This window comes from Actinoplanes subtropicus, assembly GCF_000721705.1.
GTDB classification, from domain to species: domain Bacteria; phylum Actinomycetota; class Actinomycetes; order Mycobacteriales; family Micromonosporaceae; genus Actinoplanes; species Actinoplanes subtropicus.
Map to the genome: position 1 here is coordinate 1 of NZ_JOJL01000004.1, position 55,730 is coordinate 55,730.

Here is a 55,730-nt window from a genome sequence, read left to right on the forward strand (position 1 = left end):
GCGTGGGGCGTGGCCGGTTGGGGCGTGGCCGGTTGGGGCGTGGCCGGTTGGGGCTGGGCTGCGTGGGGCTGGGCTGCGTGGAGCGGGGCTGCGTGGAGCGGGGCTGCGTGGGGCGGGGCTGCGTGGGGCGGGGCTGCGTGGGGCCGGGCCGCGTGGGGCCGGGCCGCATGGGGGAGAGCGTCCTGTTGGGCGGCCGGGGGAGTGCACGGTGGGGTGGCTCGGCCGAGCATTGCCGCGGTCAGTGCCACGATGCCGTCGCCGCCGTGGAGGTCGCGGAGCTTGCGGGAGTGCCGCTGGACAAGGCCCCAGGCGCGACGGCGCTCGTGTTCCCGGCGAAACGCTTCTTTCTCCGGAGAATAACGGCGCGACTTGGTGCGATCGCGCATTCCGGCCAACTCGGCCCTCGTGAATAACCCCAGCTGTCCCACACGAGAATTCTCCCACTTCCGGAAACGCGATGGTAAGCCCGAACGCCTGTTCGATCATGCCAATCTCGCGTTATACCAAAAGAGAGATCAAACCATTCTCCGAAACCGAACGAGCCCATTACCCAGACCGCGACGGGCCGCACCCACCGTGACCAGCCACCCCCGGGCCATGGCGAGCAGCCCGGCCCACGACCCGCCGCGACGGGCGGTGCGTACCGCGGCCGGCCACCCTCGGGCCATGGGGGGCAGCCCGGCCCACGACGCGCCGCGAGGGGCGGCACGTACCGCGGCCGGCCACCCCCCGGGCCGTGGCGGGCAGGCCGGCCCACGACCCGCCGCGACGGGCGGTACGTACCGCGGCCGGCCACCCTCGGGCCATGGGGGCAGGCCGGCCCACGACGCGCCGCGAGGGGCAGTACGTACCGCGGCCGGCCACCCCGGGCCGTCGCGGGCAGGCCGGCCCACGACGCGCCGCGACGGGCGGCACGTACCGCGACCGGCCACCACCTCGCGATCAACTTCACCTACCAGGACGGCAAGGTCGAAGGCTCCACCCCGTTCTTCCTCGGCGCCGAGCCGACCAGCTTCACCGACGACGCCCGCACGACCTACACCCCGCTCGCCGTCCAGCACGACAGCATGCTCAAGCTGACCAGCAGCCTGACCGCCGCGCAGCTGGCCAAGGCGACGCTGTCCGAGTCCTTCGGTGACGTCCTGCTCGGCCCGGGCCAGGACGGCCAGTTCCCCACCACCAAGGAGGGCATCGCGGTCAGCGAGCTGTCTCCCCAGCAGAAGAAGCTGGTGATGGCGGCCATCCGCCCCTGGGTCTCCAGTGTGGACAACGCCACCGCCGGGTTCCTGCTCAAGACGTACGAGAAGGAACTGAACCAGACCTATGTCGCCGTCTCCGGCGGGACCGGTCTGGACACCTAGGGCGACTACGTCCGGATCGACGGCCCGGGGGTGTGGATCGAGTTCATCTGCCAGAACCGCATCGCGTTCCAGAGCCAGATCCACTTCCACACCGTCTACCGGGATCACACCCGCGACTACGGCGGAGGGTTCTCGTTCTGATGATCCGTACCCGCGCTCTTCGCCTGCTGGCCGGGATCGCGGTGGGCGTCCCGGCGGCGCTCCTGCTCGGAGCGTCGCCGGCGTCGGCGCACCCGATGCTGTTCCCGCTGATCCTGTTGTTGCCGGCGCCGCTGCTGGCGGTCCGGGGCTGTGCCGCTACCGACGCCTGGTCCTACGGACGGCGTGGAGAACCCGGGCCCCCGCGGGCCGGTGGCGGGGACTGGCCGGGGTCCGGGTCGCCATCGGGTGGATCGGCCGGACCACGCTCGCCTTCACCGCCGGTCACTCGGTTGCGCTCGCGCTCAGCTCGTTCGGGCGCCTTGACATCCCGGCCTGGCCGGTCGAGGCGTTCCTCGCGGCCAGCATCCTCGTCGGCGCCGTGCACGCGATCCGGCCGCTGTTCCCGGGGCGGGAGGCCCTCGTGGCGGGGCTGTTCGGGCTCGGGCACGGGATGGCGTTCTCCTTCGTCCTGGCCGAGATGCAGCTGTCCACCGGGCGGCTCGCGCTCAGCCTGCTCGGCTTCAACCTCGGCATCGAACTCGTCCAGCTGCTGCTGGTCGCGCTCGCCCTGCCCGGCCTGCTGGTGACCGCCCGCCTGTGGATCGGCCCCAGGCTGCGGGTCGGCGCGGCGCTGGTCACCGCGACGGCGGCGACCGGCTGGCTGGCCGACCGGCTGGGCCTGCCGAACGTGGTGGCCCGGCTTGCGGACAGCGCCGGGGCACACACGACACCGATGGTGGTGGGGCTGGCCGCGACGGCGGTGCTCGCCGGCGCGTGGATGATCGCCGGCCGGCGCCCGGGGCGTCAGGCCATCGGCCACTCATGAACGGGCATGTTCTCGTGCATCAGCGGCAGATAGCGGCGCAACATCTCGTGCAGCGCCTGCTGCCGGTCCATCCCGTCCGCCTCCAGCGCGTGCAACGTACCCACCTGCCAGGAGGCCCCGTTGCGGTGCTTGAGGCAGCGCTGCTCGATGATCCCCAGCAGCCGGTCCCGCTCCCCGGGCGAGACCCCCCACCGCTCCAGCCCTTGATGGGCCAGCGGCAACAGCCGGCGCAGCACCAGCTCGGTCACCTGGATGTAACCCAGACCCGGCCAGAACACGCTGGCGTCGATCCCGTGCCGCGCGCAGGCGTGGAAATTCTCCTCCGCCGCACTGAAGCTCATCTGCGTCCACAGTGGCCGCTCCGCCTCGGCCAGATTCCGGATCAGCCCGTAGTAGAACGCCGCGTTGGCCAGCGTGTCGACCACGGTCGGCCCGGCCGGCAGCACCCTGTTCTCCACCCGCAGATGCGGCCGGCCCCGCACCACCGCGTAGATCGGCCGGTTCCACCGGTAGATGGTCCCGTTGTGCAGCCGCAGCTCGCTGAGCTCGGGGACCTCCCCCCGCTCCAGGATCTCCGCCGGATCGCGCTCGTCGCAGATCGGCAGCAGCGCCGGGAAGTACCGCACGTTCTCCTCGAACAGGTCGAACACCGAGGTGATCCACCGCTCGCCGAACCACACCCGAGGGCGTACACCCTGTGCTCTTATCTCTTCCGAACGAGTGTCGGTGGCCTGCTCGAACAATGGGATCCGCGTCTCCCGCCACAGCTCCCGGCCGAACAGCAGCGGCGAGTTCGCGCCGAGCGCGACCTGCACCCCCGCGATCACCTGCGCGGCGTTCCAGTACGACGCGAACTGCGCCGGGCTCACCTGCAGATGGAACTGCGTGCTGGTGCAGGCCGACTCGGGCGCGATCGTGTCGGTCGTGACGGCCAGCCGGTCCACCCCGTCGATCCGGATGTCCAGATCCTCGCCCCGGGCCGCGAAGATCTGCTCGTTCAGCAGCTTGTAGCGCGGGTTGGCGGACAACGCGTCCAACGTCATGTGCTCGCGGCGCAGCGTCGGCAGGATCCCGATCATCACCGTGTGCGCGCCGATCTCCCGGGAATGCTTCTCCGCGTTGTTGAGACTGGCCCGCAGCGTACGCTCGAGGTCGGCATTTTCGTCCCCGGCCAGGCGGCGCGGCGGCACGTTGATCTCGATGTTGAACTGGCCCAGCTCGGTCTGGAAATCGGGATCGGCGATCGCGCCCAGCACCTCGGCGTTGCGCATCGCCGGGTTCGCGTCCTCGTCGATGAGGTTGAGCTCGATCTCCATGCCGGTGAGCGGCCGCTCGAACTCGAAGCGGGATTCGCGCAGCATCGCGGCGAACACATCCAGGCTCCGGCGGATCTTGTGCCGGTACTTCGCTCGATCCTCTCGGCTGAAGTTGGTCTGCTCGACTTCCTCGCCCACGGCACACCACCTCTTCTCGAGTGAGTCCAAGTTCGCACACCGGGAAGGTCTGCGCCACAGGTGAAGGGGGTGTCTCGATTTTCAGGAAAGCCAGGCCGCGACGATCGCCGCCGCGACGACCGTTCCGACGATGGCCTGCAGCAGCAGGGCCGGCCCGAGATGTGACCACATGGTCGGGATTCGCGGCGTGAGCGGCTGCATCGTGGTCAGGTTCACCACCTGGATCAGCCGTACGGGCAGCCGAGGGTCTTTCTGCGGCCGGGTCGTGAGCTGCACCAGGTCGCCGCGGTGCAGCGCGGACTGCGGCAGATGGCCGTGCATCTCGACCTCATACACCTGGCCCAGGTCGTCGCGCACCCGCACCGGGGTCACCAGGAACTCGGGGCCCTTCTTCAGCTCCTTGAAGCTGCGCCGGGCGCCGCGCATCCGCAGCAGCGAGCCCAGCATCTGGGCGATGCCGGCCGCCAGGAACACCAGCACCAGCACCGGCTGACCGACCTTCACTTCCCGGGTGTACGACGTCTGGTAGCCGGCGAAACGGCCGGTGATGACGGGGCTGACGTGCCGGAGGATCTGCTCGCGGTACAGCTCGACCTCGTCCAAGGGGATCACCTCCTGGATGTGTTCATATCGTACGGAGAGCCATCCCATACGTACCGTGAGTGAAAAAGTGAGAACCGGTCCGGAGCGGGTACGCGCAGCACCATGGAGCTGGAATATCTGCGCCCGCTCTTCGCGGGAGACGGCCCCTGGGCGTCGGTCTATCTCGACGCGACCCGGGCCGAGGAGAATGCCGAGCACACCGTCGACCTCCGCTGGCGGAGCCTCGCCGAGCGGCTGGCCAGGGCGGGCGCCGATCCGGAGACGATCGCGGCGATCGGCGAGGCGGTCCGCGGGTACCCGTACCGCCCCGGCCGCTACGGGCTCGCGATCTTCGCTCGCGGCGGGGAGGTCGCGCTGGCCGAGCCGCTGCCGGCGCCGCCGGCCACCGACCTGGCCATCTGGGAGCCGTTACCGCACGCTATGCCGTTGGTTGCGCTGCGTGGTGAGGAGATACCGTACGTACGGGTGCTCGCCGGCCACAGCGGCGGTGACATCGAGGCCCTCGACGCCGGGGGAGCGCCCCGCCGGCACACGGTGCGGGGCGCCGACGAGTACCCGATCGCCAAGGTGCGCGGCGGCGGCTGGTCCAACCCGCGCTATCAGCGGGCCGCCGAGGAGAACTGGAAACGCAACGCCGGCGACGTGGCGGCCGCGGTCGCCGACGCCGCCGCGCAGATCGGCGCCGAGGTGGTGGTCGTGGCCGGCGACCCGCACGAGATCCCGCTCGTGGTCGGCAAGCTGCCGCCGCGCTGGCGCGACCGGGTGGTCACCACCGGCCAGGCGGGCGGGTCGGGCCGGCTGGACGAGGCCACCGAGCGGGCGGTCGCCGAGGTCGCCGCGCAGAACATGCGCGCCGCGGTCGACCGGTACGGCAGCCGGTCGCACGCCGACGGCCTCGAGGACGTGGTCGTCCGGCTCCAGCGCGGCCAGGTCGAGGAGGTGCTGCTGGTCGACAACCCGCACTCGACCGACCGGCTGTTCATCGGCGCCGGCGACCCCCGGCTGATCGCCACCGACCCGCGGACCCTGCGCGAATCGGGTGTCGAACCGGTCGAGGTACGCGCCGACGCGGCCCTGCTGCGCGCGGTGGTCGGCACCGGCGCGGGCCTGCTGCTGGTCGAACCGGCCGAGATCGACCTGGCCCACGGGATCGGGGCGATCCTGCGCTACGGCGACGGGCACAGCGCCGCGTAAATGCCGAAAACCCCGCGAAGGCGTACGGCAAGAAGGTGAACTTGACTCGTAAGCCGCGGGGATAGGGGCAGGACATGGCACCGAAGGCGTTCGTCGACCCGGACAGCGTGCTCGCGCGCACCGCCCTCGGCATGCTCGAGGCCCACGGCGGCGGGGCCGGCCCGAGCGAGGGCATGACCGAGTGCCCGGTCTGCGGCGAGCCCCTGCCCTGCCCGGTCGGGCAGGCCGCCGCCGAGGTCGTCGAGGCGGCCGGCCTGGCGGAGGCCTCGGGGCTGGTGGCGGCCGTGCGTCAAGGGACACCGGGCGGGTACGCGTCGCCGGTGGCGTTCGGGTCGCCGGTCGAGGCGGGGGTGTCGGTCGAGGAGATGCCGCCGTGGGCGGGGCCGTCCGCCGGGATGCCGGTCCTCGGCGGTGGGGAGCGGGTGGAGGTGTCGTTCGCGGTTCCGGGGGAGGAGATCTCGGTGGTGGCGGCGCCGCTCGGTGAGCCGTTGTCGCCGCTGGATGGGCCGTATCCGCCGTCGGCGCTCGATGGGCCGTATCCGCCGTCGCCGCTGGACGAGCCGGCTTCTTCAGACGTTGGGGACTCCTATGGCGGGCTGGCTTCGTCCGATGGTGGGGCGTCTTTCGGCGAGGCGTCTTCTGGTGGGGAGTCTTTTGGACGGTCGTCTTCTGGTGGGGCGTCTTCTGGTGGGGCGTCTTTTGGAGGGCCGTCTTTTGGCGGCCCGTCTTTTGGCGGCCCGTCTTTTGGCGGCCCGGAGCAGCCTCACGAGCCGGCTCTTCCGGCGGCCGACTATGAGCCGCCCGGGCCGCGGTTGAGCGGGCTGACCGCCGCCTCGCTGGACGACAGCTCCTTCACCGAGCAATCGCCGGAGGCGGTGCCGTCGCTCCACGCCGAGCCGCGCCTCCCCGCGATGGAGATGCCCGAGCCCGCGCCGCCGCCGGTTGCGGACGCCCGGGTCGAGCCCCCGCCGCCGAGCCAGCAACCCTGGACCCCGCCCCCAACGCCGCCCGCAGCCCAGACCATGGCCCGCCAGCAGTACCCGTCCGACTCCGACCCGCTGCTCAGCGGCCCGCCGCAGTACCGCCCGCTGGATCGCCCCCTGGACGCCCCGCTCTACACCCCGGCGAACCGCTCGGCCACGCCACCCGCGCCCCGCCCGGTCGCGCCCATGGCGGCCCGCCCGAGCAGCCCGGCCCCCACCAACGGCACGATGATGGGCCAGACGCCCCACCTCCAGCAGCCACAGCCTCCCGTCCCGCCGGCGACCTTCGCTCCGCCGCCCGGCCCGCCGGCCCAGCCCCAGCCCCAGTCCCAGCCCCAGCCCCAGCCCCAGCCCCAGCCCGGTCAGCAGCCGATGCCCCAGAGGCCGCCGGCGCAGCAGCCGACTACTCCGCCGCCCCAGGCGAAGCAGCCGGTCGCTCAGCAGCCCGTGGCGCAGCAGCCGATCGCTTCGCAGCCCATGGCACAGCAGCCGATGAGTCAGGCGCCGATGACGCCGCCGCCGGGTGGGCAGTCGCCGATGGGCCAGGTGCCCGCAGGTCAGCAGGCGCCGATGGGTCAGCAAGCCGCCTCTCAACGGCCCCCGATGGGCCAGCCGCCGACCACTCCCGGCGTCCCGCAGGCCGACGCGCCCAGCGGCCTCGGACTGCCCCAGCCCGACGCCCCGAGCGGCCTCGGCACCCGCCCGGCCGCCGCCGCGCAACAGCAGCCACCCACGGTCCCCAGCGCCCCAGCAGCCCGGGCCCTCACGCCGCAGCCGCAGTCCGCTCCCGACCAGAATTTCGGCAACCGCTTCGGCGGCGACGGCGGCGAGGTGCCCAGCGGCCTCGGCCTGCGCCCGACCCGTGCCCCGCTCGAGCCCCCGCCGCCTGCCCAGGCCGGCCCGCAGCCGCCCGACCAGACCGGCCCGCAGCCGCCCGCCCAGACCGCCCCGCAGCCCACCATCGGCCAGACCGCCCCGCAGCCCACCGGCCAGACCGCCCCGCGGCAGCCGCCGAACCAGCCGCCCCAGCCGGCCGGCCGCAGCACCCGCCGCAACCGCCCGCCTCTGGAGCCCCCGCAGATGGGCCAGCTCAACCGCCCGATCGGCGAGAGCGGCCAGGCCCCGAACAACTAGACAGCTTCGCACAGGGTCATGACGTGCACCATCGTGGCGGGCATGCCGACGTGCCGCTCAGCTATGCGGCTCGGCGGTAACCCGGCAACTCGTCGCACGTCGATCCGGCAGCCGCTTGGCCGGCGATCCCGCTGCCGATCCATCGGTGTTCCCAGCCCACGGTCGGCCGGCGCTCCCGGCGCGACTCCTCGCTGACGGATCCGCTACCTCCGCCGCGCCCGGATGCACGCTCCTCGCACCGAACCCTCCAAGATCGACGCCGCCCGCGAGATCTTGAAAAGCGGCTGTTCGGAGCGCGCACTTTCGCTGCATCGTCTCAGCGAAGGCGCCCGGTGTCACGCCGATATAACCGAAATATCTGGGCAGATCCGACGGCGATCTCAGCGAGGTCCAGCGGCTGGGAGAGAGCGCCCACAATTTGGGACAGTTGCGCGGCGACCCGGCGCAGCCGCCGTGGAGGACTCGGTGCGTGCCGTGCTTTGCGGACCCGAACAGCGGCGCGTGCTGCGATCCCCGCGAACCCCGCGCACCCCGGAAGTCGTCCCAGAAGATCGGCCAACAGCGACCCACCCCTCAGCCCGCCCTCCCTGAGGGGGAGCCCCCGTCGGTCATTGTCGCGGAGGAAGGGGATCTTGGGTGGGAGCGTCGAGGGCGAGCTGTGGACAACCCGATTCTGTGGACAACCTCGCTCGGCCGGGCGGATGTGCTAACCCCGCCGCGTCACATCGCCGTCCCGAGCTGGGTCCAGACCACCTTCCCGTCGCTGACCGGCATGACCCCCCACGCCTCGGTCAGATCCCGTACCAGCAGCAACCCCCGCCCGCCCGGCGACGCCGGCCCCGGCTCGGCCGGCTTCGGCAGGCGCCGGCTGCCGTCCCGCACCGCCATGCTGAGCCGGCCGTTCCGCAGGCCGAACGTGAACTCCATCGTCGTCCGTGCGTGCCGCACCACGTTGGCCACCAGCTCCGAGGCGATCAGCGCCGCCGTCTCCGCCACGTCCGCCCGCTGCCAGCGCTCGCACGCCTGGGTGACCAACTGCCGCACCTGCCGGCACGCGTCCGGTGCCGGGCGCAGCCGGGCCCGTACCCGGGGCGGTTCGGGTTCCTTGCGTCCTTCGGCGATCGCCGCGTCGCAGGAGTCCGCGTAGACCAGCCCGGCGCACGAGGGGGCGGCGGAGATCGCGCGCCGCGTTTCCGCGGGTGCCTCGCACAGGACGATCGGCACGTCGGGCCAGTCCCGGGTCTGGCCGACCACGGCGCCGAGCGCGGCGAGCCCGATCGGGTCGCCGACCCGCAGGGCGGCAAGGTCGAGCAGCAGGCGGGTGGGCTGGGCGGCGAGGGCTCGGCGTACGGCCTGCTGGAGCGCGTCGCCGGTGATCGCGTCGAGGGTCCCGGTCAGCCGCAGCACCGCCACGGGCGGCCGGGGCTCCGGCCGGCAGACGAGCTGGCTGGGCAAGCGATCCTCCGTACGCGGGTCACCGAACTGGTGTGCTCTGGTGCCCGGAGCCCGGCGGGGCCAAACGTCCGACATCAGGCTCCGCTCAGCTTCGCCGGGCTACAGTTCCGGGCATGGTCGACGGCCGGGTCGGGTTGCGGGCCCTGACGCCGTACCTGAATCGTTATCGCGGCACCCTCACGGTGGTCGCGGTGCTCTCGCTGGCCGCGGCCGGTGCGTCGCTGCTGCAGCCGTTGCTGGTGCGGCGGGTGCTCGACGGCGTGACCGCGAGCCGGGCGATCGCCGGGCCGGTGGCTGTGCTGGTCGGTCTCCTGGTCATCGGGGCGGCGCTGCGCGGCTTCCGGGATTACCTGCTGCAGCGCACGGCCGAGGGCGTCGTGCTGACCACCCGGCGGCGGCTCGCGCGGCACCTGCTGCTGTTGCCGATCGCGGAGTATGACCATCGCCGCACCGGCGACCTGCTGTCCCGGGTGGGGGCCGATACGACGCTGCTGCGGGCGGTGGTCACCTCGGGGCTGTTCGAGATCGTCACCGGCGTGGTGATGGTCGGCGGGGCGCTGGTCGCGATGGCGGTGCTCGACCCGCTGCTGCTGGCGGTGGCGGTCGGCGCGCTCGCGGTCGGGCTGTCGGTGGCGGTGCTCGCCTCGCGCCGGGTGCGCGGGCTCTCCGAGCAGGCGCAGGCCCGGCTGGGCGAGATGACCTCGGCGGTCGAGCGGGCGATCTCGGCGGCGCGGACGATCCGGGCCGGGCGGGCCGAGGAGCGTGAGGCGGCGACCGTGGCCGAGGGCGCCGAGCAGGCCTACCAGGCGGGCGTCCGGCTGGCCCGGCTCGAGGCGACCGTCGGCCCGGCGGCGGATACGGCGATCCAGGGCGCCTTCCTCGTGGTGCTCGGCGTGGGCGGGGCGCGGGTGGCCTCCGGCGCGATCGGCGTGGGCAGCCTGGTGGCGTTCATCCTGTTCTTGTTCTTCCTGGCGATGCCGCTCGGGCAGGCGCTGCACGCGTACACCCAGTTGCAGACCGGGCTGGGGGCGTTGCAGCGGATCGAGGAGATTCTCGCGCTGCCGTCCGAAACTGCGGGAGATTCCAGCCGTACGCCCGAAGGCAGCGCGAGCACCCACCCAGCGGTCGCGTTCCACGGGGTTTCGTTCGCCTATCCCGGCGAGGCGCCGGTCTTGCATGAAGTCAGCTTCGAGGTGCCCCGGGGCGCCCGGATAGCGCTGGTCGGGCCGTCGGGGGCGGGCAAGTCGACGATCCTGGCGCTGATCGAGCGGTTCTACGACGTCACCGGCGGCAGCGTGCGGGTCGGCGGGCACGACGTGCGTGACCTGCCGCGCGACGCGTTGCGCGCCCAGCTGGGGTATGTCGAGCAGGAGGCGCCGGTGCTGGCCGGCGCGCTGCGCGACAACCTGCGGCTGACCGCTCCGCACGCCTCCGACGCCGAGCTGCTCGCGGCGCTGGCGGAGGTGAATCTCGGCGGGCTGGCGCAACGCTCGCCGGAAGGGCTGGGCGTGCAGGTGGGGGAGGGCGGCGTGCTGCTCTCCGGCGGCGAGCGGCAGCGTCTCGCGATCGCCCGGGCGCTGCTGACCGGCGCGCCGATCCTGCTGCTCGATGAGCCGACCAGCAACCTCGACGCGCGCAACGAGGCGGCGCTGCGGGCGGCGATCGCCACGGCGGCCGACCGGCGCACGCTGATCGTGGTGGCGCACCGGCTGTCGACGGTGGTGGATTCCGACCTGATCGTGGTGCTCGAGGCCGGCCGGGTGGTCGCCGCCGGGCCGCACCGGGAGCTGCTCGACGCCAGCCCGCTGTACCGGGAGCTGGCGACCCATCAGCTGCTGGTGTCGTGACCCGACTTTCAGCTAAATGAAGTACCGTTGCGCGCCATGGGTGTGTCGACGCGGCTCAAGAGCCGGTTCCGCAAGTTTCTGCAGCGTCCGGGCACTACGGTCGACCTGGCGCCGTTCACCAAGCGGCTGCCGGCGATCGATGCTCGTGAGGAGGCGCTCAAAGAGCTCGACGACGAGGCGCTGACCGCGGCGGCCGGCGAGGCGAAGGACTTCACCGAGATCTGCGCGATCGGGCGCGAGGCCGCCTGGCGCGCGCTCGAGCAGCGGCCGTACGATGTGCAGCTCCTCGGCGCGATGGCGCTGCTCTCCGGCCAGGTCGCCGAGATGGCCACCGGCGAGGGCAAGACGCTCACCGCCACCGTCGCGGCGTACGGGCACGTCCGCCTCGGCCACGGCCCGGTGCACGTGCTGACCGTCAACGACTACCTGGCCCGCCGCGACGCCGAGTGGATGGAGCCGGTCTACAAGCGGCTCGGCCTCTCGGTCGGCTGGGTCACCGAGTCGTCCACCCCCGAGCAGCGCCGCGAGGCCTACCTGGCCGACGTCACGTACGTCTCGGTCAGCGAGGCCGGCTTCGACTACCTGCGCGACCAGCTGGTCACCGACATCGAGGACCGGGTGCAGCGCGAGCTGGCCACCGCGATCGTCGACGAGGCCGACTCGATCCTGATCGACGAGGCCCGGGTCCCGATGGTCCTGGCCGGCTCGGTCACCACCGAGGCCGACCCGGTGCACGAGGCCGCCGAGCTGGTCCGCGACCTGCGCGCCGGCAAGCACTACGAGGTGGCCGAGGACGGCCGCAGCGTCGCCTTCACCGACGCCGGCCTCAAGCTGATCGAGGAGAAGCTCGGCGGCGTCGACCTGTACGCCGACGACCAGGTCGAGCACCTGTCCGCGGTCAACGTGGCGCTGCACGCGCACGCCCTGCTGGACCGCGACGTCGACTACATCGTCCGCAACGGCGGCGTCGAGCTGATCGACGAGATGCGCGGCCGGGTCGCCCAGCGCCGCCGCTGGCCGGACGGCCTGCAGGCGGCCGTGGAGGCCAAGGAGGGGCTGAACGCCACCGCCGAGGGCGAGGTGCTGGACACGATCACCGTGCAGGCCTACGTCGCGCTCTACCGGACCGTCTGCGGCATGACCGCGACCGCGGTGCACGTCGGCGAGCAGCTGCGCGAGTACTTCAAGCTCGAGGTCGCGGTGATCCCGCCGAACACCGAGAACATCCGCGAGGACGAGCCGGACCGGATCTACTCGGTGCACGACGACCGCGACCGCGCTCTGGTCGAGGAGATCCAGATCGCCCACGAGAAGGGCCGGCCGGTGCTCATCGGCACCCTCGACGTGAAGGCGTCCGAGCTGCTGGCCAAGCAGCTGGCCGCGGCCGGCATCCCGTCGAACGTGCTGAACGCGAAGAACGACGCCGAGGAGGCCGCGATCATCGCCGAGGCCGGCGCGGTCGGCGCGGTCACCGTCTCCACCCAGATGGCCGGCCGGGGCGTCGACATCCGGCTGGGCGGCAGCGACGAGAAGGACCGCGACAAGGTGGTCGAGCTCGGCGGCCTCTTCGTGATCGGCTCCGGCCGGCACGACAGCCGCCGCGTCGACGACCAGCTCCGTGGCCGGGCCGGCCGGCAGGGCGACCCGGGCGGCTCGGTCTTCTTCGTCAGCCTCGAGGACGAGCTGATCACCCGGCACGCCGGGGACGCGCTGCCCACCTCGCCGCGGATGGACATGGACGGCGTCGTGCACGACGACCAGGTGGAGTATGCGGTCGAGCACGCCCAGCGGGTCGCCGAGGGCGTGAACCACGAGATCCACCGCAACACCTGGCGGTACAGCGTGGTGATCGAGCAGCAGCGCCTGCAGCTGGCCGAGCGCCGGGAGCGGCTGCTCACCTCCGAGATCGCGGCCATCATGCTGCTCGAGCGCTCGCCGGAGAAGGCCAAGGAGACCGACGAGGACATCCTCTCCGACGCGGCCCGGGCGATCGCGCTCTTCCACCTGGACCGGCTCTGGGCCGAGCACCTGGCCTACCTGCAGGAGGTACGCGAGGGCGTGCACCTGCGCGCGCTGGGCAAGCTGGACCCGCTGGACGAGTTCCACCGGGCCGCCGTCCCGGCCTTCCAGGAGCTGCTGACCAAGGTCGAGGCGCGCACCATCGAGACGTTCGAGGAGACCGACCTCAGCGAGGGCTGGGAGCCGGAGCGGGCCGAGATCGTCCGGCCCAGCGCCACCTGGACGTATTTGGTGCACGACAACCCGTTCGGCTCCGAACTTGACCGGTTGATTGCCTCGGTGGGACGCCGCCTGACCGGCGGGAACTGACGAGAAAAGATCCCGCGTGGCGCCTTGCGTGCTGCGCGGGATTTTTGCTTCTCCAAAGAAATGTGATGTGGCGAGCATCTCAGAATTGCCCGAAGAACCACTCTGGCCTGGTCAGACGGGCTCGATCAGTTCGGCAATGTTTAAACAGACTGACAGAAGCCGTTACCGCGATGCATTTCCCTCGGTCAAAGCCCATGTGGAACGATTTTCCCACAGTGTGGTTGCCGTCTTGACCCGGCAACAACGGTCGCGGAATTATTCACCGCGAATTTACGGAGGGTGATCGGTCGTATACGGTTACCGACCACGCAATTTCAGGGGGCAATCTCACCATGCCGGTAAGCGCTCTGTCGCCTCGTGTCAACCGCCATGCCACAGGTCCGGGGCGTGGTAGCTCCGGGCTCCGCCGGCCCGCCGAATCCGCGCTGACCGTCACGGTCGCCATCCCGCTCACCACCGACACCCTCTCGCCGCAGGCCCACAAGCTGATCGAGGCGGTCCGCGAGCTCGTCGAGATCAGCCAGGGCACGATCACGGTCGAGCCGGCCGTGGCCGCCCCGCTGGAGCGCGACGAGCCGCCGTCCGGCCCCGAGGTGCGGCTGCTGACCGGGACCCGCCAGGTGCTGCTCGACGGGGAGCCGCTGCCGCTGACCCGGCTCGAGTTCGACCTGCTGCTGTTCCTCGCCGAGCGGCCCCGCCGGGTGTTCACCCGCGGCCAGCTGCTGGCCGGGGTCTGGGGCTACGAGCACACCGGCGAGCGGACGGTCGACGTGCACGTGCGCCGGCTGCGCCTCAAGCTCGGCACCAACCTCCCGATGATCACCACGGTGTACGGGGTGGGCTACCGGCTCTCCGACGACGCGCGGATCGTCATCCAGCCGCACGAGTAGCCTTCCGGGCGTGCGCGTGCGTCCGGTGTCCGTCGAGAATCTCGTCGAGGAGCTCGCGGACGACCTGTCGAGTCGGGAACCTGACAGTTACCTCCGGGTCGCGATCGACGGCCCGGCGGCGGCCGAGCCGGGCCGCCTGGCGGACGCCCTGGTGGACCCGCTGCGGCTGCGGGGGCGTCCGGCCGTACGGGTCGACACCGCCGACTTCCTGCGGCCCGCCTCGCTGCGCCTGGAGTTCGGCCGGGAGAACCCGGACTCGTTCTACGCGGGCTGGTTCGACGAGGCCGGCCTCGCCCGGGAGGTCCTCGACCGGGCCGGCCCGGGCGGGGACGGCCGGGTCCTGACCCGCCTCTGGAACGCGGCGACCGACCGCTCGGCACGTGATTCCTACCACCCCCTCGCTCCCGGATCGGTGCTGCTGGTGAGCGGTCCGCTGCTACTCGGCGGCGCCCTCGCCTTCGATTTCTCGGTGCATCTCGAGCTGTCCCCGGCGGCCCTGCTCCGGCGCACCCCTCCTGGCCTGCGGTGGACCTTGCCGGCCTTCGATCGGTACGCGACGGAGGTCGATCCCGCGGCCTTCGCCGACGTGGTCCTGCGGGTCGACGACCCGAAGCGTCCCGCCAGGGTCGAGGAACGTTGGTGACGCGAGTCTGTAGCGGAGTCGACCACTGACAGTTATGCTCCGGTTACTTTTTTAGCGGAGGCCCGAGTTTGGGACCTCCGGCGGCGGGTATCAAGGGCGCCCACGGTGCGATGGGCATCCCTCGAGGGACCCGCCGGCAGGGGCAGAGGAAGGGTGGGGGAGCGCATGCTCGTCAATGGAGCGGTGATCACGGGCAAGGGTGCCGCCAAGAGCCGCACGGCGGAAGAGGTCGAGCTGATCCGGGACATCCTTCGGGGCCGGTACGACGACGCGAACTCCGAGTACGAGGAGGCTCTCGCGGCGTCACACAAGCTCCGGCTGGTCGAGATCGGCGACGCCGCCGGCGACGACCAGGCCGACAGCGGATCCAAGACGGCCGAGCGCGACGCCGCCACGTCGCTGCTGCGTACTCTGCTGGACCGGCGGACGCAGGCCGAGCACGCCATGCAGCGGCTCGAGGACGGGACCTACGGCAACTGCGAGGGGTGCTCGAACCCGATCCCGGTGGAGCGGCTCGAGGTCTTCCCCTCGGCCACCACGTGCGTCAACTGCAAGCAGAACCGCGAGCGCCGGGCCGGCTGAGACGGACGATCCGGGTCCGCCGCCTCCGGGCGGCGGACCCGCTGTCTCGGGTCTAGCTTTGATCGCATGGGCACGATCCAGGTGGGCACGGCCTCGTGGACCGACCGGACGCTGCTGGCCTCGGGCTGGTACCCGGTCTCGGCCGACACGCCGGAGAAGCGGCTGGCCTACTACGCCAGGCAGTTCCCGATCGTCGAGGTCGACTCGACCTACTATGGACCGCCCAGCGAGCAGACCACGAAGCTGTGGGCGCAGCGTACGCCGGCCGGTTTTGTCTTCAACATCAAGGCGTTCAGCCTGCTCACCGGGCACCCGACCAAGGTGTCCGCGATCTACCAGGACCTCCGGCCGGAGACGGACAAGAAGAACGTCTACCCCGGCGATCTGCCCGCCCAGGCGTACGAGGAGGTCTGGAGCCGTTTTCTGACGGCGCTGGACCCGCTCGCCCAGGCCGGGAAGCTCGGCGCCGTGCTCTTCCAGTTCCCGCCGTGGTTCGGGATCCGGCGCTCCAACAAGGACCTCATGATCGAGGTGGCGCAGCGGTGCAAGCCGCTGCGGCCGGTGTTCGAGCTGCGCAACGCCTCCTGGTTCGAGGGCGCGAACCAGGAGGAGACGCTGGACTTCCTGCGGGCGCATGAGATGCCGTTCGTCTGCGTGGACATGCCGCAGGGGCACAAGTCGTCGGTGCCGCCGATCGTCGAGGCCACGGCGGATCTGGCGGTGGTGCGCTTCCACGGCCACTCGGAGAAGTGGACCAGCAAGGACATCCACGAGAAGTTCGGGTACGAGTACTCCCGGAAGGAGCTCGCGGGCTGGGCGCCGCGCCTGAAGGACCTAGCCGATAAATCCGGAAATGTTCAGGTTTTTATGAACAATTGCTACTCGGACTACGCCCAGCGCAACGCTTCCACCCTCATCGAACTGCTGGATGCCGACTGACCTCGACGCCTCGGCGGCGGGCCATCGCGGCCAGGGCGGTGGCGTCCGCGACTGCCGCGCCGCCGGGGTCGTTGTTGAAGAAGACATACGTACGGTCGAACTGCCCCGCCCGGTCGAGCCACGTCCGCAGCGCCGCCCGCCCGTAGCGCGGCCACGGCGCGGCGCGGCCCTCGTGCATCCGGATATATCCGAAGCCGGCGGTCTGCCACAGCGGATTCAGCGGCCGCCCCTTCCGATCCGCCCAGCACAGCGCCGCACCGTGCTTCTCCAGCACCGCCCGCGTCTCGTCGGTGAACCAGGTCGGATGCCGCGGCTCCACGGCCACCTCGACGTGCCGGGGGAACTGGGCGAGGGTCTGCTCCAGTGCCGCGGGGTCGCCCTTGAGCGTCGGCGGCAGCTGCAGCAGGACCGGGCCGAGCTTGTCGGTCAGGCCGGCCGCCCGATCGAGGAACCGGGCGACCGGCTCGGCCGGATCCTCGAGCCGCTTCACGTGGGTCAGATAGCGGCTCATCTTGACCGCCACCACGAAGTCGTCCGGCGTCCGCGCCCGCCACTGCTCGAAGGTTGACTTCTCCGGCAGCCGGTAGAAGGCGTTGTTCACCTCGACCGTCGCGAAGTTCTCGGCGTAGCGCTCCAGCCAGAGCCGCTGCGGCAGCTTCTCCGGATACAGCCCGCCGCGCCAGTCCCGATATTGCCAACCCGAAGTCCCGACCATCAACACGATTCCGGGATACCCGGTTTTGCACGATCAACTCCGGGTACCCGGTGGTGTCCACGAGAGCGAGGAGCTTCCCATGTCACTCAGCGACGACGACATCACCGCCACCAGCGCCGCCTCCAGCGAGGGCCCGGCCGACGGCGGCGCCAACCCGTCCGCCCACGACGGTGGCGCGGACGGTGGCGCCGGCGGCGAGGGCCCGGCGGATGGCGGGGCCAACCCGGCCGGTCACGACGGTGGCGCGGACGGTGGCGCCGGCGGCGAGGGCCCGGCGGACGGCGGCGCGAACCCGGCCGGCCAGGACGGCGGCGCGGACGGTGCGGCCCGGCGGTGAGCGCCCGGCGAACGGCGGCGCGAACCCCGGCGGGCACGACGGCGGCGCCGACGGCCCGGCGGCCTGAGGGGTCGGCATGACGATCGGGGCGCCGGGCGGTCACAGCCCGGCGCTCGCCCGCTGCGGCCCGGCGCTCGCCCGTTGCGTGACGGTCGAGCCGGAGAAGTTCGCCGCCGCGCACTGGGGCCGGGCGCCGCTGCTGTCGCATCCCGGGCCGTTCGCCGACCTGCTCTCCCCGGACGCCGTCGACGAGTTACTGAGCCGCCGCGGCCTGCGTGCCCCGTTCCTGCGCGTCGCCCAGCGCGGCAAGGTGCTGCCCACCGGCCGGTTCACCGGCTCGGGCGGGGCCGGCGCCGAGATCGCCGACCAGGTACTCGACGACGAGGCGATGCGCCTCTACGCCGGCGGCGCCACCCTGGTGCTGCAGGGCCTGCACCGGATCTGGCCGCCGCTGATCGACTTCGCCCGGGAGCTGGGCGGCGAGCTGCGCCGCCCGCTGCAGGTCAACGCCTACCTGACCCCGCCCGGCAGCCAGGGCTTCGCCACCCACTACGACACCCACGACGTATTCGTGCTGCAGGTCGACGGCGTGAAGCGCTGGCGCATCCACGAGCCGGTCCTCGCCGACCCGATCGAGCGCCAGCCCTGGGGCGGCCGCGCCGACGAGGTGGCCGCCATCGCGGAGGGCGAACCGGCGATCGACGTGCTGCTCCGCCCGGGCGACGCGCTCTACCTGCCGCGCGGCTGGCTGCACTCGGCCGAGGCGCAGGAGTCCCGCTCCCTGCACCTGACGATCGGGGTCCGCGCCCTGACCCGGTACGCCCTGGTCGAGGAGCTCCTGACGATGGCCGCCGACGACGCCCGCCTGCGCGGCACCGTCCCGTACGGCGTGGACGTCACCGACCCGGCCGCCCTCGAACCCATCCTCACCGAGACGGTCGAGGCCCTGCGCGACTGGCTGGCCACCGCCGACCCGGCCGACGTCGCCGACCGGTTGACCGCCCGCGACTGGCCCGCCGCCCGCCCGGCCCCGATCGCACCCCTGGCCCAGCTGGACTACGCCGCCGAGCTGACCCCGTCGTCGCTGGTCGCGGTGCGCGAGGGCCTCCGCTGGCGGCTCACCGAGGACGGCCCCGGTCACGTCGTGCTCCACCTGACCGGCCGCACCCTACGGTTCCCGGCGTCCTGCGCCCCGGCCCTGCGCCTCGTGCTGGCCGGCGCCCCGGTGCGGGTCGCCGACCTACCGCTCGACGACGACGAGGACCGCCTCGTCCTGACCAGGCGGCTGCTACGCGAGGCCGTCCTGACGCCGGGCTGACCACAGCGCGACGCGGGATTCGACGTCGAGCCTGACCGCAACGAGGCAGCCGGTCTACATGGTGACCGCCCGTGTTGACGTCAATATTGATGCAGTCAACATATCAACCCGGTGCAGTCAACATTCGTCAACATTCTCAGAGGCCGACCGCGGCGATCACCAGCCCGCCGCTCACCAGACCGGCGATCAGCACCGTCGCGACCGTCGCCGCGTCCAGACCGACCTGGCGACGGTCCGCCACCTTCTTGGCGGCCACCACCGCGAGCACCGGGCAGGCCAGCAGCACCACCAGCGCCACCACCGGCAACGCGTCCCGCCAGGTGCCGGTCCGCTCGTTGCCGGCTGCCTCCCGCAGGGCGTGGAAGACCAGCCCCCCAACGACCCCGCTGACCAGCCCGAACAGCGCGAACAGCCCCTTCACCCCGACGTTCAGCGGCCGCTTCGGCGGGATGTACTTCACCTTCGCGGCCACCTCCTCGAGGTAGTCCTCGGCCGCCCGCTCGTCGCGCTGCCGCGGGATCGACGCGGCCGGCATCGTCCGCCCGTACCGCTCGGCCACCGGCCCCACCTTGTGCACGTACTCGGCCCACAACCCGAGCGCCCGCGCATCCACCTGTTCCAGGTCGCGCTGCGCCTGGGCGGCGGCCTGGCGCGCGGCGGCCAGGCCCTCGTCCGCCTCGCGCACGGCCTGGTCGGCGGCGGCGACCCGGCCGTCGTGCCAGCGCCGCGCCTCGGCGCGCAGGTCCTGGGCGTCGCTGTCCAGGGTGGTCAGCCGCCGCAGCACGCTGCGGTAGTCGGCGGTCGCGAAATCGGCCGGTTGTACGTCGCTCATCGAGGTTTATTCACGACCTTCCTCGAGTTGCACCTCGCGTAAGTTATGCATTTCGATCGCCACCGTCGTGAATAATCCTTGAGCTATTGTCCGTAGGGGATGATCACCTCGGCGCCTCGATGCACCGAGCGGTCGAAGTGCAGCGCCCGCCACGGCCGGGGGTACCAGGCCGGCGCGCCGGCGCCGGGATAGTACGCCGCGAGCTCGCTGCCGTGGACGTCCAGGGCCACCCACGCGCCGATCGGGTCGGTGCGCGCGGCGTGCCCGCCGAGAGCGTCGCGCAGCAGGCCCGCGCCGCGCCACCAGCCCAGCACGTGGATCCGCCGCTCCGGACCCTGCCGGAGGATCGTGCGCAGCTGCCCCGCCGCCGCCGGGCCGCCGGGCAGCGCGTCCGCCGCGTAGATCAGGATGAAGTGCGGCCGGTCGGCCGGGAACGCGCCGGACGCCTCGGCTGCCGCGTCCTCCAGCAGCCAGTCCGCGTTGTCCGCGTCGTACCAGCCGCATTCGGGCAGCGAGGCGCACAGGTCGGCGGCCGGCTGCCGGGCGTCCTGGTCCAGGCAGAGCAGCGAGAAGCGGGCGCCGTCCGGCGGGAACTGGGCGGCCAGCGAGCGACCCGCGGTGGCCAGCACGGCGCACGCCTCCTCGGTGCGGGTCCCGAGGACGGCCAGATTGCGACCAGGAGCGCGGCGCAACACCGTACGCGCAGATCTTGATTGAACGTCGATGGTCTCGCCCAGCAGAACCACCGGAGCGGGCGAACCCTCGGCGGGACCCAGGCGGCGGTAATCCGGGCTGTCCGCCAGCCGGGGGCGGGCGTCGCCGTCGAACAGCCGGGGCGGCCCCTGCTCCTGCGGACGGCTGCGCCACAAGCGGTGCTGCAGCGCGTTCCACCGCTCGCGGTCGCCGGCGGCCGGCACCCGTACGATCTTGTTGGCCTCGGGCGACCCGGAGTCGGCGTTCACCACCGCGTGGTAGCGGGGCAGCGACTCGGCGGCCGTGTTCGTCTCGGGCAGCACCCGCCGGGCGCGGGGCAGGGCGAGCCGCAGCGAGAACTGGGCGACCAGCGCCGGCCGCTTCCACAGCGCCTCGATGCCGGAGATGTCCTGGCTGGCCAGGATCAGGTGGATGCCCTGCGAGCGGCCCCGGCGGGCCAGGTCTTCCAGCAGGTCGGCGGCCTCGTTGGTGACCGAGTCGTGCCCGGCCAGCAGCACCTGGAACTCGTCGATCACCGCCACGATGCGCGGCCACGATCCGGCCGGGTCCTCGGCGCGCAGCTCGGCCAGGTTCGTCACCTCGTACCGTTTCGCCGCGTCGGCCCGCCGGCGCAGCTCCTCGGCGAGGAAGCGCAGCAGCGCCAGCCCGAACTCCCGGTCGTTGTTGACATTGACGCCGACCAGGCGGACGTGCGGCAGCCAGCTGGGGTCACGACGGCCCGGGGCGAACCGGGCGAACGACACCCCCTCCTTGAAGTCGAGCAGGTAGAAGGCCAGCTCGTCGGGGGAGTAGCGGGCGGCGAGCGCACCCATCCAGGCGTAGATCAGGTTCGTCTTGCCGGTCCCGGACGGCCCGGCGATCAGCGCGTGCGGCGGATAGTCCGACAGCGTCACGGTCACCGGCACCCCGAGCGGGCTGTCCCCGAGCGGCGCGGTGAGCCCGGTCGCCGAGCTCTCCTTCCACAGCTCCTGCGGGAGCAAGCTGTCCAGCGCGACGGGCGCGGGCCCGGCAGCCACAGCTTCGGCGATCCGGCGGCAGGCCGCCGCCACGATCGCCTGCGGCGGGCCACCATCCAGCCGTACGGGCAAAGCCCCCGCACTGCTCATCCCCGCCCGATCGCCGTCCTGGGCGGTGATGAACTCGATCCCCGGCCCGGCCTGCACCGGCATCCCCTGGATGATCAGGTGCACGCCGGCCGCCGCGCCGGTGCGCAACAGCCGCTGCACCTGGGTCTGCTCGGGCCGGCTCAGCTCGCCCGCGACCAGCAGCACCGCCACCCGCCACGGCTCCGGCCGCCGGTGGGTGGCCGCGGCCAGCTCCCGCAGCGACGTGTACTCCCCGGCCAGGACCGTCTCGTTGATCCGGCGTACGTGGTCGACCAGCTCGTTCAGCAGCCCCGGCAGCCCGCCCGGGCCGACAAAGGTCAGCACCCCGGCCGGTGCGAGCGAGGCGAACCGGGCCAGGCCCCCGCCGAGGTGCTCCGGGTCGTACCCGGTGATGGTCAGCGCCCCCGGCGCCGCGGTGCCCAGTGCCCGCAGCAGCAGCCCCGCCACCACCTCGTCGCCGAACTCCCGCTCGCCGCGCACCACGATGTGCCCGTGGTCGAGGAACGGCACCAGCGCCGGCACCTGCTCGGGATGGGGCAGCAGCAGCCGGCCGATCCGCAGCTCGGCCGCGGTCTCCAGCGGCGTGGGCTGCCAGTCGCCCCAGGGGTCGCCGGCCGCGCCCGGCGCCGCCCGGTCGGCGGCCGCCGCGGCCGCCTCGGCGAACGCGGCCAGGTCCTTGCGGTGCCGGTCGTCGATCTCGTGCAGCCGGCTGTCGAGCGTCTCGGCGACCTTCTTGCGGCGGGCGATCGCGGCGGCCACCGTCCGTTCCCGGCGGTCGACGGCGGCCTCGTACGCCTCCCGCGCCGCGGCGAGCGCGTTCTCCGCCACGCCGAGCGCGTGCGAGAGCGCGGCGCGGATGTCCATCACCTGTTGTGCGGTCGACTCAGCCATCGGGTGTCAGCATGCTCTCATCGGGCGTCGGCGGCCTCGGCGCGGCGCACCGGGTCGGGGGCGTCCGGCTTGAGCGTGGCCGCGTCGCGGCCCAGCCGGGCGAGCAGCACGCCGGTCAGCACGCTCGCCGTCACCGCGCTGTCGGCCGGGTGCGCGGCCGGCTGCCCCTGGGTCTGCTTGACCGGGGCGCGGCAGATGCGGGCGAGGAGGGTGTCGAGCACCGCCGGGGAGGTCCCCGGCAGCAGCGAGCGCACCCGCCCGGCCGAGGCCGTCCGCAGCCGCTCCACGTCGTCCGGCCGGGGCTCGTGGCCGAGCAGGTCGCCGGCCAGCCGGTGCAGCACCGGCGAGGTCACCGCGGACAGCGCCAGCCCGGTGGCCGCGCTGGCGCCGTGCAGGTCGCGCCCCACCTTCGCCTTGTCCCCCGCCCGTACGCCGGAAGCGACCTTGCGCAGCAGCTCCGCGGTGTCCTCGGTGGACGCCGGCTTGCTCCTGTCCTGCTGCGGTGCGGGCTCGCCGGTCAGCTGCGCGACGCGCTGCTGCCACCAGGGCCCGAGCTGCTCGCCCGGCGGCGGCGCTTCCCCATCGGCGGCCTGGACCGCCGGCGGCTCCAGCCCGGCCTTCCAATCCCGATCCGGCGGCGCCGCGGCGTCGGCGGCCAGGCCGAGCCCGGCCAGGTAGGTGGCGAGCTGGTCCTGCGCCACCCGGAGCGCGGCGGCGGCCCGCTCGGCGGCCTCCAGGGCATTGCCCAGCTGCGGCACGCCCATCGGGTCCTGCGAGGTCTCGCGCACCCACATGAGCAGCTCGGTGGCGCCGCGCAGCTTTTCCATCGCCACCGTGACCAGCCCGGTGGGCAACTCGTCGGAGGCGGCGCGAACCTGGGCGCCGAGGTCCTGGATCAGCGACATCTCAGAGGTTGGCCGTGTAGGTCTGCGCCTGCTCGACGGCGGCCGCCGTCACGCCGATGCACTCCTCGAGCTGCTGGTCGGCCTGGGACAGCGACGCATACGCCGAGGTCACCGCGTCGTGCCCGCTGCCCTCGAGCGCCGCCGCCAGGCTCTGCTGGGCCTCGCCCAGCTTCTCCCGGGCCGCCTGGATCGCCGCCTGCCCCTCGCTCACCTGCTGGAGCGCGGCGTCGACCGCCGCTTTGACCTCGGCGACACTGGCCACCCGTGCAGCCTCCTGCTGTGCGGAACCCGACTTCGGCCCTCAGCCTACTGCCCCCTTCCTGCCCCGCTGTCCCCGCACACCCCATTCGCGGGACAGGCCGGAACCCTCACCAAAGCACCGCCGCACACCCCGTCCGCCCATCGAGTCCAAGATCCGACCGAGGAGTGAAAATGAGTGAGCGATGGCGCCATCTGCCAGCGACTTGGCGCGATCGGCCACTGCCCCGGGCGGCCCGGGCTCGTAGCGTCGAGGGCATGACCTGGAGCATCGACGACATCCCCCGGCAGGACGGCCGGGTGGCCGTGGTGACCGGCGCCAACGGCGGTCTCGGCCTGATCACGGCCATCGCCCTCGCCGGCAAGGGCGCGCACGTCGTGATGGCCGCCCGCGACCAGAAGAAGGCGGCGGCGGCCCGCGACCAGCTGCTGGCCCGGCACCCCGGCGCCTCGGCCGAGATCGTCGAGCTGGACCTCGGCGACCTGGCCTCGGTCGAGCGCGCCGCCGGCACCATCCTCGCCGCGCACCCGGCGATCGACCTGCTGATCAACAATGCCGGCGTGATGGCGATGCCCCCACGGCGTACGGCCGACGGTTTCGAATCTCAGCTCGGCATCAATCACCTGGGCCACTGGGCGCTGACCGCCCGCCTGCTGCCGGCCGTGCTGCGCGCCCCCGCCGCCCGGGTGGTCACCCTGACCAGCACCGCGCAGCATCTCGGCCGCCCGCTGAACCCCGAGGACCCGTTCCTCGACCGCAACTACAAACCCTGGATTGCGTACGGGAACAGCAAACTCGCCGATCGCCACTTCGCGCAGGGCCTCGACCGCCGGTTGCGGGCCGCCGGGGTGACCGCCCGCGCGCTCACCGCCCACCCCGGCCTCGCCGACACCGGCCTCCAGTCGCACACGGTCGACCAGGGCGGCGGCGGCCGGCTGGGCCCGTTCTTCCTGACCCTCACCCGGCGGATCGGCATGACCCCCGACCGTGGCGCCCTGTGCCAGCTGCGCGCCGCCACCGACCCGCACGCGGCCGGCGGCACGATGTACGGCCCGCGCTGGACCAGCAGCGGGCCGCCGGTGCGTCGCCGCCTGATCCGGCCGGGCGCCGACCACGCCATCGCCGTGCTGTGGTCGGTCTCCCGGCGGCTGACCGGCCTCGACATCGACGTGGCCCGGGTCGTGGCCGCTTGACCGCCGGCCGCTTCGCGCTCAGCCCCGGGACCGTCGCCCTGCTGGCCGACGTGGGGGTGCCCGTCCCCGCCGTCCTGCGGGTGGCCGGGCTGCCCGGGGACCTGTTCCTTCGCCCCCAGGTGAATCTGACCGCGGCGCAGCTCTACGGCCTGTGGACGGCCCTGGAGTCGGTCACCGGCGACCCGGCGATCGGCGCGGCGATGGCCGAGCACATCTCGGCGGAGATCTTCCAGCCGCCGGTGTTCGCCGCGCTGTGCAGCCCCGACCTGCGGCACGCGGCCGAGCGGATGGCCGCGCACAAGCGCCTGATCGGGCCGCTCACCCTCGACGTGGCGGAGGTCCCGGCCGGGCTGCGGCTGACCGTTACGTGGCCGGCCGATCCGGCGCCGCCGGCCGGGCTGGTCGCCTTCGAGCTGGCGTTCATCGTGATGCTGGCCCGGCTCGGCACCCGGGCCCGGGTGGTTCCGGTGGCTCTCACCATGCCGTCCCCGCCGGCCGGCGACGCGTACCGGGATCTGCTGGGGGTGTCGTTCCGGGTGGGCTCGCCGACCGGCGTGACCTTCTCGGCGGACGACGCCGCGCGCCCGTTCCTCACCGCCAACGAGGAGATGTGGCGCGTCTTCGAGCCCGAACTGCGCCGCCGCCTGGCCGACCTGGATCGCGTCGAGTCCACCACGGACCGGGTCCGGGCGACCCTGCTGGAGCTGCTGCCGGCCGGCCGCGCCGACGCGGCGGCCGTGGCCCGGCGCCTCGCCCTGAGCGGCCGCACTCTGCAGCGGCGGCTCGCCGAGGAGGGCACCACGTTCCAGGGCGTCCTCGACCGTACGCGGCTCGCGCTGGCCCACCACTACCTGGACCGGCCGGACATCACGGTGGCGGAGGTGGCCTTCCTGCTGGGGTACGACGAGCCCAGCTCGTTCTACCGGGCGTTCCACCGTTGGTCCGGCACGACACCGCAGCAGGCCCGAGCTGTCGCGCCGTAGATGGGGCCGCCGGTCAGTCCCGTGCCGGTTGTCGCGCGTTGGCGGCCCCTCGGATCCGGCCCCTCGGATCCCGCCCTCCCAGGGGGTGCCCCCGCCGGTCATTGTGGCGGAGAAATCGCGATGGTGCCGTGGGGGATAGGCGTGCCCTGTGGACGACCCGGTGCTGTGGAAACGCCACGTGATCAGCAGGACGTGTGGTAGTGCACCTGGGTTGCGGACGCCTGCGGGTGGTTGCCCGGGGCGCGACTGCGTGGCGGCGTGCGGTCCCGGGGTGCCGTGAGGGTAGACCCTGGGCTCCGCCCAGACCCGGCCATCGCTGCAGAGATCTGGCTGGCGTCGTTGTTGCGCTGGGGGCGGTGGGTGATCTCCTTGCGGCGACAACCATAGGGAATCTGATGCTCGGGCGGGAGCGCAACCAAAAACCGGTTGCCCTCCTGCCCGAGCATCAGATGGCGTTCGGCTGCCGTCGCAAGGAGATCACCCACCTTCGGATCGGGGTCGGGGGCGCTTCGCGCCTTGGCGGGGCGGTTGTCGCGGGTGGTTGCCGGCTTGGTTTGCGGCGAACACCAAACGCCGCCCTTGGCCGGGCCCAGCCTCGATCTTGGAGAAGTGGGTTCGCGGCAGTCTGCGCTGCGCATCGCTGCTTGCCGGGTTCCGCGACCCTGCGCTGTGTGCCATCGGCGCACATGCCCAACCCGTCAAGGTCGGCGCCATGCTGCCAAGGGTGAAGCGTCGGCGTTCGCTCCGCGCACGATCTCTTCAGGGTCGAGCTCGGCGCGCCTGAAATGAGGAAAATGTCAGGGAGCTGCTCAGTATGTGGAAGCCCTGGCCACAATGCGGGAAACATGCGTCAACATGCGGGAGGGTGCCCGCACTGGGACTGCTCGCGCGCGATGCGGGACCGGCCGCGACGTGTGAACGGCCGGCCCGCCGAGTGTGCATAAGCGAGTGTGAATAAGGCAGCCGAGTGCGACAGCTCGCAGTGTCCACGGAGGGCCCGTGATCACCCCCGCCAGGTGCACGCCGGGAGCTCCGAGCCGCGCGGGGGCGACAGGTGTCAGCTGTTTGGCGGTGTGGGGCGGGTGGTGGCGACCGCTGCCATCGCGGCCACGGCGAGCAGGGCGGCGAGCGGGGCGAAGGCGAAGCCGGTGCGCACGCTCACGTCGGTGAGGGGGCCGGCCAGGGCCGCGCCGGTCGCGCTGCCCACCGTGAACGCGGTGAAAATCCAGGCGAACGCCTCGACCGCGGTGCCGGGTGGGGCCAGGCGGTCGGCCGCCAGGAAGCACGCGGTCAGCAGCGGTGGGAGGCCGGGGCCGCTCACCGCCTGCAGCAGGGTCATCCAAGCGGGTGCGGGGGCCAGCGGCAGGGGCACGTAGCCGAGGGCGAAGCAGGCGGCCAGCAAGGGCAGGCGGGATGGGCGGCCGGGGCCGGCGCGGGCGTAGAGCAGGCCGCCGATCAGGGCGCCGGCTGCTTGGCAGGCGAGCAGCCAGCCGATGAGGCCGCGGTTGCCGGCCGCCTCGGCGTAGCCGGTCGGCACGACGGGGATGCTGCCGACGGCGGCGCCGGTGCAGGCCACGCCCAGCACCAGCACCACCAAGGACGGGACGCGTAGCGGGCCGGCCCAGTGCCGGGAGGACGAGCGGCACCTGGGGCGCGCGCAGGACCGTCGAGGCTGCGGGCATGACGGAGGACTCCCGGCTGAGGGAGAAACGAAGGGGGACGCGGAGAAGAGCCCGGGAGCGGTCAGGGCGCGAAGTCGCCGCGATCGTGGTCGTTGCCGTAGCGGGGCAGGTCGGGCGTGACCCAGCGGGCGAGCGCGAGCAGAGCGGCCGCCGAGGCGTACACCCCGAGAATCACCGGGACAGGTTAGCGCCGGGGAACGCTGGACGGGCCGCGGACCTCGCCGCCCAGGGCCAGGACCCGGTCGCGCAGGCCGCGGTCGGCGGTGATGACCACGGTGCGGCGGGTCGCGGCCTCCGCGCGTACGAGGTCGGCGATCTTGTCGTCGCCGGAGCCGGACGCGCGCTCCACCCGTACCCCGTTCTCGCTTTGCGGAATGTCCCTTGCCTTGCCCTCGACGACCAGGGTGACCTCGACCGGGCCGGGCAGGTCGGGCAGGCCGGTGGTCAGGACCGACGCCAGGCGGTCGCGGAGCCGGACGGCCGCGCCGGCGCGGTCGCGCCACCAACCGTCGGGGACGGATCCGACGACGTTGGCCCCGTCGACGATCACGAGCGGTACGGTCATGAGAGTTGAGCCTACCCGTGTCAAGTTTTGGTGAGATCGGGGAATCAATCTATGCCGGGGAGCGCTGATAGGGGTCGTGCGGCGCGGGTAAACCGTCCGTACGCAGGCTAGGTAATCGGGAGAAAAGAAGACTTATGAGTATCGGACCGATCGGACCGGGCGGACCCGGGAGCTGGGACGACCTCTTTTCGCGCTTCTTCGGGGCGGCCGAGCCGCGCCGGCAGCAGCGCATCGACATCACGAAGTACATGAGCGGCGACGCTCGTGAGGTGCTCTCCGCCGCCGCCCGTCGCGCCGCCGAGCTCGCCGACGCCGACCGTCTGGTCGCCGACCTGGACACCGACCACCTGCTGTGGGGTGCTCTCCAGCAGGACGCGATGAAGCAGACCGTACGCCGCGCCGGCGCCGACCCGGACCAGTTGCTGGCCGCCCTGGGTCGCCCCGCGGGCGTGCGGGAGAACCCGCCGGAGCAGGTGGCGCTGACCCCGCAGGCCAAGCGGGCCCTGCTGGACAGCCTGCAGATCTCCCGGGCGCTCGGCTCGTCCTACGTCGGCCCCGAGCACATCCTGATGGCGCTCGGCCTCAACCCGGACTCGGCGGCCGGCCGGCTGCTGGCCGGCAAGCTGGACCCGCAGGCGCTGCAGCCGCAGGCCGGCGAGCCGCAGCCGGGCGGCCCGGGCCGGAGCGGATCCGCAGGTGGAAGCGGCAAGACCCCCACCCTCGAGCAGTACGGTGTGGACCTCACCGAGCTCGCCCGGCGCGGCGAGATCGACCCGGTGATCGGGCGGGCCGACGAGATCGAGCAGGCCGTGGAGATCCTGTCCCGGCGTACCAAGAACAACCCGGTGCTGATCGGCGAGGCCGGCGTCGGCAAGACCGCCGTCGTCGAGGGCCTGGCCCAGCGCATCGTGGACGGTGACGTGCCGCAGACCCTGGAGGGCAAGCGGGTCATCCAGCTCGACCTGGCCGGCCTGGTGGCGGGCACCCGCTACCGCGGCGACTTCGAGGAGCGGCTGCGCAAGGTCATCGACGAGATCCAGAGCGAGGGCGACGGCCTGATCGTCTTCCTCGACGAGATCCACACGCTGGTCGGCGCGGGCGGTGGCGGCGGCGACGGGGGCGGCATGGACGCCTCCAACATGCTCAAGCCGGCGCTGGCCCGCGGGCAGCTGCGGGTGGTCGGCGCGACCACGCTCGACGAGTACCGCAAGCACATCGAGAAGGACGCGGCCCTCGCTCGGCGGTTCCAGCCGGTGCTGATCGGCGAGCCGAGCGTCGCGGACACCGTGGCGATCCTGCGCGGGCTGCGGGACAACTACGAGGCGCACCACCAGGTGCGGATCACCGACGAGGCGCTGGACGCCGCGGCGGAGCTGTCCGACCGTTACATCACCGACCGGTTCCTGCCGGACAAGGCGATCGACCTGATCGACCAGGCCGGCGCGCGGGTGCGGCTGCGGGTCAAGACCCCGTCGCCGGACACCCGGTCGTACGAGCGCGAGCTCGAGCAGCTGAGCCGGGACCGGGACCAGGCCGTGGCCGCCGAGAACTACGAGAAGGCGTCCGAGCTGCGGGACCGGATGCACGAGCTGCGCCTCAAGATCGACGAGGCGCAGACCGGGCCCGGCGGCGTGCCGCAGGTGACCGACGCGGACATCGCCGAGGTCGTCTCCCGGGCCACCGGCATCCCGGTCGCCCAGCTCACCGAGGAGGAGCGGGACCGGCTGCTGCGCCTCGAGGCGCACCTGCACGACCGGGTGATCGGCCAGGAGGACGCCGTCGAGGCGGTCGCCGAGGCGGTCCGCCGGTCGCGGGCCGGACTGGGCGACCCGGACCGGCCGGTGGGCAGCTTCCTGTTCCTCGGCCCGACCGGCGTCGGCAAGACCGAGCTGGCGCGCTCGCTGGCGGAGGCGCTGTTCGGCGACTCGGACCGGATGGTGCGGCTGGACATGAGCGAGTTCCAGGAGCGGCACACCGTGTCGCGGCTGGTCGGCGCGCCGCCCGGATACGTCGGCTACGACGAGGCGGGGCAGCTGACCGAGGCGGTGCGGCGGCGGCCGTACAGTGTGGTGCTGCTCGACGAGATCGAGAAGGCCCACCCGGACGTGTTCAACATCCTGCTGCAGGTGCTGGACGACGGGCGGCTGACCGACAGCCAGGGCCGGACGGTGTCGTTCAAGAACACCGTCCTGATCATGACGAGCAACCTCGGCTCGGACATCATCAGCGGCACCCGGCGCAGCGTCGGCTTCGGCGCGGCGGACGCCAAGGCGTCGGCCGACGAGGAACTGCGCGACCGGCTCGACCGGCGGCTGCGCGAGCAGCTGCGGCCCGAGTTCATCAACCGGATCGACGAGATCATCATCTTCCGGCAGCTGGAGACCGACCAGCTGCGGCAGATCACCGAGCTGATGCTGCAGGAGACCCGCCGCCGGCTGGCCAACCAGCAGATCCACCTGGAGATCAGCACCGCGGCGGTGGACTGGCTGGCGGAGAAGGGCTTCCAGCCCGAGTTCGGCGCCCGGCCGCTGCGCCGGACGATCCAGCGCGAGCTGGACAACCGGCTGTCGAAGCTGGTGCTCTCGTCCGACCTGAAGCCGGGTCAGACGGTCACCGTCGACGTCGCCGACGGCAAGCTCGTCTTCAACTGACGCGCGGCGGACGACCGGCCCCGTAGAGGCCCGGGTTCTCCGCGCCGTCCGAAGAACCAGGCGCCGGTAGCCGGCACGGCCCCGTTCAGCGTCCGCTGAGCGGGGCCAATGCGTCGGGGGACACGCCGAGCTGCGGGTGGTCGACCATCCAATCGACGTACGGCGGATTGCGGTTGACCGCTTCCTCGTACGCCTCGCGGGCCATCTCCATCAGCCGCGGGGCGCTGCGGGCGGCGGGGGACTCGGGGTGCCAGCCGAGCACCAGGCGCCAGCGCAGCGGTGCGCCGCGCATCGGCCGGTGGGTGAGCCCGGCCGGCTGCCGGAACGTCGGCTGGCACAGGCCCAGCGCCACCCCCTGCTCGACCATGTCGACGCAGCTGCGCACGTCGGTCTCGAGCACCCGGCGCGGGGTGAAGCCGGCCCGGGCGCAGGCGGCCGCGAAGCAGTCGGCCAGGCAGCCGTCGCCGGTCGAGCCGACCCACTGCTCGTCGGCCAGCTCGGCCAGGTCGACGTCGACGTCCTTGGCGCCCGGGTGGTCCTGGGGCATCAGCACGCTGACCGCGTCGACCGCGATGGTCTGCCAGACCAGGCCGTAGTCGGCCGAGGGGAGCGCGTCGCCGCAGACGCCGACCTGCGCGTAGTCCAGCTTGCCGGCGAGCACCATGGTGGCCAGCTCGTCGACGTAGTAGGACGCGTGGGTGGTGATCTGGGCGTCCGGCTGGGCGATCGAGAGCCGGTTCACCATCCCGGCCAGGACCGGGCCGCCGACCGCGCCGATCCGGTAGCGGCTCAGCTCCTCGGCGCCGGCCGCGCCGGCCAGCCGGGCCGCCTCGTCCTGCAGGCCCTTCATCGCGGGCAACAGCACCCGGGCCCGGGAGAGGACCAGCTCGCCGAGGGCGGTGGGGCGGGCGCCGCGGCGGTCGCGCTCGAACAGCGGGCCGCCGAGCGTGCGCTCGATCCGCTGCAGCTGCGCGGTCAGGGCCGGCTGGGCGAGACCGAGCTGCGACGCCGCCTTGGTCACGCTGCCGGTCTCGGCGATGGCGACGACCACCTTGAGATGGCGCAGCTCCAGGTTCATAGCGTGACGGTAGGACCTTTATGACATCGAAGGCTAGCCCTGCTGCCTGGTGAAAGATCCAACACTTGTGACAAAACGGTAAACGAACCCGTCGGTAACATCACAAATCGCTGAAGTACGTCGTACGCCCGGTGACTACATCGCGGAATTTGTCGACCACCGCCACCGCCGGATCGACGATCTTGTTCCACGGCGGCGTGGAGGGGGTTCCCGGGTGCGGCCGGGTCGGGGCGGCCTCCTCGGTGGTCTCCACCCGGTTGCCGAGGCGGATCAGGTCGTCGACCGGGACCATCTCGGCCAGCACCGGGAAGAGCTCCTCGGTATCCGCGGCCACGTGCCGGCGTACGGCCGCAATCAGGTCTTTGCCGGGACTTTTCATGAGAAGCAGGAGCTGGTGGTCCTCGGCCAGCTCGCGCGCGGCCAGTTCCTCGCCGCCGGGCACGGCCGTCCTGATCGCCGGGTAGAGGTACTGCTCCTCGGCCGACAGGTGTCGTGACAATTCGGCAACGAGAACGTCGGTCACCCGGGGGTCGGTGCCGAATCGATCGCAGAGGGACAGCAGGTCACGGTGCTGCCCGGTGAGGACATCTATGACGTTACGGCCGGTGGCCTCGCCGCCGACCGGGGGGAGCGGGGGAAGATTCACTGACGACACCGCCCGCCGGTACCCGGGCCGTCGATGTATCAAACACCTGGTAAGAAGGGCGGATGGAGACCACCGCCGCCGACGAGGTCACGACCATCTGCCGTGACCTGCTTCGGATCGACACCACCAACACCGGCGACCAGAAGACGACGGTCGGGGAACGGGCCGCCGCCGAACACGTGGCGGTGCTGCTGGACGAGGCGGGCATCGGCTACGAGCTGCACGAGTCCGCGCCCCGCCGGGCCAACCTGGTCGCCCGCATCCCCGGTGCCGACCGCGGCCGGGGCGCCCTGCTCGTGCACGGCCACCTCGACGTCGTCCCGGCCGACCCGCGCGAGTGGTCGGTCGACCCGTTCTCCGGCGAGGAGCAGGACGGCTACCTGTGGGGCCGCGGCGCGATCGACATGAAGGACTTCGACGCCATGATCCTGGCCGTGGTCCGGGAGTGGAGCCGCACCGGGTACGTGCCGCCGCGCGACGTCGTGCTCGCGTTCACCGCCGACGAGGAGGCGGGGATGGCGTACGGGTCGGGCTTCCTCGTCGAGAAGCACCGCGACCTGCTCGACGGCTGCACGGAGGCGATCGGCGAGGTCGGCGGTTACTCGTACACGGTCAATGATGATCTTCGTCTCTATCTCGTGCAGACCGCCGAGAAGGGGCTCGACTGGCTGCGGCTGCACGCGACCGGCCGGCCCGGGCACGGGTCGTTCATCCACGACGACAACGCCGTGACCGCGCTCGCCGAGGCGGTCGCCCGGGTCGGCCGGCACCGCTTCCCGGTGGTGGTCACCCCGACCGTGCGGGAGTTCCTGCTGCGGGTCGGCGACGCGCTGTACATCGACATCGACCCGGAGGATCCCGAGGTCGCGATCGCCAAGCTCGGCCCGATCGCCAACCTGATCGGCGCCACCATCCGCAACACCGCCAACCCGACCCGGCTCGAGGCCGGCTACAAGGACAACGTCATCCCCGGGCGGGCGTCGGCCACCATCGACTGCCGTACGCTGCCCGGCCAGGCCGAGTCGTTCCTCGCCGAACTGCGCGAGGTGATCGGCCCCGACGTCGAGATCGAGCACAACCACCGGCAGCCGGCCGTGGAGACCGAGTTCGGCGGCCCGCTGGTCGAGGCGATGGGTGCCGCCCTGCGCGCCGAGGACCCGGGCGCCCGCACGGTGCCCTACCTGATGTCCGGCGGGACCGACGCGAAGGCGTTCGCCACCCTCGGCATCCGCTGCTTCGGGTTCGCGCCGCTGCGCCTGCCGCCCGACCTCAACTTCGCCGCGCTGTTCCACGGCATCGACGAGCGGGTTCCGGTGGAGGGACTAAAGTTCGGCGTGCGTGTGCTCGACCGACTCCTGCGAACCAGCTGAATACCGGGAAGGACCCCATAGATGACCGACCAGAACGCCGAGCTCGACGCTGCTCTCGACGAGGTCGTGGCGGCGGCGCGGGCGCACCTCACGGCGGTCAAGGCGGCCGCCGGCCGCATCGACGACGACGACGTCTGGCAGGCGTACGTCGCTTTGAACAACGCTTCCTTCGCGTACGACGAGAAGCTGCTCGACGCGTACGGCGAGGTCACGCCCTGGGACGTGGAGTCGATCGACCCGGACGAGGCCGACCAGCGCTTCGGCCTGGGCGCCGACGGCTTCGACGCGGCCGAGGCGACCGACCCGTACCCGCAGGTGATCTCGGTGCGCCAGCGCCGCGACTACCGGGTGCCCAGCGTGGGCGCGCTGCTGCGGGTGGCCGACGTGGCCCGCCGCAACTCGGTGCCCGACGACGAGGACGCCGGCGCGGTCGAGACGGTCGGCGAGGCCGTGCTCGAGCTCCTGCAGGCCGGCGACGGCTCACTGGCCTCGCTGGACGTGCCCGAGCTGGAGCCGCTCGACGGCCTGCTGACCGTGAGCGAGATCGACCAGCCGCTCGACCTGGAGGCCTTCGAGGACTCCGACGGAGACGGCCCGTTCCAGCCCCAGGAGGGTGATCTGCTCGTGGGCCGCCTCGACGAGCACCCCTTCCTCCCCGACGAGGAAGAGGATCACGCCGGGCACAACCACTAGCTGGTAAAACGCCGCAACCTGGGCTCTCAGTAACTGAGCCCAGGTTGCGGGTTGCTCTGGATGCGCCGGCGGAGCATCACCTTGCGGGTGCCGTCCCGGAAGAGCTGCACCCGGGCGAGCTCCCAGCCGGAGAACTCCGCCTGGATGGCGAGCTGCGCCGCCGCGGTCAACTTGTCGACATTCGAAGGCAACCGCAACGGCGCGTATTCGTAGTCCATGGCGTCTAATATGCGCCCCTGATCGTCGAGTGGCTACCCTTCGGCGCGCGTTTCAGCGGGGCAGGATCCGGGCGTTTCCGTTCCGCGCCGTCGGCCGTACGAATCAGCCGAGTCCCCGGTTCGCCGGGGCAGCTGCCTGCGACGCCGGCTCCGACTCCGGCCGCCGGGCGGGCCCGCGTGGCCGGGTCTCCTACTGACCGGCCGGGCCCCAGTTCTCCGGCTCGGGGTAGCCGACGCCCTCGCGTTCCGGGTAGCCCAGGTCGATCGCCGACACGTCGTCGAGTGCGGCCGCGATCTCGGCCGGCAGCGTCAGCTCCTCGCTCTGCAGTGCGCCCTGCAACTGGCCGGCCGTGCGGGCGCCCAGGATCGCCGACGCCATCCCGGGGCGGTCGCGGACCCACGCGATCGCCACCTCGAGCGGGGACACGCCGAGCCCGGCGGCCGCCGTGACCACCGCCTGCACGATCGAGGAGCTGCGCGGCTCCAGGTAGGTCTGGACGAAGGGGGCCAGGTGCTCGGTGGCCGCGCGCGAGTCGAGCGGGCGGCCGTTGCGGTACTTGCCGGTCAGCACGCCTCGGCCCAGCGGGGACCAGGCCAGCAAGCCGAAGCCGAGGGCCGCGGCGGCGGGCAGCAGCTCGCGCTCGATGCCGCGCTCCAGCAGCGAATACTCCATCTGCGCCGCGACGATCGGGGCCCGGCCGGGGTAGGCCGCCTGCCACGTCGCGGCGCGTGCGGTCTGCCAGGCGGCGAAGTTGGACACGCCCACGTAGCGGACCCGCCCGGACGAGACCGCGTGGTCGAGCGCCCCGAGCGTTTCCTCCAGGGGAGTGACCGCGTCGTAGCCGTGCACCTGCCACAGGTCGACGTAGTCGGTGCCGAGGCGGCGCAGCGACGCGTCCAGCGAGCGGAGCAGGTTGCCGCGGGAGCCGTCGCGGCGGCGGTAGCCGTGCGGGGTCAGGCCGGCCTTGGTGGCGATCACCACCTCGTCGCGCGGGACGAGGTGGTCGAGCAGCGAGCCGATCACCGCCTCGGCGTCGCCGTCGCCGTAGACGTCGGCGGTGTCGATCGTGGTGCCGCCGGCCTCCAGATAGAACTTGAGCTGGGCGGCGGCGTCGTCGGGGTCGGTGTCGCGGCCCCAGGTCATGGTGCCGAGGGCCAGCCGGGAGACCGCCAGCCCGCTTCGGCCGAGCGGTCGCTGCTGCATGGGTTGAACCTTATTCAGATGGTGCCACCGGGGAAATGCTCCGAGCAGTCAGTAGGCTGCCTCATAGGGGATCACTTTGCATCTGGAGGACCACCGTGCGGCTCGGACTCAGCCTCGGCTATCAGGCGGCGTGGACCACGCCCGCGGATCATCTGGCGATGGCCCAGGAGGCGGATCGGCTCGGCTTCGCGGTGGCCTGGTCCGCCGAGGCGTACGGGTCGGACACGGTCAGCATGCTCGCCTGGATCGCCGGGCAGACCCGGCAGATCGACCTGGGCGCGGCCGTCATGCAGATCCCGGCGCGCACCCCGGCGATGACCGCGATGACCGCCGCGACGATCGATGCGCTCTCCGGCGGTCGGTTCCGGCTCGGGCTGGGCGTCTCCGGGCCGCAGGTCTCCGAGGGCTGGCACGGCGTCCGCTTCGGCAAGCCGCTGCAGCGCACCCGGGAGTATGTCGACATCGTGAAGCTGGCGATCGCCCGGGAGCCGGTGTCCTACCAGGGCGAGTTCTACACGCTGCCGCTGCCGGACGGGCCGGGCAAGGCGCTCAAGCTGGGCTTCCACCCGCCGCGGACGCAGATCCCGATCTACCTGGCCGCGGTCGGGCCGAAGAACCTGGAGCTGGCCGGCGAGATCGCCGACGGCTGGCTGGCGATCTTCTTCGCGCCGGACGCGGCGGGAGAGTACCTGCAGCACATCGAGCGCGGGCGGGCCAAGCGCGGGCTGGGCCTGACCGGCTTCGACGTGGCGCCGAGCGTGCCGGTGGTGATCGGCGACAACGTGGCCTGGTGCGCCGACGTGATCCGGCCCTACGCCTCGCTCTACGTCGGCGGCATGGGCAGTAAGGACCAGAACTTCTACAACCAGCTTGCCGTACGGATGGGGTACGCCGACGAGGCCGCCAAGGTGCAGGAGCTGTACCTGGCCGGGAAGAAGGCGGAGGCGGCCGAGGCGGTGCCGCAGGAGTTCATCGAGCGCACCGCCATCCTCGGCAACAAGATCCAGGTCAAGGAGCGGCTCAAGCAGTACGCGGCGGCCGGCGTGGGGACGCTGTCGATCAGCCCGTACGTGGGAGATTTGAAGAGCGGGATCGACACGCTGCGGATCGTGGCCGAGGCGTACGAGGAATCGGGTGTGGCGGAGTAGTGGCCACTGTTCTTCTGCTGCGGCACGGGCGGACGACGGCGAACGCGAGCGGTCTGCTGGCCGGTCGCCGCCCGGTCGACCTGGACGAGTCCGGATTTAGCCAGGCAAAGCGGGCGGGTGGCAGGCTATCCGATCTGCCGCTTAAATCGGTCATTTCGTCGCCTTTGCTGAGATGTTTGAACACGGTGAAGGTCGCCCTGCCGGACGCGGAGATCGTCGAGGAGGAGGGCCTGACCGAGTGCGGCTACGGCGACTGGGAGGGCAGGCAGCTCAAGGATCTCGCCAAGGAGCCGCTCTGGCAGGTGGTCCAGCAGCACCCGAGCGCGGCGATCTTCCCGAACGGCGAGGCCATGTCGGACATGTCAGCCCGGGCGGTCGCCACCGTCCGGCGCTGGGACGACAAGATCAGCGCCGAGCACGGGCCGGACGCGCTCTGGCTCGCCTGCAGCCACGGCGATGTGATCAAGGCCATCATCGCCGACGCGCTCGGCCTGCACCTCGACCAGTTCCAGCGGATCGTCGCCGACCCGGCCTCGATCAGCGTCATCCGGTACACCCCGACCCGGCCGTTCGTGGTGCGGGTCAACGAGGGCGGGGACCTGGCCGCGCTCGTACCCACGAAGGCGGAGGCAGCCACCTCCGACGCCGCGGTCGGCGGGGGCGCCGGAGGGTGACCGGCGGGTCACCACAGGTCGATCCCATTGCGCCCTAGGCGAACCCGGGTCGGCGGGGTGAGCGATTGCGGCGGCGGCTCGATAGGGTTGTTCCCATGACCCACCAGGTGCACTCCTTCGAGCCGCCCGAGCGGTTCGTGGCCGGGACGGTGGGCGAGCCGGGCGACCGCACCTTCTTCCTGCAGGCCCGTGGCGGCGGCCGGGTGATCACCGTCGCGCTGGAAAAGGTGCAGGTGTCGCTGCTCGCCGAGAAGCTCGAGGAGCTCCTTCTCGAGGCCAACAAGCGGTTCGGGGTCAGCCTCCCCGAGGCGCCGATGGTGCACGGCCCCGACAACGAGCCGCTGGATACCCCGGTCGACGAGGAGTTCCGGGTCGGCACGCTGGGCCTGGCCTTCGACGTCGACAGCGGCACCGTGGTGATCGAGGCGATCGAGGCCGGCGAGGCGGAGGTCGAGATCGCGCTCGGCCCCGACGCCCCCGAGGACATCGCCGACGACGACCCGGACGACGATGACGACGACGAGCCCGACGACGACCTCGACCGGCTCCGCGTGCGCCTGAGCCCCGAGGCCACCCGCGCCTTCATCGACCGCGCCCGCCGCGTCGTCGCGGCCGGCCGCCCGCCGTGCCCGCTCTGCGGCCAGCCGCTCGACCCGGCCGGCCACCTCTGCCCCCGGCACAACGGCTACCATCGGTGACCTGCGCGTGACCACCGAGCCCGCCGCCGCGCTCGCCGAGAGCGAGGCCCTCGACCTGCTCCACCACGGGCAGATCGAGATCGAGGGCCGCCTGGTCGACGCGTCCAACACCACGCTGCGGGCCGAGATCACCCTCGACGGCCTGACCCGCCGCTGCGTCTACAAGCCGGTCCGCGGCGAGCGCCCGCTGTGGGATTTCCCCGACGGGACTCTCGCGGGCCGCGAGGTCTCCGCGTTCCTGGTCTCCCAGGCGACCGGGTGGGACCTGGTGCCACCCACCATCTTGCGCGACGGCCCGCTGGGCGTCGGCGCCCTGCAACTGTGGATCGACGAGCCGGCCGACGCCGAGTCGATGATCGGCTTCGTCCCCGCCTACGACGTCCCGCACGGCTGGCTGCCGGTGGCCAACGCCCGCGACGAGGACGGCGACGCCTACGCCCTGGCCCACAAGGACGACCCGGGCCTGGCCCGCCTGGCCGTCTTCGACGCGGTCATCAACAACGCCGACCGCAAGGGCGGCCACGTCCTCTACCCGGCGACCGGCTCGATCCACGGCGTCGACCACGGCGTGAGCTTTCACGTGGAGAACAAGTTGCGCACGGTCCTCTGGGGCTGGACGGGCAAGTCCCTGACCCCCGAGGCGACCGAGGTCCTGCAGTCACTGAGCGCGGCCCTGGAGGCGCGGCTCGGCGAGACCCTCGAGGAGCACCTCACCCTCTCCGAGGTCCAGCACCTGCGCCTGCGGGTCCGCCGCCTGCTGAGAGCCGGCCGCTTCCCCAAGCCCCCACAGGACTGGCCGGCAATTCCCTGGCCACCGGTCTGAGCCCCGCCGCTCAGCCGGCGCAACCGGCCGTGCCCAACCGTGACCGGGCGGCCCCCGGGCCATGGCCGCCCAGCGGAACCAGCCGCCCGGCGCAACCGGCCGCTCCCACCGCGACCAGGCAGCCCGCGGGACATGGCAGCCCAGCCCGACCACCGACCAGCGCGAGCCGGGGTCAGAGCTTGATGCCCAGCAGGACCACCGACCAGCGCGAGCCGGGGTCAGAGCTTGATGCCCAGCAGGACCACCGACCAGCGCGAGCCGGGGTCAGAGCTTGATGCCCAGCAGAGCACGGCCGGGGTGTCCAGGTCGTTGCCGAGGCTCTCGCGCACGGCTGCCAGCAGGCCCTCGCCGGACGGGCCGATGGGGGCCGCCGCGGCCGCCCGCCACCGGGCCAACCTCTCCTGGCCGGCCTTGAGCACGTCGTCGGTCCACTCCCGGTCGGCCCGGTAGTGCCCCGACAGCAGACCCAGCCGCACCGCCATCGGGTCGACCCCGTCGGCACGCAACCGGGACACGAAGACCAGGTTCCCCTTGGACTTCGACATCTTCTCGCCGGCCAGCCCGATCATGCCCGCGTGCACGTAGTGCCCCGCGAACGGCGCCGCCCCCGTCAGCACCTCGGCATGGGCCGCCGAGCACTCGTGATGCGGGTAGATCAGGTCGTTCCCCCCGCCCTGCACGTCGATCGTGTCGCCGAGCAGGCCCAGCGCGATCGTCGCGCACTCGATGTGCCAGCCGGGGCGGCCGGGGCCGAGCTCGCCGCCGTCCCAGGCCGGCTCGCCGTCGCGGGCGCCGCGCCACAACAGCGGGTCGAGCGGGTCGCGCTTGCCGGCCCGCTCGGGGTCGCCGCCGCGCTCGGCGGACAGGACCGTCATCTGCTCGCGGGGCAGGTTCGACTCGTACCCGAAGCTGGGCGCCGCCGAGACGGCGAAGTAGACGTCGCCGGTGCCGTCGTCGAGGGTGTAGGCCGCGCCGGCGGCCAGCAGCTCGCGCACGTGCCCGGCGATCGCCGGGATCGACTCGACCGCGCCCACGTAGTGCTGCGGCGGGATGATCCGCAGCGCCTCCATGTCCTCCCGGAACAGGGCCGTCTCGCGCATGCCGAGAACGATCCAGTCCTCGCCGTCGCGCTCGGCCCGCTCCAGCAGCGGGTCGTCGATGTCGGTCACGTTCTGCACGTACCGGACCTCGAGCCCGGCGTCCCGCCAGAGCCGGTTGATCAGGTCGAACGTGATCATCGTGGCCGCGTGGCCGAGGTGGGTCGCGTCATACGGCGTGATGCCGCAGACATACATCGTCGCGACCCCGTCGGGCGCGCTCGGGGCCGGCGCCCGCCGGGCCGAGTCGAACAGTCGCGGCGCCACCGCGGCACCAGGCAGGGTCGGCACGTCGTGCCCGGTCCAAGCGTCCATGGTCCGAAAGCCTATCGAGCCGGTGTGACAGAAAACCCGCCCTGAGGCTTACCTCACGCCGGGGCCGACCGGGGGCCGCCAGTCTAGACCGTCCTCGAAGCAGCCGCCGGGTTATCCGGTAAAACTATGCTTTTGTCGTACTTTCTGGAAATCGGCTACTTTTGTCGGCCCACAAGGCCAGACTTTCGGAGGTCCTATTTTCGTTCGAAAGGAATTATCATGCGACGTCCCGTTATGTACCTCGCTGGCCTGCTTCTGGCCACCGGCGCGAGCCTCGCTCTCGCGGGACCCGCTTCCGCCGCTCCTTCGCACGACACCAAGTGCCACCACGATCACCAGTACGGTGGGGGCGCCGCCAACGATGGCGACAACTGGGACGGCAACACCCGGGTCATCATCATCCACGACGGGGACGACTACCCGTTCGGCGGCGGCTACTACAGCAACCACGAAGGCCACGCCTACGGCCTGATCAACCTGCTCAGCGGCAACGGTGGCGACGGCCTCAGTCTCTGACCGAGGCCGCACGCCGGAGGACCCGGGGAGCCCGTACGGGGCCCCTCGGGTCTTTTGCATGGTCAGGCGAGCGTCTTTTGCATGGTCAGGCGAGCGTCTTTTGCATGGTCAGGCGAGCGCGAGACCCGGGTCCGAGTCGGGGGTGTCCGGGACGGGCGCCGGGATCCGGTACTCCTCGGTCAGCGTGGTCATCGGGCCCGGCCAGGTCGCCTGGGCCACCTCGATCGGCTTGCGGGTCTCGTCGAAGGCCACGTGCAGCAGGTGCAGCACCGGGGTGTCCGGCCGGATCTGCAGGATCTCCGCCTCGTCCCGGCTCGGCTGGCGGGCGCTGATCGTGTCGGTCGCCGACGCGTACCGTTTGCCGAGCGCCTCCTCGGCCTCCTGGTAGAGCGGCCGGCCGAAGGCCTCGGCCCGTTCCAGGGACGTCCCGGAGGTCTCGGCCACCCGGAACCACGACGCGCCCAGCTCGACGGTGGCGTCGTCGGTGCGCACGATGTGCCGCCGCACCAGCAGCTCGGTGCCGTCGCGTACGCCGAACGCATCGGCGACCTCCGGCGGCGCCGGCTCCCGCCCGACCGAGACCAGCTGCTGCCGGTATCGCGCGGCCAGGTCGGCGTGGTAACCGCGGTGGGCGCCGTACCGCCCCCGGGATAGCCGGTTGAGCCGCCGCCGGGTGCCCCGCACGTACGTCCCCGACCCCGGCTTGGTGATCAGGATGCCCTCGACCCGCAGCTGGTCCACGGTCCGCTGCACGGTCTGCTTGGCCACCCCGAACATCTCGGCCATCGCCGGGATCGACGGCAGCCGCTCGCCGGGCTGCCAGTCCCCGCGCCGGATGCGTTCCTTGAGCTGTGCCGCGATCTGCCGATGCGGAAACTCCGCGGCGCCCGGATTGATGGTCATCGCCGACCTCCAGCCGAAAGACCCTAAGACCCTAGGTTCCTAGGATGCCGTACGGGACATGGCGCAGCGGACTGCGACACGCCGGGGAGTGCCTACCAGGAACCGGCGGTGGGGCCGGCCGAGCCGCCGCGCCGCCGCAGGTACTTCTCGAACTCGCTGGCGATCTCGTCGCCGGTCAGCGGCTGGATGCCCTCGTCGCCGACCCGCTCCTCCAGCTCCCGCACGTACTCACCGAGCTCCGCGTCCTGCTCGGCGGCGGCTCGCACCCGCTTCTCCCACTCGTCCGCCTCCTCGGCCAGGTCGGTGATCGGCACCGGCAGGTCGAGCACGTCCTCCAGCCGGCTCAGCAGCGCCAGCGTCGCCTTCGGGCAGGGCGGGTTGTTCGCGTAGTGCGGCACGTGCACCCAGAACGACAGCGCCTCCAGCTCGGCCCGGCCGGCCGCCTCGTGCAGCACCCCGACGATCCCGGTCGGCCCGTCGTACCGGGTCGGCACCACCTTGTACTTGTCGGCGATGTCGTTGTCGCTGGCCGAGCCGCTGATCGGCAGCGGGCGCGTGTACGGCACGTCGGCGAGCAGGGCGCCCAGCAGCACGATCCGGTTGACCTCGAGGCTGTGGCAGACCTCGAGGACCTGCTCGCAGAACGTCCGCCAGCGCATGCTCGGCTCGATGCCGCGGATCAGCACCACATCCCGGTCGGCGCCGGGCGGGCTCGCCACGGTGAAGCGGGTGGTCGGCCACTCGATCTTGCGGGTCTCGCCCTCGGCCATGGTGATGGTCGGCCGGCTCACCTGAAAGTCGTAGAAGTCCTCAGGGTCGATGGTGGTGATCTCCCGGGCCTGCCAGACCTGCTCGAGGTGTTCCACGGCCGCGGTGGAAGCGTCCGCAGCGTCGTTCCAGCCCTCGAAGGCGGCGATGGCCACAGGGGAGCGAAGCAGCGGGAGGCCGTCGAACTCAGTCATGCCTGACAGCCTACGTGCGCCCCGCCTGCACCACTCGGCGGCCGCGCCACCCCCGCCCCCCATGGGCGGAGATCACCCCAACAAACCGCGGCAAATCAGACGCGAACCACGATCGGGCCAGCCATCGTTCACGCGGCCGTGAAAGGATCACCGGGAACCGGCGCGGAGGGGGCACGACGTGGACGCGAGCCACGTGGCGGACGAGCTCGAAGCGGTGATCCTCACCGAGGACCAGATCCTGGCCCGGGTCGCCGCGCTGGCCGGGGAGCTGCATCGGGAACTCGCCGGGCGTACACCCGTGCTGGTCGGAGTCTTGGGTGGCGCAGCCACTTTCACGGTCGATCTCGCGAGGGCCTATCCCGACCAGGTCGAGATCGGCTGGATGGCGATCAAGTCCTACGGCACGCACAACCGCGCGTCCGGCTCGGTCCGCCTGCTGAAGGACCTGGACGTCGACATCGCCGGCCGCGACGTGGTCATCGTCGACGGCGTGATCGACACCGGCCTCACGATGAGCTGGCTGATCAGCAACCTGGCCCAGCGCCACCCCGCGACGATCGCGGTCTGCGCGCTGCTCCGCAAGCCCGACGTGGCCCGCTTCGCCGACACCCCGACGCACATCGGCTTCGACGTCGGCCCGGGCCTGATCGTCGGCTACGGCCTGGATCACCAGGGCAAATACCGCAACTTGCGCTGCGCGGCCGTCCTTGCTGCCGAAAAACCATCGGGGAGTACGAGGCTGACGCCGTCCCCGACCGCATAACGGCCGCCCTCGCCGTGGCGCATCGGCTGGGTGCAGCTCACCCTCCGCGCGCGGCTGCCGGGCTGTCCTGCATGGTCAGAGCAGCCGCTCCATCACGGCCACATCGCTCAGCAGGTCGAACCCGTTCCGCGCGTACAACGCGATGGCCTGCGTGTTGGCGGTCTCCGTGCGCAGCGACAGCCGATGCGCGCCGGCCGCCCGCGCGTCGTCGGCGACGTGGGTGAGCAGTGCCCGGGCCACGCCGTGCCGCCGCATGTCCGGCGCCACATACAGGTCCCGCACCAGCCAGACGGTCCGCAGGGTCAGCGCCGCCGGCACCACCGCGGTCGAGCAGATGCCGATCGCCCGGTCCCCGCGGCCGGCCGCATAGATCCGCCCCTTCCCGGACAGCACCAGCTCCCGCATCCACGAGGTCACGGCCTCCGGCGCGGGGTTCGCCCCGTAGTGCTGGCGGTATTCGTCGAAGAGGGCCGCCGCCCCCGCGAGCAGCGGGTCCCCCAGCGCGGTGAGGCACACCACCCGCAGCCCGCCGCCCGCCAGCCCCTGGCTCACCGGCTCCCGGCCCGCCTGCCCCTGGCCGACCGGCTCCCGGCCCGCCTGCCCCTGGCCGACCGGCTCCCGGCCCGCCTGCCCCTGGCTCACCGGCTCCCGGCCCGACGGCTGGCCCGCCTGCGCCCGGCCTGCAGGCTGACCCGCCCGCTCTCCAGGCGGCCTCGTGATGTGCTCGCCAGCCATAGCGCCATAATTCCGGTCACCGGCGTAAAGGACCGCAAAAACCCGCATACTGCAACGGTGACCACCGCCCGAGCCCGATCGCCGCACCTCGACGAGGTTCTCGGCCCGGCCGACGACACCGTGACGTTCTTCCAGCCCCGCGCCATGGTCTTCGTGACGATGCTCTGGGTGATCGCCGCCGTCTGGGTGACCGCCCTCGCCCTGCACCTGCTGATCAGGTACGCGATCGGCGACGCCCCGTCGAGCAACGCCATCGTCACCTACCTGGAGGCGGCCCTGATCGTCCCGGTGGTGCTGGCCGCCCTCATCCTGCTGCTGGCCTGGCAGCGCCTGGGCTGGTTGCACAGCTCCATGCACGGCCTGGACTTCGCCGCCACCGGCCGCAAACCGGTCCACCTGCCCTGGGCCGGCGTGGCCACGGTCGCGCTGCGCCGCTGGGGCCCCTTCACCGAGCTGGTGATCACCCCGGTCGCCGAGGACTTCGCCACGATCGGCGACGCCCCGGGCCGCCGCCCCCGCCTGCGCCGCCGCGGCGGAGAGGTCTCCTACCTGGTCGACGTGGGCCTCATGTCCCCCGGCCCGGAGGTCCTGCTGGCCGAACTGCACCGCCGCCTCCCCACCAAGGTCTGACCCGACCCGCATCAGAACCCGGCACTGCCCGAACCCTCGCCCAGCGAGATACTCACCGAGCGAGATACTCACCGAGCGAGATACTCGCCCAGCGAGATACTCGCCCAGCGAGATACTCGCCCAGCGAGATACTCGCCCAGCGAGATACTCGCCCAGCGAGATACTCGCCCGGCATCGGCGCGTCCTCCCGGGCGGCGACCAGGCAGTCCAGGTAGTACTCCCAGCCCGGGCCGATCTCCCCGGCCGCTGATGTGCTGGTCAGGTGCTGGGTGAAGCGCAGCTCGGTCACCCCCGCCGTCTCGGTCAGGGTCAGCTCGAGGCGCCAGCGGTCGCTCTCCTCGCCGGCCGAGACCGAGAGGCGGTTCGGGGCGTCGCAGGCGTCGATGGTGAAGTCCATCCAGTGCTTGCCCTCCTCGTGGGCCATCTGGACCTTGATGGTGCGGCCGGGCGCGGCGTCGCCCTCCCACGGGCCGAACCAGCGGGCGGTTCGGGCCGGGTCGGTGAGGCTGGCCCAGACGTCGTCGACGGGGGCGCGGAACGTGCGGGTGAGCACCAGGTCGTTGCCGAACAGGCGGCCGGTGGGGGTCGGGCTCATGCGGTCTCCCTTTTCGAACTCTTCGAACTCTTCGAGCTTGTCGAGCTTGTCTGATTTGTCGGGCTTGTCGAGCGTGAAGAAGGCTGGGCGCGCCGCTCGCGCCGGGTGCGGTAGACCTCGGTCTCCAGCGCGTCCAGCCGGTGCTGCCAGCCGGCCGGCCCGGTCAGCCGGGTCAGCCAGCCGGCCAGCTCGGCGAGCGGGGCAGTGACCAACTCGTAGACCCGGCGGCGGCCGTCGGCGGTGTCGCGGACCAGCCCGGCCTCGCGCAGCACGCGCAGGTGCCGGCTGACCGCGGGCCGGCTGATCGCGAACCGGTCGGCGATCTGCCCGGCCGACAGCGGCTCGCCGCGCAGCATCAGCAGGATCTCCCGCCGCACCGGATCGGCGATCGCGCCGGCCACCTCGTCCACGCCGGGAAGCGTAACCAACGTGTTACGCGTCAGGCAACAGCCCGACTAGCATTGCCGCATGCTGTTGGGGGTGCGCGACGCGCCGCCGGCCGGGACGCGGGTCGAACGAGCTCCGGCCGAGTCGCTCGCGGGCGCGCTCCTGGGCTACCGCGGCTACCGGGAGTCGGCCACGGTGCCAGCCGAGCGTTGGGAGACCCCGTCCGGGGAGGTCATCCTGGTCGTCGGCCTGGCGGATCCGTTCCTGGCCCAGGCGTACGCGGGCGCCGGGCGGCCGGCGCCGTTCGGTTCGTTCGTCGTGGGTCTGCACGAGCGGCCGGTGCACACCGTGTACGAGGGCCGGCAGATCGGCGTTCAGGTGCGCCTCAGCCCGCAGACCGCCGCCGTGCTCCTGGGCGTGGCGATGCACGAACTGACCAATCGGGTGGTCGGCCTGCGCGATCTGATCGGCGCCGAGGCCGGGCGGTGGCGGGCCGTGCTGGGGGCCGCGGAAGGCTGGGAGCAGCGATTCGCCGCGTTGGACGAGGTCCTCGGCGAGCGGCTGCGAAGGGCGGGCGGCCGGTCGCCGGCCGTGCGGCAAGCGTGGGCCTCGCTGCGCCGGGCCGGTGGCGCCGTGCGCATCGGCGACCTGGTCGCCGAGGCCGGCTGCAGTCACCGGCACCTGACCAGGCTGTTCCGCCGCGAGGTGGGGCTCACCCCGAAGCGAGCGGCGCGCGTGTTGCGGTACGAGTCCGCGGCGCGGAGATTACGCGGTCATGCGGTTACTCCGGCGGTCGTCGCGGCCGAGTGCGGCTACACCGACCAGGCGCACTTGACGCGCGAGTTCCGCCGGTTCTCCGGCATCACGCCGGGTCAATTTTCGACAAGACCCTGACCGCCCGGTCCCGTTACCGTCCGGGGCCGAAGGGGGTGGTCGAGATGTACGACCCGGCGAGGGGATATCCGGTCGTGGTGCCCTGCGTCCTGTACGACGATCCGGTGGCCGCGGCGGAGTGGCTCACGACTGTTCTACTGATGCGGCCGGTGGTCCGCGCGGCGCTGCCGGACGGCTGGGTCGGGCACGTCGAGCTCGCGCGCGGCGGATCCATCGTCCTGCTGGCCCGTAAGGGCGGTATGTTCGCCGGCTCCACCAGCGTGACCCAGGTGTTCGTGGACGATGTCGTGGCCGCCTGCGGACGGGCCGCCGAGGCCGGCGGTACGGTGCTCGAAGAACCGCGAGAACGACCGTGGGGTGTGCGCGAAGCCGTTCTGGCCGACCCCGAGGGGCAGACGTGGGTGGTTTGCGAGCACCTCCGGGACACCGACCCGGCCGACTGGTACGGCACCGTTTGGGCCGGCTATTTCCCGTACGGCGGAAGTGGTTTTCCGAAAGTGACCGGCACGCCGGGGGAGTAGAGGACGCTGACCGGCGGCTCGGTGAAGCGCGGCAGGCCGGTGGCCGGAATCAGGGAGTCGTCGAGGGAGAGCAGCTCGGCGCGGTGCAGTGGCCATTGTGGATGCTCGTTGGGGAGGTGGATCGTGCGGCCCCAGGCGCGCGTGTGCAGGCCCCATCGGGCGGTGACGAAATGCTCCAGCGGGGTCGGTTCCGCAATGGTGTCGCCGACGCGCACGGAAAGCGACGAGGCGGCGCCGCGCGGGCCCGGCCAGCGGCGCCGGGACGTGTAGGTGAGGACGTTTCCCGCGCGGTTCATCCGCATCCGCGCCCACATGTACGGCAATTGCAGCCACGCCCGGGCGGTGAGGACCGGCAGCAGGCGCTCGGCGTCCAGCGACAGGAAGACGACGGCGCGGTGGCCGTTCTCGTCGACGCTGTAGAGGCGCACATTGGTCTCGTGGAACGTGCCGAGATACGGCACGCCGGGGCCGCTCAGGAAGCCGACCCCCACCATCCGGAAGGCGATCAGGCCGACGTACGTGACGCCGTCGAGCACGTCGGGCCGGCACCCGGCCGGCAGCAGCGGGGCGACCAGCGCCGGGTCGGCCGGCCAGTGCAGGAAGGTCAGGTCGGTCCAGCGCTGCACCAGCAGGGACCGGCGCACCGAGCGCGGCGTGGTGGGGGTGATCTCTTCGACCCGCATGGCACGAAGTTACGCCCTTCGGTCACGGGCCGAGATCCCAGAGCAGGCGGTAGTACGCGATCCGCTCCGGGTCCGGGTCGATGCCGTACGTGGCGAAGAACAGCGGCTCCCAGCCGGGCCCGTAGTTCCAGTCCAGGCTCCACGAGCCGACGGCCAGGTCGGCCCAGCGGTCGGCGACGCCCATCGTGGCCAGGTCGACGTGGCCGGACCAGCGGCCGTCGTCGCCGATCAGGGTGTTCGGGGCACACGGGTCGCCGTGGCAGACGACCAGCCGGTCGATCGGCGGGGGCGTGGTGGCCCGCCGCCAGGCCTCCTCGATCGGGAGGTCGCGGTGGATCGGGTCGGCGCCGCTGAGGTCGCGGGGGCTCAGCGAGAGGCGGTGCTCGACGCCCCAGTCGAAGGGACATTCGTCGAGCGGGAGCGTCTCGTGGAGCTTTTTCAGCCCGTACGCGATCGCTTGGACCGCTTTTTCGGGGTTTTTCCGCCAGAAAGGGTCGACGGCCGAGCGGCCCGGGAGCGCCTCGGTGATGAGCCAGAAGCCGGTGTCGTCCTCGCCCTCGCCGACCACCCGGGGGACGGGGGTGTAGCGGGCGGCCCAGCGCAGGCGCTCCGCCTCCTGGCGCAGGGGGAGGCCGCTGCCCGCGGGGGCAAATTTCATGAAAAGTCCGGCGATCTCGTAGGTCAGACCGCCGAGTTGATTGATCCAGACCTGGCGAAGCGGGCGACCGGCGGCCACCCGGGAAACGGCGGCCGGAACGGGGGACGGCGAAGGCGGCTGCACGATGAGCAACTCTGCCACTTGCGTCACAGGCCGCCCCGGAGACCCGACCGGCCGGGGAGAATTGGCGGTGATGAACGCACAACATCCCGCCGCGGTGCTCTTCGACATGGACGGCACGCTGGTGGACAGCGAGAAGGTCTGGGAGATCGCCCTGCACGAGCTCGCCGCCTGGGCCGGCGGCACGCTCTCGCCGGAGGCCCGTGCCGCGATGGTCGGCGGCAGCATGGCCACCAGCATGCGGATCTTCCGGGAGGATCTGGGCCAGCCCGACCGTCCCGAGGAGCCCGACGTCGAGTGGCTGACCACCCGGGTGTTCAACCTGTTCCGCGAGGGCCTGGTCTGGCGGCCGGGCGCCGCCGAGCTGCTGCGCGCGGTGCGGCTGGCCGGCCTGCCCACCGCGCTGGTCACCTCGACCGGCCGGCAGCTGGTCGAGGCCGCGCTCGACACGCTGGGCCGGGAGAACTTCGACGTCGTGGTCTGCGGCGACGAGGTCGGCATGCCCAAACCCGACCCGGAGCCGTATCGGACGGCCGCCACCCTGCTCGGCGTCCGGATCGAGGACTGCGTCGCGATCGAGGACTCGCCGACCGGCGTGGCCAGCGCGGTCGCCTCGGGGGCGGTCGTGCTGGCCGTGCCGGCCGAGCTGGAGCTGCCGCCGACCGACGGGGTCCATCTGCGCCGCTCGCTGGTCGGGGTGGACCCCACCTACCTGGCCAATCTATTGATCACTCAGCGGCTATTGCCGTCAGAACGTTGATCCGCGCCGCCCGGATCGAGGGCAGCACCGCGGCGAGGACCCCGACCAGGGCGGCCAGCACCAGGTAGAGAGCCATCCCGCCGCACGGCACACCAGCTTGTCGATGCCGTCGCCGTGCAGGGCGTGCACCACCGCGGTGCCCAGCCCGGCGCCGACGGCGCGTGCCGCCGTCGTGCTGTTCATCGCTCGCTGCCCCTTTGTGGTCCGGCCGGGCATGCGCCCGGCCGGCAGGGACCAGTGTTTCGGCCGTACGGGCGCGGGACGTCCGTCCGAGGTCGGAGGCAGACGCGGAGATTTCGGTACGGGGATAGCCCCACCCGGCCTCAGGGACGACCCTGAGATGTCACCGTGACGCTTGACTGACGTCATCGATGACGTCATAGTGGTGGCATGGACCTGACGCCCTACCTCGAGACCCTCCGGGCCGACCTGGCCGCCGCCGCGGCGCCCGGTGGGCCGGAGACCACGCGCGCCGCCGAGATGCTCGGTCACGCGCTGGAGTCGTCGGCCCGGCTGGCGCTGCTCGAGGCGCTCTCCGACGCGGCCGCCGAGATCACCACCCGGCTCTCCGACGCCACCGTCGAGGTGCGCCTCCGCGGCCGCTCGGCCGACCTGGTGGTCACCGAGGTCGACGAGCCGGTTTCGGTCGAGCCGGCCGCGCCCGCCGTGCCGCCGGCGGTCGACGGGGGCGACCTGACCCGGCTCACCCTGCGCATGCCCGAGGCGCTCAAGACCCACGTCGAGCAGATCGCCGCGGCCGAGGGCATCTCCGTCAACGCGTGGCTGGTCCGCGCGGTCACCGCGGCGGTCAGCTACCCGCCGCTTCCCCCCACCCCGCCGCCGACGCCTCCGAAAGGTCGTCCCGGCAAGCAGATCAAGGGCTACTTCCAGGCATAAAGGAGATCATCATGTACGAGTTCGACCGCTCCACCCCCGTCACGGTCGTGCTGCGCGCGCACGGCGGCGCCGTCGAGATCGTGGCCGAGGAGCGCCTCACCGCGTCGGTCGACGTCCAGCCGATGGGCGGCAACGGGGCCGACGCCGCACAGCACACCCGGGTCCTGCTGGAGGACGACACGCTGCTCGTCCAGGTGCCCGGCGCCGAGGCCTGGTCCTGGCGGCGCAGCCCGAAACTGCGGATCACCGTACGGGTCCCGGCCGGCAGCTCGCTGGCCGGCAAGACCGCCTCGGCCGACGTGCGGGCGCTGGGCGTCTTCGGCGACGTGCGGCTCGACGTGGCCTCCGCCGACGTCGAGCTGGGTTCGGCGACCGGGGACGTCTCGCTGGAGGCGGCCAGCGGCGACCTGACCGTGGGACAGGTCGGCGGCTCGCTGCGGGCCAAGTCGTCCTCGGGCGACCTGCGCATCGGTGACGTCACCCATGACGTCAACGCCGAGTCGGCGAGCGGCAACATCCGCACCGGCACGGTCGGCGGCTCGGCCCGCGCCCACACCGCGAGCGGCGACATCGAGATCGGCTCGCTCCGCCAGGGCACGGCCGACATCCGCTCCGCCTCCGGCGACATCACGGTCGGCGTGGCGGCCGGCTCCGCGGTCTGGATGGACGTGAACACCAGCTCCGGCAAGTCCATCACCGACCTGACCGCCCGCGGCGAGACCCCGCCCACCGACACCCCCGCCGAGCTGGAACTGCGCGTCCGCACCGCGAGTGGCGACATCCGCGTCCACCGGGCCGCGTCCGCCCGCCCCGCCGCGGCCGCCTGATGTTACCGCTGTTCAGCCGGCTGATGCTGCCGGCGTTCAGCCGGCTGCTGATCCTGCACCTGCGTATCCAGGCCACTGCCATGAAAGAGGGTTCCTGATGCAACCCGACCAAGTCCTCGGCCTCGAGTTGTGCGCCCGGCGCGTGCGCCAGCACCTCCCGGCCGAAACCCACACCCGCGCCGGCCGGCGCACCCCGCCGGAGTGGCCCCGGAACCGAGGCCCGACCGCCGACCCCCGGCGTCGCTGACGGCGCCATCGGCGAAAGCCCGGTGCACCCCACCGGGCTTTCGCCGTGCGCGCGTGACGCGTCCGGAACGAGGCGCCGAATTCCCGCCCGGCTTCGGGCCGGCAACTAACGCTGCGGCCCGTCGCTCATCGGCGCCCCGGCGTCCAGGTCGCCGAGATCGGCTGCCCCCATCACGGCTGCCGTCTTCTTCCGGCCGTTGAGAGCCAGGAACAGCAGGAAGAACGCGGCGAGCCCGGCCAGCAGCCCGATCGAGTACCACCCGAAGGCGTCGCCCTGGTGCGGGTCGAACAGGCCGGTCACCGCGGCGCCGCCGATGGCGCCGACCACGGTCGCGATGTCGGTCACGGCCGTCTTCCTGGTCCGCACCAGACTTCGGTACGTGAGGTAGCCGACCGTGACGCCGAAGCAGCAGGCGCCCACCGACATGACCATGAGTTACTCCTGTCCGGCCACCGACGGCCGCAGAGTGAGGTTGGCGAAGCTGTATGCGGTGTACGCGAGTCCGATGACGTTGCCCCGTGCCAGCATCGCCCAGCGGGTCGCGTGCAAGGCGACCCCCAGCGACTGCCCGTCGAGCAGGCCGGCCAGCAGTTCCTCCATCACCCGTCCGGCCAGTCCCTGCTCGACCGTGATCTCGGTGCCGACCACTCCCGAGGCACCCGCCCATTCGGTGAAAGCCGGCACAAAAGCGTTCAGTGTCCCGCTGGTCGCTTCGGCCGTGTGGCAGCCGTTGAGCAGGACGAGCGGGCGGCGGGACGACCAGTGCGGATCGGGCCACACGGTGCGGGCCCACATGGTGATGTCGAGCGGCTGCACGGTGTATCCGCCCAGGTCGAGGTAGCGGTCGGCGGCCGCGCCCGGGCTGCGCCGGTCGTATCCGCAGTGGCAGTAGAAGTAGACGACATCCATTGCCTCCGGACCGAGCAGGGCCGCGAGCTGTTCCGGACGGGCGGCCGGAGGCCGGCGCAGGGCCGGGTCGGGCAGGCGGGCTGAGAGCCGGGTGAAGTGCTGCTCGGTGAGCTTCGCGTCGAGTGATCCGCCGACCGCGGCCAGCACCGTGACAGCGTCCCCGGCCGGCCCGACCACGGCCGCCAAGTCCCGTCCCACGGTCGGCGGCTGTTCGAGCAGGCAGGACAGACCCCAGAAACCGTACGGGCAGAGCACGTCGCCCCGGCCGCGGTGGGTGTCCTCGTGGGGGCACAGCGGCGGAATCGGTCCACTGTGGTTGCCGCCCGGCCCGAATTCCCGCACCGCCGGGCAGACCTGGTAGCGCTCCGGATCCGAGCCGACCGGCAGATCGTAGATCAGCGACCACAGCATGGCGTGCTCGTCGAAGCGGTCGTCGACGATCTGGATCACGGGTGGCCGGCCGCGCACCCGAGCCTCGTGACGGATCAACGCCGGCAGCGTGAAGGCGACGGTGTTGTCGCTGCCGGGCGGCCGGAACAGCGCCGTGTAGAGCTCGGCCCCTTCCCGGGCGAGACGACGAAGATCTTTCTCGTACGCGTCGTAGTCCTTGTCGAAAGCCTCGCGGCCGGCGCCGTACCGTGACAGCAAGGTGTCTCCGCGGCGTTCGAAGTGGCTGTTGAAAAGGGCCGTGCGGGCATTGAAGGCGGACGTGTCGGCCGCCCCCGCTCCGATCGCGAACGGGTTGTCCAGAAAGCCGGTGCCGTTCACCAGGACGCGTCCGGACCCGCCCGACGCCACCACCGAGGCGGTCCGCCCGGCCAGTTTGCCGAGGTCGTTGAAGCTGCTGGTGAGTCGTCCGGCAAGCCACGCGTGCGGGGCCCGCAACGGTTCCCCGGAGGGCAGGTGCAGGCGCACCGCCACGACGGCGGCGGCCTGGTGATAGACCACGAGCTCGCCGTCGACCGCCGCCGGCTCTTCCGGCGTACGCCAGGGAAAACGCACCCACCGCTGAGGGATGCACCCGACGTCGTGCGGTCCGTCGGGAGTGCAGCCGCAATGGAAGCTCTCGCCCGCGGGGCCGAGGAAGAACGGCACCGTCCGGGCACGGGTCTGACTGCCGAGAAACAGGACCGCTCGCAGCCAGAGGCCGCCATCCGGAAGTAGCTCGTCCGGCCACCGGGCCTCGGTGTCCGGCAGCAGACTGTCCGGCTGGTGCGGACCGATGTTGAGCAGCACCTCGTATTCGGTGGCCGGGAACAACCGGGACGCCGCCGTGTCCGCGCCGGCCCGAGCGACCAGCGTGTTGACCGATCGCGCCGGCGGCCCGGAGGCCGGCTCGTCAACCGGGGTGCCGCGCGTGCCCCAGGCTCCCGGATCGAGCAGCGGGCCGAGCCGCTCCTGCACCGCCGAGTGCCTGAGCAGCACCGCCAGTACCCGGGCAGTCGAGACCGGGTCCGCGTCGTCCAGGCCGGCCAGCGCATCCAGCAACCGCGGTTCGACATCGGCCCAGTCGTCGTCGACCAGCTCGGGCAGGTGCGGCCAGATCAGGTCGACCGCCCACCGCAGCCGGTCCGATTTGATCATTGCCTACGCGCCGGTCAGGGCGAACGCCGCCCACCAGAACGGATGGGCGAAGTCCCGGGCGTCGCCGCGGCGGATCACGGTGACGGTGAAGAACTCAGCCGCCGCCGATCCGCTCGCCCGCGAGGCGTCCAGGCCAGGCAGCTGCTGGTGGAAGTAGGCGGCCTTCTCGCCGTTGGTCGTGTCCCGCAGCCACCGTTGCGCCTGACGCAGGGCCGCCGCTGGGTCGCCGAGCTCGTGCCAGAGGGTGTGGAACCGTTCCATCAGCATCGCCGTCGCGACGTCACTGACCGTCCACAGCGAAGCGACGATCCCGGCGAATCCGGCCTGCAGCAAAGCCGTCGGCAGCGACACCGATTCGTCCGGGAGCGAGAGGCCGATCGCGCCGGTCTCGCAGGCCGAGAGGCAGGCGAGGCGGGCCGGCGGGAGGCGCCGGTCGAGCAGGTCACCGACCGAGAGCCACTGGTCGCCGGCCAGCAGCAGCCCGCTGCGCAGCGGGGCGGCCCAGTCGGTGCGGCCATGACAGGAGAGATGCACGACGCCCGATCCCGGCAGCCGGTCGAGGACCGCCTCGCGGGTCGCCTCGGTGCCGGTGAGCACCACCGGATCGGCGAACATCCCGGCCACGGCGGCTACCTCGATCGCCGCCGCGGGCAGGGGCGACGCGGTGACGGGGGCCGGTTCGGCCACCGCGAGCAGCGTACCGCCGGAGGCGCCCGGCACGCCCCGGCGAGCGATCGTCGCAACTCGGATCGAGGGGGCGTAGGAGAGAACCAGGTCGTCCAGCGCACAGCGGATGCCGGTTGGCGCGTCCGGGTCCTCGACCTGCGCGGCGTGCCACGGAAACAGCGCGAGCAGGCCGCCCGGGATGAGCGTGGCCGCGGTCGTGCCCCGCTCCCGCAGCAGGTCCAGCAGGGGACCCATCGCGCGCCGCCAGAGCTCCCGCCCGGTGCTCTCGAGCGCGTCGAACCAGCGGTCACGGCCCTTCCCCGGGTCGTCGATCCAGCCCGCGTAGGCCGCGGTCCAGCCGTCCGGGCCGATGAGCAGGTCGCGGACGGTGACGGCGTCCAACTGGTCCAGCCACACCGCCTCCACCGCGGGCTGCGCCGCCTCGGGCTGGGCGGCCGCGGGCTGGGCGGCCGCGGGCTGGGCGGCCGCGGGCTGGGCGGCCGGGGTGAGCAGCAGGGCGACGCCGCCGTCCCGCGTGCTGATCAGGTAGACCACCGGCGGACCGCCCGCCCCGGCCAGCCAGCCGGCGATGTCGGCCCACGTCGGCGCGACCAGGAACCTCTCGTAGCCGGGCACCGCGCGAACCGCGGTGACCGCCCGCCGGTGGCTGTCCCGGGCCTGCCTGGCCCGATCGCCCGGGTCGCCGCCGGACCGTTCCAGCGCCTCGATCCGGTCCAGCTCGCGCACTGACCCGGTGTACTGCCGGAAGATCTCCGGATGGTCCTGCCAGAGTCGGTCGAGCTCGGCCCGGTCGCGGCCGAGCACGCCGCCCAGCGCCCGTGCCCGCGACCGTTCCAGCAGCGCGACCGCGTCGCCCGGACGGCCGGCCTGGGCGAGCGCGTAGCCGGCCAGCAGCCCGGCGTGCGCGATGCGGGCCAGCGCGCTGTCCCGGTGGGCCAGGGTCAGCTGCGTCTCGTA

At 72.3% G+C, this 55,730-nt stretch carries 53 protein-coding genes and 1 pseudogene (1 of these 54 running past the window's edge); 29 read left to right on the plus strand and 25 right to left on the minus strand.

The features are described 5' to 3' along the window. Positions 1-545: 545 nt before the first annotated feature. A pseudogene (locus tag IH26_RS63815) lies at positions 546-1,502 on the plus strand (DUF3500 domain-containing protein). A gap of 250 nt (positions 1,503-1,752) precedes the next feature. Further along, positions 1,753-2,328, plus strand: coding sequence for a HupE/UreJ family protein (locus IH26_RS62005; protein ID WP_281179707.1), 576 nt, complete (start codon positions 1,753-1,755; stop codon positions 2,326-2,328). Here the strand turns inward: IH26_RS62005 and IH26_RS0105735 are convergent. Both IH26_RS0105735 and IH26_RS0105740 read right to left on the minus strand, forming a co-directional pair. Then, on the minus strand, positions 2,307-3,782 hold the full coding sequence (locus IH26_RS0105735) for a glutamate-cysteine ligase family protein (protein ID WP_030435047.1): 1,476 nt from the start codon (positions 3,780-3,782) through the stop codon (positions 2,307-2,309). The genes IH26_RS62005 and IH26_RS0105735 overlap by 22 nt on opposite strands. Before the next feature lie 81 nt (positions 3,783-3,863). Continuing rightward, positions 3,864-4,385, minus strand: a complete 522-nt coding sequence (locus IH26_RS0105740) for a hypothetical protein (RefSeq protein ID WP_030435048.1) — start codon at positions 4,383-4,385, stop codon at positions 3,864-3,866. A 102-nt stretch (positions 4,386-4,487) separates the two neighbouring features. Between IH26_RS0105740 and IH26_RS0105745 the strand changes: the two genes are divergently transcribed. After that, positions 4,488-5,579 carry a baeRF2 domain-containing protein gene (locus IH26_RS0105745; protein ID WP_030435049.1) on the plus strand — a complete coding sequence of 364 codons (1,092 nt, stop codon included), beginning with the start codon at positions 4,488-4,490 and terminating at the stop codon, positions 5,577-5,579. A 74-nt stretch (positions 5,580-5,653) separates the two neighbouring features. Next, complete coding sequence (locus IH26_RS0105750; RefSeq protein WP_030435050.1) at positions 5,654-7,696, plus strand: hypothetical protein; 2,043 nt, start codon at positions 5,654-5,656, stop codon at positions 7,694-7,696. Positions 7,697-8,416: 720 nt separating this feature from the next. On the opposite strand, the gene IH26_RS0105755 is transcribed toward IH26_RS0105750, so the two are convergent. Continuing rightward, the gene (locus tag IH26_RS0105755) at positions 8,417-9,151 is read right to left on the minus strand and encodes an ATP-binding protein (protein ID WP_030435051.1); all 735 of its coding nucleotides are present in this window, start codon (positions 9,149-9,151) and stop codon (positions 8,417-8,419) included. A gap of 113 nt (positions 9,152-9,264) precedes the next feature. Here IH26_RS0105755 and IH26_RS0105760 point away from each other — a divergent pair, with 113 nt between their 5' ends. The 6 genes from IH26_RS0105760 (at position 9,265) to IH26_RS0105785 (ending at position 16,380) form a co-directional block, all read left to right on the plus strand. Beyond that, the gene (locus tag IH26_RS0105760) at positions 9,265-10,998 is read left to right on the plus strand and encodes an ABC transporter ATP-binding protein (protein WP_030435052.1); all 1,734 of its coding nucleotides are present in this window, start codon (positions 9,265-9,267) and stop codon (positions 10,996-10,998) included. A 36-nt stretch (positions 10,999-11,034) separates the two neighbouring features. Continuing rightward, on the plus strand, positions 11,035-13,326 hold the full coding sequence (gene secA2, locus IH26_RS0105765; RefSeq protein WP_030435053.1) for an accessory Sec system translocase SecA2: 2,292 nt from the start codon (positions 11,035-11,037) through the stop codon (positions 13,324-13,326). 332 nt (positions 13,327-13,658) lie between these two features. Beyond that, the gene (locus tag IH26_RS0105770) at positions 13,659-14,216 is read left to right on the plus strand and encodes a winged helix-turn-helix domain-containing protein (RefSeq protein WP_030435054.1); all 558 of its coding nucleotides are present in this window, start codon (positions 13,659-13,661) and stop codon (positions 14,214-14,216) included. Positions 14,217-14,226: 10 nt separating this feature from the next. Continuing rightward, positions 14,227-14,859, plus strand: a complete 633-nt coding sequence (locus IH26_RS0105775) for a nucleoside/nucleotide kinase family protein (RefSeq protein ID WP_030435055.1) — start codon at positions 14,227-14,229, stop codon at positions 14,857-14,859. A 165-nt stretch (positions 14,860-15,024) separates the two neighbouring features. Next, positions 15,025-15,441 (plus strand): TraR/DksA family transcriptional regulator, encoded by a 417-nt coding sequence (locus IH26_RS0105780; RefSeq protein ID WP_030435056.1) that lies wholly within the window; start codon positions 15,025-15,027, stop codon positions 15,439-15,441. A 66-nt stretch (positions 15,442-15,507) separates the two neighbouring features. Continuing rightward, a complete protein-coding gene (locus tag IH26_RS0105785; protein ID WP_030435057.1) occupies positions 15,508-16,380 on the plus strand; it encodes a DUF72 domain-containing protein in 873 nt (290 codons plus the stop codon). Here IH26_RS0105785 and IH26_RS0105790 read toward each other — a convergent pair. Then, on the minus strand, positions 16,355-17,095 hold the full coding sequence (locus tag IH26_RS0105790; protein WP_051807597.1) for a DUF72 domain-containing protein: 741 nt from the start codon (positions 17,093-17,095) through the stop codon (positions 16,355-16,357). The genes IH26_RS0105785 and IH26_RS0105790 overlap by 26 nt on opposite strands. A 79-nt stretch (positions 17,096-17,174) precedes the next feature. On the opposite strand from IH26_RS0105790, the gene IH26_RS0105795 reads away from it, so the two are divergent. Beyond that, on the plus strand, positions 17,175-17,432 hold the full coding sequence (locus IH26_RS0105795; RefSeq protein WP_030435059.1) for a hypothetical protein: 258 nt from the start codon (positions 17,175-17,177) through the stop codon (positions 17,430-17,432). A 76-nt stretch (positions 17,433-17,508) separates the two neighbouring features. Beyond that, entirely contained in the window at positions 17,509-18,750 is a 1,242-nt protein-coding gene (locus IH26_RS0105805; protein ID WP_030435595.1) for a cupin domain-containing protein, read from the plus strand. A 136-nt stretch (positions 18,751-18,886) separates the two neighbouring features. Here the strand turns inward: IH26_RS0105805 and IH26_RS0105810 are convergent, their stop codons facing one another. From IH26_RS0105810 to IH26_RS0105825, 4 genes are all read right to left on the minus strand, one after another. After that, positions 18,887-19,582 (minus strand): hypothetical protein, encoded by a 696-nt coding sequence (locus IH26_RS0105810; RefSeq protein WP_030435060.1) that lies wholly within the window; start codon positions 19,580-19,582, stop codon positions 18,887-18,889. An 83-nt stretch (positions 19,583-19,665) separates the two neighbouring features. Then, the gene (locus IH26_RS0105815; RefSeq protein ID WP_030435061.1) at positions 19,666-22,293 is read right to left on the minus strand and encodes an FtsK/SpoIIIE domain-containing protein; all 2,628 of its coding nucleotides are present in this window, start codon (positions 22,291-22,293) and stop codon (positions 19,666-19,668) included. Between the two features lie 17 nt (positions 22,294-22,310). Continuing rightward, a complete protein-coding gene (locus tag IH26_RS0105820) occupies positions 22,311-23,198 on the minus strand; it encodes a hypothetical protein (RefSeq protein ID WP_030435062.1) in 888 nt (295 codons plus the stop codon). Between the two features lies 1 nt (position 23,199). Further along, positions 23,200-23,460 (minus strand): hypothetical protein, encoded by a 261-nt coding sequence (locus IH26_RS0105825; RefSeq protein WP_030435063.1) that lies wholly within the window; start codon positions 23,458-23,460, stop codon positions 23,200-23,202. 254 nt (positions 23,461-23,714) lie between these two features. Here IH26_RS0105825 and IH26_RS0105830 point away from each other — a divergent pair, with 254 nt between their 5' ends. Then, complete coding sequence (locus tag IH26_RS0105830) at positions 23,715-24,650, plus strand: oxidoreductase (RefSeq protein ID WP_030435064.1); 936 nt, start codon at positions 23,715-23,717, stop codon at positions 24,648-24,650. Further along, complete coding sequence (locus tag IH26_RS0105835; protein WP_030435065.1) at positions 24,647-25,633, plus strand: AraC family transcriptional regulator; 987 nt, start codon at positions 24,647-24,649, stop codon at positions 25,631-25,633. Before IH26_RS0105830 ends, IH26_RS0105835 begins: the two co-directional genes overlap by 4 nt. Before the next feature lie 1,057 nt (positions 25,634-26,690). Here IH26_RS0105835 and IH26_RS0105840 read toward each other — a convergent pair. Both IH26_RS0105840 and IH26_RS0105850 read right to left on the minus strand, forming a co-directional pair. Then, the gene (locus IH26_RS0105840) at positions 26,691-27,230 is read right to left on the minus strand and encodes an MFS transporter (RefSeq protein WP_211268591.1); all 540 of its coding nucleotides are present in this window, start codon (positions 27,228-27,230) and stop codon (positions 26,691-26,693) included. Positions 27,231-27,499: 269 nt separating this feature from the next. Further along, on the minus strand, positions 27,500-27,880 hold the full coding sequence (locus tag IH26_RS0105850; protein ID WP_030435066.1) for a hypothetical protein: 381 nt from the start codon (positions 27,878-27,880) through the stop codon (positions 27,500-27,502). Positions 27,881-28,014: 134 nt separating this feature from the next. Between IH26_RS0105850 and IH26_RS0105855 the strand changes: the two genes are divergently transcribed. Then, on the plus strand, positions 28,015-30,531 hold the full coding sequence (locus tag IH26_RS0105855) for an ATP-dependent Clp protease ATP-binding subunit (protein WP_030435067.1): 2,517 nt from the start codon (positions 28,015-28,017) through the stop codon (positions 30,529-30,531). A gap of 85 nt (positions 30,532-30,616) precedes the next feature. Here the strand turns inward: IH26_RS0105855 and IH26_RS0105860 are convergent, their stop codons facing one another. Together IH26_RS0105860 and IH26_RS0105865 are read right to left on the minus strand one after the other, a co-directional pair. Beyond that, complete coding sequence (locus IH26_RS0105860; protein WP_030435068.1) at positions 30,617-31,609, minus strand: LysR family transcriptional regulator; 993 nt, start codon at positions 31,607-31,609, stop codon at positions 30,617-30,619. A gap of 100 nt (positions 31,610-31,709) precedes the next feature. Further along, entirely contained in the window at positions 31,710-32,255 is a 546-nt protein-coding gene (locus IH26_RS0105865) for a hemerythrin domain-containing protein (protein ID WP_030435069.1), read from the minus strand. A gap of 62 nt (positions 32,256-32,317) precedes the next feature. Between IH26_RS0105865 and IH26_RS0105870 the strand changes: the two genes are divergently transcribed. Both IH26_RS0105870 and IH26_RS0105875 read left to right on the plus strand, forming a co-directional pair. After that, entirely contained in the window at positions 32,318-33,625 is a 1,308-nt protein-coding gene (locus tag IH26_RS0105870) for a M20/M25/M40 family metallo-hydrolase (protein WP_030435070.1), read from the plus strand. A 21-nt stretch (positions 33,626-33,646) separates the two neighbouring features. Next, positions 33,647-34,318 (plus strand): hypothetical protein, encoded by a 672-nt coding sequence (locus tag IH26_RS0105875; protein ID WP_030435071.1) that lies wholly within the window; start codon positions 33,647-33,649, stop codon positions 34,316-34,318. Between the two features lie 26 nt (positions 34,319-34,344). Here the strand turns inward: IH26_RS0105875 and IH26_RS0105880 are convergent, their stop codons facing one another. Then, a complete protein-coding gene (locus IH26_RS0105880) occupies positions 34,345-34,536 on the minus strand; it encodes a DUF5703 family protein (RefSeq protein ID WP_030435072.1) in 192 nt (63 codons plus the stop codon). Between the two features lie 190 nt (positions 34,537-34,726). Continuing rightward, complete coding sequence (locus IH26_RS0105885) at positions 34,727-35,740, minus strand: aldo/keto reductase (RefSeq protein WP_030435073.1); 1,014 nt, start codon at positions 35,738-35,740, stop codon at positions 34,727-34,729. A 95-nt stretch (positions 35,741-35,835) separates the two neighbouring features. Here IH26_RS0105885 and IH26_RS0105890 point away from each other — a divergent pair, with 95 nt between their 5' ends. From IH26_RS0105890 to IH26_RS0105905, 4 genes are all read left to right on the plus strand, one after another. Continuing rightward, on the plus strand, positions 35,836-36,888 hold the full coding sequence (locus IH26_RS0105890) for an LLM class F420-dependent oxidoreductase (RefSeq protein ID WP_030435074.1): 1,053 nt from the start codon (positions 35,836-35,838) through the stop codon (positions 36,886-36,888). Next, positions 36,888-37,562 (plus strand): histidine phosphatase family protein, encoded by a 675-nt coding sequence (locus IH26_RS0105895; protein WP_030435075.1) that lies wholly within the window; start codon positions 36,888-36,890, stop codon positions 37,560-37,562. Before IH26_RS0105890 ends, IH26_RS0105895 begins: the two co-directional genes overlap by 1 nt. A 95-nt stretch (positions 37,563-37,657) precedes the next feature. Then, on the plus strand, positions 37,658-38,260 hold the full coding sequence (locus IH26_RS0105900) for a DUF3090 domain-containing protein (protein ID WP_030435076.1): 603 nt from the start codon (positions 37,658-37,660) through the stop codon (positions 38,258-38,260). Between the two features lie 7 nt (positions 38,261-38,267). After that, positions 38,268-39,083, plus strand: coding sequence for an SCO1664 family protein (locus IH26_RS0105905; RefSeq protein WP_030435077.1), 816 nt, complete (start codon positions 38,268-38,270; stop codon positions 39,081-39,083). Positions 39,084-39,301: 218 nt separating this feature from the next. Here the strand turns inward: IH26_RS0105905 and mshC are convergent, their stop codons facing one another. Then, positions 39,302-40,495 carry a cysteine--1-D-myo-inosityl 2-amino-2-deoxy-alpha-D-glucopyranoside ligase gene (gene mshC, locus IH26_RS0105910; RefSeq protein WP_051807598.1) on the minus strand — a complete coding sequence of 398 codons (1,194 nt, stop codon included), beginning with the start codon at positions 40,493-40,495 and terminating at the stop codon, positions 39,302-39,304. Between the two features lie 219 nt (positions 40,496-40,714). Here mshC and IH26_RS0105915 point away from each other — a divergent pair, with 219 nt between their 5' ends. Then, positions 40,715-41,011, plus strand: coding sequence for a hypothetical protein (locus IH26_RS0105915; protein WP_157437070.1), 297 nt, complete (start codon positions 40,715-40,717; stop codon positions 41,009-41,011). 108 nt (positions 41,012-41,119) lie between these two features. On the opposite strand, the gene IH26_RS0105920 is transcribed toward IH26_RS0105915, so the two are convergent. Both IH26_RS0105920 and IH26_RS0105925 read right to left on the minus strand, forming a co-directional pair. Next, entirely contained in the window at positions 41,120-41,914 is a 795-nt protein-coding gene (locus IH26_RS0105920; RefSeq protein ID WP_030435080.1) for a GntR family transcriptional regulator, read from the minus strand. 92 nt (positions 41,915-42,006) lie between these two features. Next, a complete protein-coding gene (locus IH26_RS0105925; protein ID WP_030435081.1) occupies positions 42,007-42,876 on the minus strand; it encodes a PAC2 family protein in 870 nt (289 codons plus the stop codon). 178 nt (positions 42,877-43,054) lie between these two features. On the opposite strand from IH26_RS0105925, the gene IH26_RS0105930 reads away from it, so the two are divergent. After that, a complete protein-coding gene (locus tag IH26_RS0105930) occupies positions 43,055-43,639 on the plus strand; it encodes a phosphoribosyltransferase (protein WP_030435082.1) in 585 nt (194 codons plus the stop codon). A gap of 75 nt (positions 43,640-43,714) precedes the next feature. Here IH26_RS0105930 and IH26_RS63820 read toward each other — a convergent pair whose 3' ends face one another. Continuing rightward, positions 43,715-44,281 (minus strand): GNAT family N-acetyltransferase, encoded by a 567-nt coding sequence (locus IH26_RS63820; RefSeq protein ID WP_051807601.1) that lies wholly within the window; start codon positions 44,279-44,281, stop codon positions 43,715-43,717. Positions 44,282-44,431: 150 nt separating this feature from the next. Here IH26_RS63820 and IH26_RS0105940 point away from each other — a divergent pair, with 150 nt between their 5' ends. Next, positions 44,432-45,004 carry a hypothetical protein gene (locus IH26_RS0105940; RefSeq protein WP_030435084.1) on the plus strand — a complete coding sequence of 191 codons (573 nt, stop codon included), beginning with the start codon at positions 44,432-44,434 and terminating at the stop codon, positions 45,002-45,004. A gap of 52 nt (positions 45,005-45,056) precedes the next feature. Here IH26_RS0105940 and IH26_RS0105945 read toward each other — a convergent pair whose 3' ends face one another. Beyond that, positions 45,057-45,599 (minus strand): SRPBCC family protein, encoded by a 543-nt coding sequence (locus IH26_RS0105945; RefSeq protein WP_084598657.1) that lies wholly within the window; start codon positions 45,597-45,599, stop codon positions 45,057-45,059. Next, entirely contained in the window at positions 45,596-46,009 is a 414-nt protein-coding gene (locus tag IH26_RS0105950) for a metalloregulator ArsR/SmtB family transcription factor (RefSeq protein WP_051807603.1), read from the minus strand. Before IH26_RS0105950 ends, IH26_RS0105945 begins: the two co-directional genes overlap by 4 nt. A 58-nt stretch (positions 46,010-46,067) precedes the next feature. Here IH26_RS0105950 and IH26_RS0105955 point away from each other — a divergent pair, with 58 nt between their 5' ends. After that, on the plus strand, positions 46,068-46,880 hold the full coding sequence (locus IH26_RS0105955; protein WP_051807605.1) for a helix-turn-helix transcriptional regulator: 813 nt from the start codon (positions 46,068-46,070) through the stop codon (positions 46,878-46,880). Positions 46,881-46,924: 44 nt separating this feature from the next. Next, positions 46,925-47,401 carry a VOC family protein gene (locus IH26_RS55570; RefSeq protein WP_051807607.1) on the plus strand — a complete coding sequence of 159 codons (477 nt, stop codon included), beginning with the start codon at positions 46,925-46,927 and terminating at the stop codon, positions 47,399-47,401. On the opposite strand, the gene IH26_RS0105965 is transcribed toward IH26_RS55570, so the two are convergent. Both IH26_RS0105965 and IH26_RS0105970 read right to left on the minus strand, forming a co-directional pair. After that, positions 47,344-48,084, minus strand: a complete 741-nt coding sequence (locus tag IH26_RS0105965) for a YqjF family protein (RefSeq protein WP_030435089.1) — start codon at positions 48,082-48,084, stop codon at positions 47,344-47,346. The two genes, IH26_RS55570 and IH26_RS0105965, sit on opposite strands and share 58 nt — an antisense overlap. A 22-nt stretch (positions 48,085-48,106) precedes the next feature. Beyond that, positions 48,107-48,883, minus strand: a complete 777-nt coding sequence (locus IH26_RS0105970) for an aminoglycoside 3'-phosphotransferase (RefSeq protein ID WP_245664946.1) — start codon at positions 48,881-48,883, stop codon at positions 48,107-48,109. Between the two features lie 52 nt (positions 48,884-48,935). Between IH26_RS0105970 and IH26_RS0105975 the strand changes: the two genes are divergently transcribed. The 3 genes from IH26_RS0105975 (at position 48,936) to IH26_RS0105985 (ending at position 51,346) form a co-directional block, all read left to right on the plus strand. Further along, complete coding sequence (locus tag IH26_RS0105975; RefSeq protein ID WP_030435091.1) at positions 48,936-49,622, plus strand: HAD family hydrolase; 687 nt, start codon at positions 48,936-48,938, stop codon at positions 49,620-49,622. 390 nt (positions 49,623-50,012) lie between these two features. Then, positions 50,013-50,519, plus strand: a complete 507-nt coding sequence (locus IH26_RS0105980; RefSeq protein ID WP_030435092.1) for a hypothetical protein — start codon at positions 50,013-50,015, stop codon at positions 50,517-50,519. A gap of 11 nt (positions 50,520-50,530) precedes the next feature. Then, a complete protein-coding gene (locus tag IH26_RS0105985) occupies positions 50,531-51,346 on the plus strand; it encodes a DUF4097 family beta strand repeat-containing protein (RefSeq protein ID WP_030435093.1) in 816 nt (271 codons plus the stop codon). A 352-nt stretch (positions 51,347-51,698) separates the two neighbouring features. On the opposite strand, the gene IH26_RS0105995 is transcribed toward IH26_RS0105985, so the two are convergent. The 3 genes in view from IH26_RS0105995 to IH26_RS0106005 are tightly spaced (at most 3 nt apart) and all read right to left on the minus strand, a layout consistent with a single transcriptional unit that may run on beyond the window. Next, complete coding sequence (locus IH26_RS0105995) at positions 51,699-52,025, minus strand: hypothetical protein (RefSeq protein WP_030435094.1); 327 nt, start codon at positions 52,023-52,025, stop codon at positions 51,699-51,701. Positions 52,026-52,028: 3 nt separating this feature from the next. After that, on the minus strand, positions 52,029-54,086 hold the full coding sequence (locus IH26_RS0106000; protein WP_030435095.1) for a CHAT domain-containing protein: 2,058 nt from the start codon (positions 54,084-54,086) through the stop codon (positions 52,029-52,031). Between the two features lie 3 nt (positions 54,087-54,089). Further along, positions 54,090-55,730, minus strand: partial view of a CHAT domain-containing protein gene (locus tag IH26_RS0106005; protein ID WP_030435096.1) — the 3' portion only. It continues 1,998 nt past the right edge of the window; the window shows 1,641 of its 3,639 coding nt (coding positions 1,999-3,639); the start codon falls outside the window, past its right edge; it ends in the stop codon at positions 54,090-54,092.

Bases quoted from the DNA above. Each gene is read 5' to 3' on its own strand.
- IH26_RS0105745 (WP_030435049.1), top strand. From the start codon at position 4,488: ATGGAGCTGGAATATCTGCGCCCGCTCTTCGCGGGAGACGGCCCCTGG.
- IH26_RS0105750 (WP_030435050.1), top strand. From the start codon at position 5,654: ATGGCACCGAAGGCGTTCGTCGACCCGGACAGCGTGCTCGCGCGCACC.
- IH26_RS0105760 (WP_030435052.1), top strand. From the start codon at position 9,265: ATGGTCGACGGCCGGGTCGGGTTGCGGGCCCTGACGCCGTACCTGAAT.
- secA2 (WP_030435053.1), top strand. From the start codon at position 11,035: ATGGGTGTGTCGACGCGGCTCAAGAGCCGGTTCCGCAAGTTTCTGCAG.
- IH26_RS0105770 (WP_030435054.1), top strand. From the start codon at position 13,659: ATGCCGGTAAGCGCTCTGTCGCCTCGTGTCAACCGCCATGCCACAGGT.
- IH26_RS0105780 (WP_030435056.1), top strand. From the start codon at position 15,025: ATGCTCGTCAATGGAGCGGTGATCACGGGCAAGGGTGCCGCCAAGAGC.
- IH26_RS0105785 (WP_030435057.1), top strand. From the start codon at position 15,508: ATGGGCACGATCCAGGTGGGCACGGCCTCGTGGACCGACCGGACGCTG.
- IH26_RS0105790 (WP_051807597.1), bottom strand. From the start codon at position 17,095: ATGGTCGGGACTTCGGGTTGGCAATATCGGGACTGGCGCGGCGGGCTG.
- IH26_RS0105795 (WP_030435059.1), top strand. From the start codon at position 17,175: ATGTCACTCAGCGACGACGACATCACCGCCACCAGCGCCGCCTCCAGC.
- IH26_RS0105805 (WP_030435595.1), top strand. From the start codon at position 17,509: ATGACGATCGGGGCGCCGGGCGGTCACAGCCCGGCGCTCGCCCGCTGC.
- IH26_RS0105810 (WP_030435060.1), bottom strand. From the start codon at position 19,582: ATGAGCGACGTACAACCGGCCGATTTCGCGACCGCCGACTACCGCAGC.
- IH26_RS0105815 (WP_030435061.1), bottom strand. From the start codon at position 22,293: ATGGCTGAGTCGACCGCACAACAGGTGATGGACATCCGCGCCGCGCTC.
- IH26_RS0105820 (WP_030435062.1), bottom strand. From the start codon at position 23,198: ATGTCGCTGATCCAGGACCTCGGCGCCCAGGTTCGCGCCGCCTCCGAC.
- IH26_RS0105830 (WP_030435064.1), top strand. From the start codon at position 23,715: ATGACCTGGAGCATCGACGACATCCCCCGGCAGGACGGCCGGGTGGCC.
- IH26_RS0105850 (WP_030435066.1), bottom strand. From the start codon at position 27,880: ATGACCGTACCGCTCGTGATCGTCGACGGGGCCAACGTCGTCGGATCC.
- IH26_RS0105855 (WP_030435067.1), top strand. From the start codon at position 28,015: ATGAGTATCGGACCGATCGGACCGGGCGGACCCGGGAGCTGGGACGAC.
- IH26_RS0105860 (WP_030435068.1), bottom strand. From the start codon at position 31,609: ATGAACCTGGAGCTGCGCCATCTCAAGGTGGTCGTCGCCATCGCCGAG.
- IH26_RS0105870 (WP_030435070.1), top strand. From the start codon at position 32,318: ATGGAGACCACCGCCGCCGACGAGGTCACGACCATCTGCCGTGACCTG.
- IH26_RS0105875 (WP_030435071.1), top strand. From the start codon at position 33,647: ATGACCGACCAGAACGCCGAGCTCGACGCTGCTCTCGACGAGGTCGTG.
- IH26_RS0105880 (WP_030435072.1), bottom strand. From the start codon at position 34,536: ATGGACTACGAATACGCGCCGTTGCGGTTGCCTTCGAATGTCGACAAG.
- IH26_RS0105885 (WP_030435073.1), bottom strand. From the start codon at position 35,740: ATGCAGCAGCGACCGCTCGGCCGAAGCGGGCTGGCGGTCTCCCGGCTG.
- IH26_RS0105900 (WP_030435076.1), top strand. From the start codon at position 37,658: ATGACCCACCAGGTGCACTCCTTCGAGCCGCCCGAGCGGTTCGTGGCC.
- mshC (WP_051807598.1), bottom strand. From the start codon at position 40,495: ATGGACGCTTGGACCGGGCACGACGTGCCGACCCTGCCTGGTGCCGCG.
- IH26_RS0105915 (WP_157437070.1), top strand. From the start codon at position 40,715: ATGCGACGTCCCGTTATGTACCTCGCTGGCCTGCTTCTGGCCACCGGC.
- IH26_RS0105920 (WP_030435080.1), bottom strand. From the start codon at position 41,914: ATGACCATCAATCCGGGCGCCGCGGAGTTTCCGCATCGGCAGATCGCG.
- IH26_RS0105925 (WP_030435081.1), bottom strand. From the start codon at position 42,876: ATGACTGAGTTCGACGGCCTCCCGCTGCTTCGCTCCCCTGTGGCCATC.
- IH26_RS0105945 (WP_084598657.1), bottom strand. From the start codon at position 45,599: ATGAGCCCGACCCCCACCGGCCGCCTGTTCGGCAACGACCTGGTGCTC.
- IH26_RS0105955 (WP_051807605.1), top strand. From the start codon at position 46,068: ATGCTGTTGGGGGTGCGCGACGCGCCGCCGGCCGGGACGCGGGTCGAA.
- IH26_RS55570 (WP_051807607.1), top strand. From the start codon at position 46,925: ATGTACGACCCGGCGAGGGGATATCCGGTCGTGGTGCCCTGCGTCCTG.
- IH26_RS0105965 (WP_030435089.1), bottom strand. From the start codon at position 48,084: ATGCGGGTCGAAGAGATCACCCCCACCACGCCGCGCTCGGTGCGCCGG.
- IH26_RS0105975 (WP_030435091.1), top strand. From the start codon at position 48,936: ATGAACGCACAACATCCCGCCGCGGTGCTCTTCGACATGGACGGCACG.
- IH26_RS0105980 (WP_030435092.1), top strand. From the start codon at position 50,013: ATGGACCTGACGCCCTACCTCGAGACCCTCCGGGCCGACCTGGCCGCC.
- IH26_RS0105985 (WP_030435093.1), top strand. From the start codon at position 50,531: ATGTACGAGTTCGACCGCTCCACCCCCGTCACGGTCGTGCTGCGCGCG.
- IH26_RS0105995 (WP_030435094.1), bottom strand. From the start codon at position 52,025: ATGGTCATGTCGGTGGGCGCCTGCTGCTTCGGCGTCACGGTCGGCTAC.
- IH26_RS0106000 (WP_030435095.1), bottom strand. From the start codon at position 54,086: ATGATCAAATCGGACCGGCTGCGGTGGGCGGTCGACCTGATCTGGCCG.